This is a genomic window from Capnocytophaga sp. CM59 (assembly GCF_000293175.1).
GTDB lineage: Bacteria > Bacteroidota > Bacteroidia > Flavobacteriales > Flavobacteriaceae > Capnocytophaga > Capnocytophaga granulosa.
Window position 1 is genome coordinate 1 of sequence record NZ_ALNN01000024.1, and the last position, 45,412, is coordinate 45,412.

At 39.8% G+C, this 45,412-nt stretch carries 34 protein-coding genes, 1 tRNA gene and 3 pseudogenes; 22 read left to right on the top strand and 16 right to left on the bottom strand.

Annotation, left to right across the window (positions count from 1 at the left end):
• Positions 1-316 precede the first annotated feature (316 nt).
• Positions 317-389, bottom strand: a tRNA-Gly gene (locus HMPREF1154_RS06810).
• Between the two features lie 221 nt (positions 390-610).
• Between HMPREF1154_RS06810 and metK the strand changes: the two genes are divergently transcribed.
• Both metK and HMPREF1154_RS06820 read left to right on the top strand, forming a co-directional pair.
• Complete coding sequence (gene metK / locus HMPREF1154_RS06815; RefSeq protein WP_009641878.1) at positions 611-1,861, top strand: methionine adenosyltransferase; 1,251 nt, start codon at positions 611-613, stop codon at positions 1,859-1,861.
• Between the two features lie 352 nt (positions 1,862-2,213).
• Positions 2,214-2,537, top strand: a pseudogene (locus tag HMPREF1154_RS06820) (Na+/H+ antiporter NhaA); the annotation flags it as partial.
• 3 nt (positions 2,538-2,540) lie between these two features.
• Here HMPREF1154_RS06820 and HMPREF1154_RS06825 read toward each other — a convergent pair.
• A complete protein-coding gene (locus tag HMPREF1154_RS06825; protein WP_034567069.1) occupies positions 2,541-3,065 on the bottom strand; it encodes a TetR/AcrR family transcriptional regulator in 525 nt (174 codons plus the stop codon).
• Positions 3,066-3,724: 659 nt separating this feature from the next.
• Complete coding sequence (locus HMPREF1154_RS06835) at positions 3,725-4,894, bottom strand: hypothetical protein (RefSeq protein ID WP_009641854.1); 1,170 nt, start codon at positions 4,892-4,894, stop codon at positions 3,725-3,727.
• Positions 4,895-5,002: 108 nt separating this feature from the next.
• Between HMPREF1154_RS06835 and HMPREF1154_RS06840 the strand changes: the two genes are divergently transcribed.
• Genes HMPREF1154_RS06840 through HMPREF1154_RS06855 form a run of 4 tightly spaced genes read left to right on the top strand, consistent with a single transcriptional unit; the run spans position 5,003 to position 10,090 of the window.
• Entirely contained in the window at positions 5,003-5,647 is a 645-nt protein-coding gene (locus HMPREF1154_RS06840) for a transposase (RefSeq protein ID WP_009641862.1), read from the top strand.
• Between the two features lie 20 nt (positions 5,648-5,667).
• The gene (locus HMPREF1154_RS06845; protein WP_034567059.1) at positions 5,668-8,979 is read left to right on the top strand and encodes a phage baseplate assembly protein V; all 3,312 of its coding nucleotides are present in this window, start codon (positions 5,668-5,670) and stop codon (positions 8,977-8,979) included.
• Positions 8,980-8,990: 11 nt separating this feature from the next.
• Positions 8,991-9,719 carry a hypothetical protein gene (locus HMPREF1154_RS06850; RefSeq protein ID WP_232211981.1) on the top strand — a complete coding sequence of 243 codons (729 nt, stop codon included), beginning with the start codon at positions 8,991-8,993 and terminating at the stop codon, positions 9,717-9,719.
• 17 nt (positions 9,720-9,736) lie between these two features.
• Complete coding sequence (locus tag HMPREF1154_RS06855; RefSeq protein WP_009641848.1) at positions 9,737-10,090, top strand: DUF4280 domain-containing protein; 354 nt, start codon at positions 9,737-9,739, stop codon at positions 10,088-10,090.
• Between the two features lie 849 nt (positions 10,091-10,939).
• On the opposite strand, the gene HMPREF1154_RS06860 is transcribed toward HMPREF1154_RS06855, so the two are convergent.
• From HMPREF1154_RS06860 to nhaA, 7 genes and pseudogenes are all read right to left on the bottom strand, one after another.
• Positions 10,940-12,175 carry a site-specific integrase gene (locus HMPREF1154_RS06860; protein WP_009641860.1) on the bottom strand — a complete coding sequence of 412 codons (1,236 nt, stop codon included), beginning with the start codon at positions 12,173-12,175 and terminating at the stop codon, positions 10,940-10,942.
• Between the two features lie 439 nt (positions 12,176-12,614).
• Entirely contained in the window at positions 12,615-13,019 is a 405-nt protein-coding gene (locus HMPREF1154_RS06865; RefSeq protein ID WP_034567060.1) for a hypothetical protein, read from the bottom strand.
• 2 nt (positions 13,020-13,021) lie between these two features.
• Positions 13,022-13,267: a hypothetical protein gene (locus tag HMPREF1154_RS06870; RefSeq protein ID WP_009641877.1), complete on the bottom strand. Its 246-nt coding sequence runs from the start codon at positions 13,265-13,267 to the stop codon at positions 13,022-13,024.
• A gap of 255 nt (positions 13,268-13,522) precedes the next feature.
• A complete protein-coding gene (locus tag HMPREF1154_RS06875) occupies positions 13,523-13,939 on the bottom strand; it encodes a hypothetical protein (RefSeq protein WP_009641847.1) in 417 nt (138 codons plus the stop codon).
• Positions 13,936-14,223 carry a hypothetical protein gene (locus HMPREF1154_RS06880; RefSeq protein WP_009641849.1) on the bottom strand — a complete coding sequence of 96 codons (288 nt, stop codon included), beginning with the start codon at positions 14,221-14,223 and terminating at the stop codon, positions 13,936-13,938. The genes HMPREF1154_RS06875 and HMPREF1154_RS06880 overlap by 4 nt, the downstream gene beginning before the upstream one ends.
• 140 nt (positions 14,224-14,363) lie before the next feature.
• The gene (locus tag HMPREF1154_RS06885) at positions 14,364-15,077 is read right to left on the bottom strand and encodes a YARHG domain-containing protein (protein ID WP_009641858.1); all 714 of its coding nucleotides are present in this window, start codon (positions 15,075-15,077) and stop codon (positions 14,364-14,366) included.
• Between the two features lie 7 nt (positions 15,078-15,084).
• Positions 15,085-15,915 (bottom strand): annotated as a pseudogene (gene nhaA, locus HMPREF1154_RS06890) (Na+/H+ antiporter NhaA); the annotation flags it as partial.
• A gap of 6 nt (positions 15,916-15,921) precedes the next feature.
• On the opposite strand from nhaA, the gene HMPREF1154_RS06895 reads away from it, so the two are divergent.
• The 12 genes and pseudogenes from HMPREF1154_RS06895 (at position 15,922) to HMPREF1154_RS06945 (ending at position 24,925) form a co-directional block, all read left to right on the top strand.
• Complete coding sequence (locus HMPREF1154_RS06895) at positions 15,922-16,761, top strand: CPBP family glutamic-type intramembrane protease (RefSeq protein ID WP_009641868.1); 840 nt, start codon at positions 15,922-15,924, stop codon at positions 16,759-16,761.
• Positions 16,762-16,795: 34 nt separating this feature from the next.
• Positions 16,796-17,779, top strand: a complete 984-nt coding sequence (locus HMPREF1154_RS06900) for an alpha/beta hydrolase (protein ID WP_034567062.1) — start codon at positions 16,796-16,798, stop codon at positions 17,777-17,779.
• 306 nt (positions 17,780-18,085) lie between these two features.
• Entirely contained in the window at positions 18,086-18,784 is a 699-nt protein-coding gene (locus HMPREF1154_RS06905) for a hypothetical protein (protein WP_009641863.1), read from the top strand.
• Between the two features lie 117 nt (positions 18,785-18,901).
• A complete protein-coding gene (locus tag HMPREF1154_RS06910) occupies positions 18,902-19,927 on the top strand; it encodes a PDDEXK nuclease domain-containing protein (protein WP_009641845.1) in 1,026 nt (341 codons plus the stop codon).
• A gap of 32 nt (positions 19,928-19,959) precedes the next feature.
• Positions 19,960-20,643, top strand: coding sequence for an SH3 domain-containing protein (locus HMPREF1154_RS06915; RefSeq protein ID WP_009641874.1), 684 nt, complete (start codon positions 19,960-19,962; stop codon positions 20,641-20,643).
• A gap of 333 nt (positions 20,644-20,976) precedes the next feature.
• On the top strand, positions 20,977-21,684 hold the full coding sequence (locus HMPREF1154_RS06920) for a hypothetical protein (protein ID WP_009641856.1): 708 nt from the start codon (positions 20,977-20,979) through the stop codon (positions 21,682-21,684).
• 50 nt (positions 21,685-21,734) lie between these two features.
• A pseudogene (locus HMPREF1154_RS13110) lies at positions 21,735-21,956 on the top strand (ABC transporter permease); the annotation flags it as partial.
• Positions 21,957-22,179: 223 nt separating this feature from the next.
• The gene (locus tag HMPREF1154_RS13330) at positions 22,180-22,332 is read left to right on the top strand and encodes a hypothetical protein (RefSeq protein ID WP_009641846.1); all 153 of its coding nucleotides are present in this window, start codon (positions 22,180-22,182) and stop codon (positions 22,330-22,332) included.
• A gap of 1 nt (position 22,333) precedes the next feature.
• A complete protein-coding gene (locus tag HMPREF1154_RS06930) occupies positions 22,334-23,086 on the top strand; it encodes a hypothetical protein (protein WP_009641851.1) in 753 nt (250 codons plus the stop codon).
• 23 nt (positions 23,087-23,109) lie between these two features.
• Positions 23,110-23,445 carry a hypothetical protein gene (locus tag HMPREF1154_RS06935; protein ID WP_034567067.1) on the top strand — a complete coding sequence of 112 codons (336 nt, stop codon included), beginning with the start codon at positions 23,110-23,112 and terminating at the stop codon, positions 23,443-23,445.
• Positions 23,446-23,636: 191 nt separating this feature from the next.
• On the top strand, positions 23,637-23,858 hold the full coding sequence (locus HMPREF1154_RS13870) for a hypothetical protein (protein ID WP_009641871.1): 222 nt from the start codon (positions 23,637-23,639) through the stop codon (positions 23,856-23,858).
• Positions 23,855-24,925 (top strand): DUF3810 domain-containing protein, encoded by a 1,071-nt coding sequence (locus HMPREF1154_RS06945; RefSeq protein WP_009641859.1) that lies wholly within the window; start codon positions 23,855-23,857, stop codon positions 24,923-24,925. The genes HMPREF1154_RS13870 and HMPREF1154_RS06945 overlap by 4 nt, the downstream gene beginning before the upstream one ends.
• A gap of 9 nt (positions 24,926-24,934) precedes the next feature.
• Here HMPREF1154_RS06945 and HMPREF1154_RS06950 read toward each other — a convergent pair whose 3' ends face one another.
• The 4 genes from HMPREF1154_RS06950 to secA form a co-directional block, all read right to left on the bottom strand.
• The gene (locus tag HMPREF1154_RS06950) at positions 24,935-25,549 is read right to left on the bottom strand and encodes a deoxynucleoside kinase (protein ID WP_009641861.1); all 615 of its coding nucleotides are present in this window, start codon (positions 25,547-25,549) and stop codon (positions 24,935-24,937) included.
• A gap of 1 nt (position 25,550) precedes the next feature.
• Positions 25,551-26,036: an Lrp/AsnC family transcriptional regulator gene (locus HMPREF1154_RS06955; RefSeq protein WP_009641853.1), complete on the bottom strand. Its 486-nt coding sequence runs from the start codon at positions 26,034-26,036 to the stop codon at positions 25,551-25,553.
• Between the two features lie 40 nt (positions 26,037-26,076).
• On the bottom strand, positions 26,077-31,521 hold the full coding sequence (locus tag HMPREF1154_RS06960) for an alpha-2-macroglobulin family protein (RefSeq protein ID WP_009641855.1): 5,445 nt from the start codon (positions 31,519-31,521) through the stop codon (positions 26,077-26,079).
• Positions 31,522-31,704: 183 nt separating this feature from the next.
• Positions 31,705-35,067, bottom strand: coding sequence for a preprotein translocase subunit SecA (secA, locus tag HMPREF1154_RS06965; RefSeq protein ID WP_009641852.1), 3,363 nt, complete (start codon positions 35,065-35,067; stop codon positions 31,705-31,707).
• Between the two features lie 520 nt (positions 35,068-35,587).
• Here secA and HMPREF1154_RS06970 point away from each other — a divergent pair.
• Entirely contained in the window at positions 35,588-35,971 is a 384-nt protein-coding gene (locus HMPREF1154_RS06970) for a hypothetical protein (RefSeq protein ID WP_009641876.1), read from the top strand.
• On the opposite strand, the gene HMPREF1154_RS06975 is transcribed toward HMPREF1154_RS06970, so the two are convergent.
• Positions 35,968-37,872, bottom strand: a complete 1,905-nt coding sequence (locus tag HMPREF1154_RS06975; RefSeq protein ID WP_009641870.1) for a RecQ family ATP-dependent DNA helicase — start codon at positions 37,870-37,872, stop codon at positions 35,968-35,970. The genes HMPREF1154_RS06970 and HMPREF1154_RS06975 overlap by 4 nt on opposite strands.
• A 126-nt stretch (positions 37,873-37,998) precedes the next feature.
• On the opposite strand from HMPREF1154_RS06975, the gene hemC reads away from it, so the two are divergent.
• Both hemC and HMPREF1154_RS06985 read left to right on the top strand, forming a co-directional pair.
• Positions 37,999-38,925 carry a hydroxymethylbilane synthase gene (gene hemC, locus HMPREF1154_RS06980; RefSeq protein ID WP_009641866.1) on the top strand — a complete coding sequence of 309 codons (927 nt, stop codon included), beginning with the start codon at positions 37,999-38,001 and terminating at the stop codon, positions 38,923-38,925.
• On the top strand, positions 38,925-42,476 hold the full coding sequence (locus HMPREF1154_RS06985) for an MMPL family transporter (protein ID WP_009641857.1): 3,552 nt from the start codon (positions 38,925-38,927) through the stop codon (positions 42,474-42,476). The genes hemC and HMPREF1154_RS06985 overlap by 1 nt, the downstream gene beginning before the upstream one ends.
• A gap of 111 nt (positions 42,477-42,587) precedes the next feature.
• Here the strand turns inward: HMPREF1154_RS06985 and HMPREF1154_RS06990 are convergent, their stop codons facing one another.
• Positions 42,588-43,907 (bottom strand): hypothetical protein, encoded by a 1,320-nt coding sequence (locus HMPREF1154_RS06990; RefSeq protein ID WP_009641865.1) that lies wholly within the window; start codon positions 43,905-43,907, stop codon positions 42,588-42,590.
• A gap of 163 nt (positions 43,908-44,070) precedes the next feature.
• Here HMPREF1154_RS06990 and pgk point away from each other — a divergent pair, with 163 nt between their 5' ends.
• Positions 44,071-45,258 carry a phosphoglycerate kinase gene (gene pgk, locus HMPREF1154_RS06995; RefSeq protein WP_009641867.1) on the top strand — a complete coding sequence of 396 codons (1,188 nt, stop codon included), beginning with the start codon at positions 44,071-44,073 and terminating at the stop codon, positions 45,256-45,258.
• Positions 45,259-45,412: the final 154 nt, after the last annotated feature.

Sequence of the window (45,412 nt, forward strand, 5' to 3'; positions counted from 1 at the left end):
GGTGTAGGGGCTAATGGCAATTAGCCCTTGAAAGAGAACTCCGCTGGTGTGAGCTTTTAGCTCGTGCCCACAATAAAAGAGAACTTTTAATGCGAATCAATAGTTAAAAATATCTGTATAATCTTATTCGTTAAGACGCAATAAATTGCGTCTCTACGGATGACTACGCTCATCAGGAGTTGTCTTAGCCAGCGTTAGGGTAGAGACGCAATTTATTGCGTCTTAGAAAGTTAGCAAATAATATTTTAACTATTGATTCGAATTTTCAGCATTGTAAAACAAAAAAATCCTTGATGTTATCAAGGATTTTTTCTTGAGCGGGAGACGAGGTTCGAACTCGCGACATTCAGCTTGGAAGGCTGACGCTCTACCAACTGAGCTACTCCCGCTTGTTTTTGACGGTGCAAAGTTAAAACATTTTTTTTATCCCACAAAATAAAATCTCATTTTTTTCTCTGCCAAGAAAAATAATGGACTTATTTGTTTTATTTCCAAAAATAAAACCGTAACTTTGCCCCACTATTAACCGAGGACAGATTTGACTGATTGCTACCTCATCGCATAGGCGATAAAAGATGCTAAACCAGTAATCTCCTCATAAGCTTTATTTATGGGATATTTATTTACTTCCGAATCCGTGTCTGAAGGACACCCCGACAAAATCGCTGACCAGATTAGCGACGCCCTCATTGACCATTTCCTTGCTTTTGACCCTTCGTCCAAGGTGGCTTGCGAAACCTTAGTAACCACTGGTCAGGTGATCCTTGCAGGAGAAGTGAAATCCAAAACTTACCTTGATGTACAGCAAATCGCTCGTGATGTTATAAGGCGTATAGGCTATACCAAGAGTGATTATATGTTTGAGGCCAACTCATGTGGGGTGCTTTCGGCCATTCATGAGCAATCCCCTGACATTAACCAAGGGGTAGTACGCCACTCTCCAGAGGAACAAGGTGCAGGCGACCAAGGAATGATGTTTGGCTATGCTACTCGTGAAACAGATACTTATATGCCACTCCCTTTGGCGCTTTCTCATGCCATTGTACGCGAATTGGCTACCTTGCGCCGTGAGAATAACCAAATCACTTACCTACGTCCCGATGCCAAGAGCCAAGTAACCCTTGAGTATAGCGATGATAATAAGCCTGTACGTATTGATAGTATTGTGATTTCCACTCAGCATGACCCCTTTGATACTGAAGCGAAGATGCTTGCCAAAATCAAAGAGGATATGATTCATATACTCATTCCTCGTATCAAAGAACAATACCCAAAATATGCGCATCTGTTTGATGAAAATATCAAATACCATATCAACCCAACAGGGGTTTTCGTCATAGGAGGGCCTCATGGAGATACAGGGCTTACAGGGCGCAAAATTATTGTAGATACCTATGGGGGCAAGGGTGCTCACGGAGGGGGCGCTTTCTCTGGGAAAGACCCCAGCAAGGTGGACAGAAGTGCTGCCTATGCCACCCGCCATATAGCAAAGAATATGGTAGCGGCAGGCGTAGCCGATGAGATGCTCGTACAGGTAAGCTATGCCATTGGGGTAGCCGAGCCTACAGGTGTCTATGTCAATACCTATGGCACCTCCAAGGTAGCCCTTACCGATGGACAAATTGCTCAGAAGGTCAGAGAAATTTTCTCTCTGCGCCCTTATGATATAGAACAGCGCCTGAAGCTGCGTTATCCTATTTATAGCGAAACCGCCGCTTACGGACATATGGGAAGAAACCCAGAAGTGGTAAAGAAAGTATTTGCTTCTCCTTATCATAACACCAAAACCATAGAGGTAGAACTCTTTACTTGGGAAAAATTAGACTATGTAGAGACAATCCGAAAGGCTTTCGGACTATAACGTCTTAAAGAACTCTAATATACCAAAGAGGCTACCCGATAAGGAGAGCCTCTTTTTGTTATTAAAGCGAACACTATTCGCACAATTCAGCATTGTAAAACTGGGATTTGTAAATCAGAGATTCCCTAATTATAAATGCGAATCAATAGTTAAAAATATCTGTATAATCCAATTCGTTAAGACGCAATAAATTGCGTCTCTACGGATGACTACGCTCATCAGGAGTTGTATTAGCCAGCGTTAGGGTAGAGACGCAATTTATTGCGTCTTAGAAAGTTAGCAAATAATATTTTAACTATTGATTCGAATTATAAATATTTAAATATCAAACTATAATAAAAGATTAACTATCATGAAACTAATTGCAATTTTAAAAGGATTCTTTTCTAAGAATCAGTCCTCAGGGGTGTTGTTGATCCTCTGTGTAGTACTTTCTTTGACAATCGCCAATTCCCCTATGGCGGAAAGTTTTCAGGCACTCTTAGACCAAGAGGTAGGGCCTTATTCGATCAGTATGTGGATTAATGATGCCCTGATGGCTATCTTCTTCCTATTGGTAGGATTGGAGATCAAGCGGGAGATCCTCAAGGGCGAACTCTCGGATATCAGGAGTGCTTCCCTCCCAATAGTAGCTGCTATAGGGGGTATGATCGTGCCTGCGGTTATCTTTTCCCTAGGTTTATTTCAATATTTCTAAAATTTTATCTTCGTCGTAAACAAAGATACCAACTGCTACCAACGAAGCGATACCATGTGCCAACATCCAACCTTTAGCAATGTTATTCTTCAGCTCTTTATCAGATAGGGTTCGGCATTCCTCGCTATTTTTCATTATTTTTACCACTCGCTCACTTTCGGGAAAAATGTCAGTAAGTTTTACATTGCTAACATTATCCATATAAAAAGCTTTGAATAGGGCGGGTTCGGCGTGTGCCATTCGCACATACCCCAATCCCAAATCCAAAAGAGTATTGCCTGTTTTTGAGTAACTAAGCATTACATTTTGGAGGAAAGCAAGTGCTTTTTTGCAGATTTCAGCTTTGAGGTCCTCCATATTTTTATAGCAACAATAGATCGGCTGAGTGGAGCAACCTATTTGCTTGGCAATATTTCGAGCAGAAAGCACTCCAAAGCCTTCCTTTCGTACCATTTCGAAGGCAGTTTCTATAATTACTTCTTGGGTTATTGTTGTTGGTTTCGGCATAAATTCCTTTATATAACAATTGTAATATAACACATGTTATTTCATAGGCAAAAGTAGTATATTTTTTTGAATAAACAATTTTTTTTTACTAAAAATCTATCATTTAGGTTCAAATGATTGGCTTTCAATAGCCTTATGAGTTATGAAATGCAGTAGGTAATGATTTGGCGACCTATCTTCCACGATGATATACAACGCTTTGCATAACTTGAATAACCTGTTGCAAAGTTAAGAGTATATCGTGAGAAAAAAGAATTTTCTCCAAGTTATTTTCGTAAAGTCGTCCTTGGGGCGGCTTTTTGTTTTCTATGTATTCCGTTCTTATGATAAAACGCAGTCCCCCTGAGACTGCGTTTTTTGTTTTCGCCCCGCTTCTCTGCCTGCACATCCTCCACTTATGCCCGTGTATCATGTCGGGGTCGGTTGTTCGTTGTCAGTGGCAAAGGTTGTTCCGAGCTTTTATGGGGGAAAAAGTCGGGGTGGAAATCCGTTTAGACGACAATCTCCACACGTCCATTTCATTGCAGGTAGTATTCTCGCCGTAAAACCTTATTTGTCCTAAGCCCTACCTTTTTACGCCACTGAAACGAAAACGACCGACCCGACGGAAAAACGCAAAAAATATCGGATATACAAGAAACAAGGAATTTGGGAATAAATTAGAGCCAGCTTCCATCTGATTTTTTTATCCTGAATTGTTTTGTAAAGTCAATAATAAATTCATTATTGGTAACTTTTAGCCACTTATTGATTGATTCTATTAATAAAAATAATATGTCGCAATATTTGTCGAGAGTTCCATGATTTAGTGTAAAATAATTAGTCAATACAGGTATATAGCCAATGGGGAAATCACCAAAATTTCGAACAATACCTTTTTCTTTGTCAAGTTTCTCCATCAACAAATATCTGTTAGGTAAATTATTTGATGCTATTTCTGAACCCTTAACGACAATAAATCTATCATCTTTCTCTTCTAATTTAATAAATAGTGTAGAAAAATAATTGGTCTTAAACTTGTCATATTCAGCAAACCATTCATAAATATCAATGAGTGAATTCAAAACTTCTCTATTATAATATGGAGAACTTAGAGCTTTATTAATATGGTTGTAAATCTTATTTTCATATTCATTAAATTGTTTCAAGACGTAAAATCCTAGTATTTTTTTATTTTGCAACTCCTTGAATAAATCATTTTGAGACATATTCAGGAAGTTTTGTGTAGCTGCAAATAAATTCTTTTTTGAAATATCATAATCAACTATTAATGATAAATGTGATAATACCCCCAATATTTCTCTATCTATGTCTTTTTTAAGAAAATCCAATATTTTGTTAGTCAAATTTCCTTTTTTATTCATTTCGTATATTGCGAATTCTATTTTACGTGATAACTCGTCTTTTCCATTACAACTTGTATAATCTAATATTCGTCTATTTCTTAAATCGAATGGCAAATCATTATAGCTTCCAAAATCTTTATTATATACACATATAATTTTTTCCCATCCTAATGATCTAGCTGCATAGCCTAATTCTACTAATACATTAGGATTTGGCGTTTTTCTTAATTCGTCATATTTGTTGTTTATGATTGAAATATCCGCAACAAAAATATTACAACTTCCTATTTTGGTAAAAATAGATTCTGTAATATCAGGAGAACCAGCTAAATTTCTTGTTGCTTTATCAAGCTTTATATCTAATGAAATTTTTTTTTGTTGGTGTAACTTTTTTAATGCATCTTCAATTGATGTTTCAATAAAGTTCAAATTTTGATCTTTAGGCAAATCAGATTGCCAAGAGTAGAATATTTTTAGTTCCATCTTTTATCTCCTAATTAATTCAACTTGCTAGTTGAAAAGTTAAAAAAATAAAAAAGCAAAGCAAAAGATTTGTATATTTGTAATTGCAAAAAAATAAAAACAACTCCAATGCTTTGCAAAGACAAAATTACATCAATTTTTTGTATTATCGATGATATTTTAAAAGAAATTAATCATTCTGAAGATATTCGCCGAAAAGTGTCTGATAGTGAGATTATTACAACGGTATTTATAGCTGCTACAAATTTCTACGGGAACTATCGTTCAGCTATCAAATTTGTTAAACAATATAACCTATTTCCCAATATGTTAGAAGAAAGTAGGTTTAATAGGCGCTTACATAGTTTGGGAAATGTACTTTATGAATTATTTCATTTGATAGCCTCTTTTTATAAAGAGATTACTTGTGAAATGAACTATATCATAGATTCATTTCCTATACCTATTTGTCAAAACATTCGTATTAATAGATGTAAAATTGCAAAAGGCAAACAATATAGAGGCTATACAGCAAGTATGCGGTCTTATTTTTATGGAATTAAAGTTCAGTTAGTTACAACAGGAGAAGGGATACCAATTGCGTTTCATTTTACCGTAGGAAAAACGGCAGATGTAAAAGCCTTAGATAAGATTACAGCCTTCTCAAATCTCCTATTCCTCCCAAACCTCCCAGCCTTCTCATTCCTCCTATCTTTTTTCTTCAAAATAATTTGGTTAGTTGCATTATTTTTCGTTTCTTTACCCTCAAATTAACAATAATACCCAAATTGCGTATGGAATTGAAAGATATGAAAATTAAAACTTTCAAGGAGTTTTTAGAAGATAAAACTAATCCTGTGGTTTATTGTCTGCTCAGTTCCAATGGTAAAGACTTCTTAGCCAAAGAAAGCTACAAGGTAGAACTGCATCAATACAACTGCCAGCACGACACTTTTACTATTGAAACCCCTGAAGACTCTTTTGATGCTTTTAATGAGTACATTATGGAGCATTCCCGCGACTTGCTCGGTGAGCCGCTTACCATTAAGTTCCACCAATACGGCAAAGTAGTACAGCACTTTTCAGGGATTATCACCAGAATTTATTGCAAACGACAAACAGGCGGTGGTTATGGCACACTCTATATCTCAGGCAATACACCAAGTATTTTGTTAGATCAAGGCAAAGCCTGTCGTTCTTATGAACACAAAACCCTCAAGGAAATTATAGCCTCAGTAGGTGAGGGTTATGATAATTCTGCTCAGGTTGATAGCTCAGCAGGGGTAAACACTACAAGAGCATTGCCTTATACGGTGCAATGCAACGAATCTGACTACAAATTTATCTGCCGTTTGGCTAATTTGTATGGAGAATACTTTTATTACGATGGCTCTAAACTCATCTTTGGCAATAAACTTCAAGAGACCATTGAATTAGGTGAGAACCTGAACCTCATTGATGAGGATTTTACCTTAGAGATGAAACCGCAGGATTTTGAGTACATAAACTATGCTATAGACAGGGCTGAAGTTTATAGAAAGGACGCCGAAAGTGCTTGTTGTGAGTACAAAAACAATCCTATACAGACGGATGCCAAAAATGCTTCTAAAAAGCTCTTCAAAAAGATACCTCAGAAATACCATTCAGCTACCTCGTTAGAGCAATCGGATATAGATTTAGAAGAAGTAGTGCGTCAGGAAAGAGATTTAAGGGAGCTATCGCTTAAAGTAACAGGGCGCAGTCGCGACCCACGTCTGAGGATGAACACCTTTGCGTGCCTTACCGACATCAATGCCCGTGCAATGGAGACCTATAGAGTGATAAAAATATCGCACTACCACAGCGGTATGAACTATGAAAATAGCTTTGAGGATATCCCTATGATGCGCACGCCTGCGGATTACAATGCAGAGGCTTTTCCCAAAGCAGAACAGCAACCTGCTATCGTTAAAGATAACAATGACCCTCAAGGAATGGGGCGCGTACGGGTACAGTTCTTTTGGCAAAAAGGTGATGAGCTAAGCTCGTGGATACGGATGATACAGCCTTATGCAGGCAATGGCAAAGGCTTTTATTTCATTCCCGAAGTAGGCGAAGAGGTAATGGTAGACTTTGAGAACGGCAATGCCGAACGACCATTTGTGCTGGGGGCGCACTACAACGGCGCGGCAAAGAGTGGTTATAAACCTACTACTAAAGCCATACACACCAAAAGTGGAACTAAGATTTTACTTAACGATGAAGATGGAAGTGTGAGGATTGAGGATGCGAGTCATAACATTTACGAGATGGACGGCAAGGGCAATATCAATCTTTATGCCCCCAATAACATCTGTATGAATGCAGGTAAAAACTTTGACCTGAGTGTGGGGAATAACCTCAACTTCACTGTAGGTGGACAAGCTACAATGCAAATATTACAGCAAATGATTATGGAGACTCCGCTACTCAGGCAAATCGTAGCTGAATATGAGGCACGTTTAGGCAACGCCTTGCTCAGTTCCGACAACCTGATGAAGATAGAGGCAAAGGAAACAAATGTGGCAGGAGTAGAAAAACTCTTTATCCACTCAGATGAGTTGGCAACGGTAAACTCTAAGGGCTTGCTTGAGGTGAAAGGACAGCAAGGCACAAAGCATAGTAATAAAGCAGAAGAGTATGAAATAATAGAGACTCTCCCTGATACTTATGTTTTAGTGCATTTTAGAACTAAAAAAGATTGGAAAGGAGAATTTGGGTTTGATTGTTATAAAGAAAACAGCAATGTGAAAGGAATTAATGATACTGAGAAATATATAGATCTTATCGGAAAGTATTATAGTAAAACAGATGCTGAAATGCAAATAGAAAAACAAAACAATCCTTCTAACACTTATAGTTCATTTTTTATATCCAATCCCAATAGTTGGTATGTAAACAGAGGTGGTAATATAATAGAAAATTTCAAACTTGATGGAACCCAATATGGACATAGTGATGAATCACAAAATAAACTGAAAAAAGATTTTTCCCTTTTTAACTTTAAAATCAAGAATAAGAATGGTATTGAGCAAAATTTTACTCATTACAAGTCTTTTATTGCCTTATTTCCTAAAACAGAGAATTATGGAGTGAGTGAAGCTGAAATTGAGTTACAGATTAAATTTTTAAGTAAAGAAAAACCTGATTATTTAGTGTTTAAACTCAATGATGAGACAAAAGAACTAACTGCCAATCACCATTTTATAGGAATTGATAGATTAAAAATAGAGCGGCCTAAATCGGGTAAAAGAGAAACTATAAAAATTACTTGTAAGGCATTTCAAGTCATAGATAAAAATGGACAGGGAATAAAGTTTGACAAGGATATAGATATTAAAATATATGCCATTAAAGTAGATGAAAAAGGGAACAAAACAGAAAATTTAGCAGGCTGCATTACAATGATTGCACCTATTGTAAAAACTATCAATATACTTCCTGTTTATATAAAAACTATAATGAGAGATTATATTATTAGTAAAGATAATAATTTTAATTTCTTAAAAAAAGCTTTAGGACAGGCGTTGATCAAAGTAAATTTACTTGAAAAAGACCCTAACAGTGCTCAAGGAGAGTCTTTCTGTTTAAATTTACCTGCGCCTTATCCTTTTACAATTGTCTCTAAAACAATAACAGATAATAATGGATTGGATAATTTTGTCAAAAATGAATTTGAACGTAAATATTCTACTGTTTATACAAATTATTTTAAATTGTATTTTCTTGATCTTGAATATAAGGAACCTAATACTGAAGGAGCAGGAGGTTATTTTGATTCAGTATCTAAATGTGTAATGTTATTTAATGGGCACCAAAAGGAAACCATTGCACACGAGTGTTTACACGCTTTAGGATTGCCACATTCATTCTACTACCCATCAGAAATATATAAATCAAGGATGGAAGAAAAAATAAGAGATAAGAACTTTTTTGTATTCAAAGCAATGGAAACAAACAACATAATGGACTATTCACATCTGGGAGTAAACCCTGTTACAAAAAATCGAATAGACTCGCCAAAAGAGCGTTATCTTACGTGGCATTGGCAATGGTTAATAGTACGAGAAAGTACATTATTGGAATAAAAAATGATATTATGAGAATATTTATAAGCTTAATAATCATCACTCTATTTTTACAATGTAAAAATGCGCAAAGATATAGCATTGAAGTTAAAAACTCTTTAAAAGATACAATTATGTTTAAACGATTTGATTTTGAATTATACAAAAGAAACTATGAAGGTTATAAAGAAGATCCAACACGTCCCCCATTTTATATATTAGCAGATGGGAGTGCTTTTGAATCATTTGTAGGGGGAGATGATATATATTATCTTGTGATACCTCCTAAGCCTTCCTACCATTATTATATGTATTTTTATTACCCCAACGGAAGACTAAAAGAATATGGAGCTTTTGCAGGACTTAGAAGTACTGTAAAAATAGGTGTTTGGAGACAATATGATGCTATAGGAGATGAAACACAGGTAGATGAAGAAGCAAAATTTGAGAAATGGTCTTTTAATAAGGTTTTAGAGGTATTAGAAAAAGATGGAGTTATCAATTTGCGAACGGGAAAACATAGAGAAGCAAATGAATTAGACTTTGATTTTGATGAAAAAGAAAAAAAATGGACAGTGGCAGTTGTTAAAGAAGTAATAGATGTTTTTATTGATGTTTATTATGAATATATCTTTGATTGTGTAGCAGGGACATATACTCGAGAAGAATATGAACGCTATAATAATAAAGCAATGGATCTTTCTGGGTTACCTCAATTAAAGAATAGTAAAGAGAATAAAGATAGAGCAATAAAAAAGTGAAATAATTTTTATTAGTTATGCCACAAATCATCACTGATACTGCAGAACTCAGTTGCAATCAAGGCACTGCAACAAGTTGCCTCAATGTTACAAGTCAAGATTTTGTAACTATTGAGGGTAAAGCTATGGCTACTGAGGAGGACAAGCAAGCGAATACTAATATACAGCCCTTTAAGCAATGTAAACTAAAACCTTCTTCAGGTGGTTATTTACCTTGTGTGCCTGCTCCTATTCAATGGGAAGATACCGCAGAGAAAGACTCTATCAACAGACAAAAAATACTTACAGAAAGCTCCTATTGTATGTGCTCAGTTGGTGGCAAAATCACCGTAAAAGATAAAGGACACAACGAAAATCACAATGTGGAATAAGTCTAATCGCCACGACTTCGGAGTGCGTTTTAAGCTCCCTGCAAGGGCAAGTTGTTTTGAGTGCCTAAACGCCTAATGCGTGCCTCAAAACATAACTTGCTCTGTTCCGGTGAACAGAAAATTCTCCCTAAAGATCAAATTTTAATTAACCATAAGAAAAGAAGATAAACACTACAAGCTCATAAAGTGATTTAGGGCATATTAGTAATATATTTAACCAATCACTTACTTACAAAGTTATTTACAATTCTATGTAAAGCTATATGTATATTTGTACATTACTTTGCTTTCACGTATCAGAGCAAGCAAGTATGTACGAAGGTAAAAACGTAATTAAGTAGCTACATAGTTTGAAATTTTTATTCGACAATGGGAGGAAAAGCGGTATTCGTTTCAAAAAACAATCTGTAAGAAGCGGCATTTTTCTCATATTTGACATTTTTTTATTCGCTTAAAGGTCGGAATGAGCTGGTTTCGTTTCGAGTGCCATAAAAGGTCTGTGTTTAGCTTCTGCAAGATTTTTCAAAAAAATACTACCCGCAGGACAACGGGCAAGGGCTGGAGATTTTTTTGAAAACCCATCGGGCTTGACCTTGCAAGAAGCGTTAAGAACACAGAAATACCTTTGCACTCGAACAACGAACCGCCATTACGTGCCTTAAGTGTTTAAAACAGGGAAAATAGGTAAGTCTTAATGACGTATTTCTATTTGTGACAAACGAATATCCTTATTTGTTGAAGTCTTTTTTTCTTCTAATAGCTTTCTGTAAGGCAACAAAAAAATCCATTGACACATCTCTTTTTGAAATGTTATCAATGGATTTCTAATTTTTAAAAGACACTGAGAAGCTATCCTATCTTTAAATTCTTTAATCGTTCGGCAGCAATTTCCATATCCTTGCTAATTTTCTCATTGGTGATTTTAGCATAAATCTGGGTGGTTTTGATATTCTTATGTCCCATCATCTTGCTAACACTTTCCAAGGGAACCCCTTCTGTTAAGAACAGAGTACCAAAGGTATGGCGTGCCCAGTGAAATGAAATGGGTTTTTCACGAATGATGTTACAATCTTTCATCATCTTTCTGATTAAGAGATTGCAATTAGTGTTGGAGGGCGTAGGAAACAATGCCTCAGTACGAGTCGTACCCTCATATTTTTCAATAATTTTCTCGGCTATATCCAACAAACGTACATTACAGGGCACATCGGATTTCTGACGGCGTTTGATAAGCCATTTGTTACCGTCAAAGAACGATTGTAAGTGACTTCTTTTAAGTTGTTTGATGTCAATATACGAAAAACCTGTAAAGCAACTAAAAACAAATAGGTCTCGTACTAATTCAACAGAAGCACTCTTAGGATGATATTGCAGAAGAGTTTCTACTTCCTCTCTAAGCAAATAGCCTCTGTCTTTCTCCTCCATAGAACTTATATAATTCTTAAAAGGATTGCGATAGATGATACCCTTGTCTATGGCTATTTCTACCATTTTACAAAGGGGCATCATATAAACCCATATTGTGTTGTGAGTAAGACTTTTATTAACTCTAAGATAGAAGTCAAAATCGTTGATAAAGTCTTCTGTAAGCTCTTTGAAAGAAATATCACTTCTGTGGTATTTGTACTGGATAAACTCGCTCAAATGAGTGTATACATTTTCGTATTTGTTAAGCGTACTGTAACTTCTAACACCTTTTTCTACCATCAGGGCAAAGTCTTCTTTGAACTTCTCATAGACTTTTAGCAAGGAATCTTCCATTACTCCTATACCTAGAAAAGTAGCTTTTAGCTTCTGAGCAGTAACCACTCCCTCGTACTTCATCAACTCCTCATAATGAGTAACCATACGTGAACGAATCTCTTCTAGCTTGCGATTGAGCTGGGTAGCTTCCTCTGTTTTACCTGTTACTCTGCCATATTTCAAATCCCATTTCTGTGGAAGAATTTCAAGTTTGGTACTAAACTGAGCTACCTGATTGTCAATGGTAATACGCCCCATAATAGCAACCTTACCGTTCTTCTTTGGGGCATTCTTTTTAAGGTAGAACAATACCTTAAAGGTTGAGCGTTTTACTTTTTTCATACTCTAATTTTTTAATTTGCGAAAGTACTTTTTATCAAGTTACTGTTCAATATGAAAAAAGGTGTAAAACACTGAAATATAACCTACTAATAAAAATTATTTTTCAAGGTATTAGGTAACGATTTAGAAACCTAATTTTGAAAAAGCCTGTCCAAATCATCTAAGACTCTGTCTTGTCTTATCTTCCTATCAAAAAAATAATCCTCTTTGTATGAGCTAATTACATTATTTTTTGTAGTTTTGCTTTTTATTCGTAATTTTCTAAGAAAAATAAAATGTAATTTTTAGATCAATTGATAATGAAATAGCTCAAGGTTTTCGTATGATAGGGGCTTTATACTCGCCTTTTACTATTTGCTTACATACTTTGTGAGCTAAATCGCCATTGAACGAATAAATATAAAGTGACTTTGATGCACATCCCCTCTTCTTAAGCTGCTCAAATTACTATTGACAAATTCCTACTTTTAATAAAGAATCCGTTGTTCTCTTCATATAAGCTATAATTAGGTATGGTGATGGGGCACAACATTTGTCTTATGGTAGTCTCTTCTTCAAGTCTCAACTTGCAATGAGTCCATTTATCCTCCCATCTTTGGTTATCCTTACAATCAAAGTAATTTCCTGTAGGAGTATAAAAATCTCTTACATAATTAAATATTAACCTTACTATGATTCCCTTTTCATTTTTAATTTCAGCACAAATTTCCCTTATATAAAACGTTTCAATACACAATTCTACTTCTAAGTACTCACTTTCTTGAAAGAGTGTGTTATACTTTGGCAAATTATTAGAGTCTTTTTCAAAATCAATAGTCTTTGTGTTTATATCATTTTGAAACATAATTATTTCTCTTTATTTTTCTCTACAATACAAAAATCTACTTCATTGCCTTCTATATAAAGGTTTACAATGCTGACGTTCTTATTTTGCAATTTGAGTTCGTAAGTCTTTATCTTATCCTCGATAATTTGATCAACTGAGAAAACACCTTCATTAACTAATTCACATTGTTTATCCAACAAAGAAATAAGCGCTTCGGGAATGTTATAAGTAGTGGTAATCTCCCCTACAAAATGTTGATATTGCATACCCTTAGCCTGATACGTTCTATGCCAATGATAGGAGATTTCCTAAAAAGGAGTATTGTGGTTGTCCGTAATAAGGTCTATTAAATTCATATCAATCATAAAAACCCCTTTCTCGCAGTTGGACTTCATACTGCTAATGATTTTTCAATATTTTGGAAATCTTTTCGATAATACTTTCTTCTTTAGGAAGATCCGCCTTCTTTTTCCTTTTTATTATAGCGTTATCAAGTATCCCACTTTCATAGTCGGCAGACTCTAAATCACCATATATATATATTCATCATTTAGCTGATATTGTTTTGCTATTTGTTCTTCCCAATCAATATATTCTTCTTTAAAATCAATAATACCAGAAGGATACCCTTTTAACCAATACATATTACCTTTTACAAGCAACATCGCCCAATGATATTGTTCTTCATGAGTGATAAATGCTACTTCATTAATAGATTCAGGCATACGCATCCAGTCTGAGTTTTCTACCAGTCGAGTAGCCTCTTCCATAGTCACCTCACCATAATGCACTGCCAAATGCTTAAGCCACTCACAAGCGGAATAGTGGTTATACACACAGAAATCACCCTCTTCATTATAGTAAATTATCCCATCTCTAAGTCCGTTAGGATGTGTGGTAGTATCAATATCTTTTAATGCTTTTTCAAGTTCGGTCATATTATTTGTACTGCTATAATTAGTTCTTTTATTTGAGTAGTAGGGCATTCTCCTTCTAAAAATAGCACTTCTGTACACCCTAAATCTATAAAATCAATAGAACGACCATACATTTCTATTTGTTTTAGGGTGAAATTTACCGCTACCAAAGTGTTATTGTCTATTTTTATAAGATTGAAAACCTCTCTTTTGTGAATAATATCCCCTGCAATCACTCTTCCTGCTACTGAAAATGTATTTTCAGTAATAACTAAGAGCTTTTCTACTTGAAATATTTTATTCATAGTCACGAAAGTAGTTTATTAGTATTGTCAAAAGAAAAAGAATATCCCTTTTTCTCTTTATCCTGCCATTACAGACTCTATAAATACCAATTTTTGATTTTTCCATCTGAATCTCCAATAAGTAGTACTTCCCAAAATTATCACCCAGTAGGAATATAACCTTTAAATATTAATTGTGAATTTTCCCAAGTAAACGACCAAATGTAAGCTCCTTGAAGAGGAGAAGCTGAATCTATTTCATTTTCATAAAATGTCTTAGGAAGTTTTTCTTCTTCTGCCTTTTTTGAGTATTCAAGAAAAATCCAATAAATCAGAATCTCATTATCTTCTATAGATATATAATATTGATGTGTTTTTTTGAAATTATCAACCTCTACGCTATAATACCCTTGATTTTTAATCCAATGAATATCATCTATATCTATTTTAGCAATGGTTTTACTAAAATGCTCATTATAGTTGCCTTGGGGAATAGGACTATTGCCTTTTAGGGTTTCTGCTTTTAAACTTCGCAATGCTTCTAATAGTCTTTCTCTATCAGCTTTTAGTATTGCCGTGCGTTCTTGAAATAGCTTTACATTTTGCTCTTCCACTGCGTTGAGTTTCACCTTACTATTGTCACTCACAGGCTTATACCACGGTTTTTCATTAAAGTAATTGCTTATTTCGTAGTCTTTAAACTTATAGCCTTTGCGAGCGTAGAGGTCGTTAGTGAGGAAACGCAATTCATCTATGCTCAATTTGCTGATCTGTTGTTCCTTAATCACTTGGGTAGCACAAGTGGCGCAATCTTTTAGCTGTGCCGTAGCGCTTAATGAGAATAACGCTATTGATAAAAAGTATAGGTGTTTCATATAGTCTCTAAACAGATTTGTTTTCTTTCTTGGTGACACTTCTTAGCAATATATATCCCAAAGCCCCTGCAAGTATAGAGGCCGTTAGAATAGCAAATTTGGCTGCATCTTGTAGTTCATGTTCCTTAAAGGAAAGCAAGGAGATAAAGATAGACATGGTAAAGCCTATCCCTCCCAATAGCCCTACGCCTATCATGTGTATCCAACGACTGGCATGGGGCAAAGTGCTTATCTTTAGCTTAACGGCTATAAAGGAGAAAAGATTGATCCCTATGAGTTTGCCCAAGATAAGCCCTAAAACAACTCCTACTCCCAAAGAAGAGGATAATCCCTCTATCATACCTGACTTATAGGTGATATTGGTATTGGCCAAGGCAAAAACAGGCATAATGATATAGCCTACAGGGATTTGTAGGGCATGTTCCAGCTTTTCTGAAGGAGATTTTTTACCTTTTTCCGCATTAGCAGGCATAGTAAAGGCCAAAATAACCCCTGCTATAGTAGCATGTATTCCTGAATGGTGCATACAATACCACAAGAGTACTCCTAAAAGCAAGTAAAATACGATTTTTCTCACCTTAAGATAGTTCAACAGGCATAATACAGCTATGATTCCCCCACTATAGAGCAGATAACTCCAATGAATCGCATTGGTATAGAAGAGGGCAATCACTACAATAGCCCCTAAGTCATCTACTATGGATAGGGCTGCTAAAAAGACCTTAATCGCTATAGGCACCCTTCTGCCCAACATAGAGATGACCGCCAAGGAAAAGGCAATATCTGTAGCCATAGGAATCGCCCAGCCCTTGCTATAAGGCGTCCCATAATTTAGTACCTTAATATGATAACCAATAAAAAAACACTTCGGAATGTAATCTTATTTAGCTTGGTAGCCATCTCTTGCGGATGGATAGGTGTTGGAGTAAACCAGTTATTAGGCGAACCCTCTAATTTAGAGTCTTTGGGATCAGGGATTTTTATTGCTACGCCTATTGTGTGTATGATTTTGCTACGCCTTTTGGGTGGCAATGGTTGGAAAGATTTCCCTTTAAAACCTCGTTTCAAGCAAAACACCCGCTGGTATATCTTTGCTATTGCAGTCTATCCCGTAGTTATTGGTATAACACTGTTTGTTGGCAGTCTATTAGGTTGGGTAGATGTGAGCAAGTTTAGCGTTGCTGCTTATTTCCCTGTTTTTGCTGCTGCTTTCTTACCCATTTTTATCAAAAATATCTTTGAAGAGACGGCTTTTCGAGGCTATCTCACTGTAAAAATGGAACAACTCACCAAAAACGAATGGGTGATTTATTTAGTGGTGGCATTCGTATGCCAAATATGGCACTTGCCATACAATCTTATATTCTTAGACGATGCTTATCAGGCAACCTTCTTCCCTTATAGCAAAGTGTTATTTGTTTTGGTGAGCTTTGTAGTCATTGCTGTTTGGACAATAATGTACACCGAAATTTTCTTTCTCTCGCGTTCACTCTTATTGGTAGTTTTGATGCACTCAATGAAAGACGTTCTTAACCCTCTCATTTCAGAAGGATTTACTGTTATTTCAACCGATAAAACACTTTTAGTATCTCCTCTTTTTGGTCTAATTCCAACATTGACATACTTGGCTATAAGCTTATATTTGAGAAAAATACGCAAAAGTAAAGGGTATCTTCATTCATAATGAATAAAATTGTATAAACCAAAATATTAGCAATATGAACAAAAATAATGAAATGCCAGTAAATGCTGGCTGCTGGGACAAGATCTTCCCCAAAAGCGATAAGGTTGAATATAAAAAGGTCTCGTTTAAAAACCGCTATGGGATTACCCTTATTGGCGATTTGTATTTCCCGAAAAATAGCGAAGATAAGAAGCTCGCCGCGCTTGCTGTTTGTGGAGGATTTGGAGCTGTAAAAGAACAAGCTTCAGGATTTTATGCACAAACAATGGCTGAGAGAGGTTTTGTAGCCTTAGCTTTTGACCCTTCCTATACAGGCGAAAGTGGTGGTGAACCTCGCAATGTAGCCTCTCCTGATATTAATACTGAAGACTTTTCGGCTGCGGTGGATTGTTTAGGCCTTCAACCCTTTGTCGATAGAGAAAGAATAGGAATTATTGGTATCTGTGGTTGGGGTGGCTTTGCGCTCAATGCTACGGCTATTGATACACGTATCAAGGCAGTAGCTACCATGGTAATGTACGACATGTCCCGTGTTTTCAGCAAAGGATATTTTGATGCCAATACGCCTGAAATGCGTCTGGAAATGAAGCGTTCGCTCAATGCTATTCGTTGGACGGATGCCGAGACAGGAACTCCTTCCCCTGGTTATCCTATGCCGGAGGCTCCTTCTGATAAAGTGCCTCAATTCTTGAATGATTATATTGAGTTTTACAAAACACCACGAGGCTTCCACGAGCGTTCCGTTTCCAATCATGTTTGGACAGCCACTACATTGCTTTCATTTATGAATTTTCCATTGTTAGCCTATGTGAACGAAATTGAGGTACCTACTCTTATGATTGCAGGAGAAAATGCTCATTCACGTTATATGAGTGAAGATGCTTACAAATTAATTGGTGCCGAGAAGAAAGAACTTTTTATTGTCCCCAATGCCCGTCATACTGATTTTTACGACAATCAAGCTGGTATAATTCCGTTTGATAAGCTGGAAACATTCTTTAGTGAAAATCTTCAATAAAATAAAGTCATAAAGAATAAGTTTTAAGCTAATATTTCTTGAAATAGGGAGACTGAAAGTAGTTATTTTTGTGTTTTGCATAAAACCAACTATTTTCAGTCCCCCTTTTGTTTTTGATTTGAGAATGTAGGCAAATAGTAAGAGCCAACTACAAACCCCAGTAAGCGTGTTTCTTATAGGTTGTGCTTGAGATTTGCTTTCAAACTTTAGCTAAATTAAAAAAGAATCACTATCTTTGCAGAAACTAAGTAACAAACAAGAACAATTCTTATTTTTTGTACAGAACACACATTATATAGAAACCTTATGAAACACTTACTTATTTTATTCTTTCTCCTTACGGCCAATACCTTTGCGCAAGGGCCTTTTGGAGATTATGCCGTGGTGAAGGACAAAGACGGCTATGTAAACATTCGTGCTAAAGAGAACGTAAAAAGCCAAATTGTAGGTACATTGCCGAACAATACACTTATATACACTTTCTTTGGTGATGATGAACCTAATCCTTCTAACTGGGTATATGAAAAGAATGGTTATATACACAAAAGCCGTCTAAAAAAGATAAATGAATTTCCTTCTATAGGTAAAGAGAAAGAAACAGAGAATAGTATTACTATTGCCGATAAAGGCATCAGCGTAACCCTTACCCAACAGAAATTTGACAAAACCAAACACAAGATTACCAAGAAAAAACATAAAGAGTATAGTGAGTATATTATTGATGGAAAGAGAGCTCAAGGGTTAGACGGTGATTTGTTTTTACCTGAGGATCATTACAAGAGTATTATTGTAACTATCAACGGCAAAAACGTACCTATCCCTAAAAGTGCTTATGATGATTTGTACGAAGTAGCTATGTATACTGATAATAATGCGGTATATTATGACAAAGAGGAAGATACAATTTACATTATTGCCCATAATGGTAGTGGCGCTTTTTCTTACGAAGTGTGCTGGCAAATAGTAAAAGGCGAGTACAAAACTCGCATTATAGGAGAACCATAGTTTAAGAGTTTGTAGTAATTTAAAAAAATGCGAACAGTGTTCGCACAATTCAGAATTGCAAAACTAAGATTTAGAAATCACTGATTTATAAATTATAAACATCTAAAAATCAATATAATGGGAGAAATTTCAGCTGATTATATAATAGAGATAAAAGCTATTTTGACAGAGGCACGCTCACAGGCTTATAAGGCTATTAATATGGCAATGGTGAATGCCTATTGGAAAATAGGGCGACGTATTGTGTTAGAAGAACAAAATGGAAAGGAGCGTGCCGAGTATGGCAAAGAAATCATAAAAAACTTATCTGGAGTCCTTACAGCTGAGTTTGGTAAAGGTTTTAGTAAACGATCTTTGTGGGAAATGAGGCAATTCTACATCCTTTTTTCAGATTATCAAAAAGTGCGAACACTGTTCGCACAATTGAGTTGGTCTCATTTTCAACGTGTTATAAAGGTTCAGGATGAAAAAGCTCGTACCTATTACCTCACCGAAGCAGCCCAAAACATGTGGTCAGTACGTACGCTTGATCGTAATATTTCTACCCTTTATTACAATAGACTTATTGCAAGCCAAGAGAAAGAATTGGTCATACAAGAGATGAAAGAAAAAACAGCTAACTTACAAGTTACTGAATTTATTAAGAATCCTACTGTATTAGAATTCTTAAATTTACCTACAAATCTTTCTTATACAGAAACAGAGTTAGAGAAAGCTCTTATTGATAATTTGCAAAAGTTCATAATGGAGTTGGGGAAAGGCTTTGCTTTTGTAGCTCGACAGGAACATATACGCACTGAACTGAGTGACTTTTACATTGATTTAGTTTTCTATAATTATATTCTAAAATGTTTTGTAATAATAGAATTAAAGACTGAAAAACTTACGCATCAGGATATAGGACAATTAGATATGTATGTGAGAATGTATGACGATTTGAAAAAACAAGAAGGAGATAATCCTACGATTGGCTTATTACTCTGTACAGAGACAGATAGTGTCGTGGCTAAGTATTCCGTATTGCATGAAAATCCTCAGTTATTTGCCAGTAAATATGTTGATTATTTGCCTACAGAGGAAGAGCTGGTCAGAGAAATAGAACAACAAAAGAGCTTCTTAGAGCAAACAAAGAATAATAATTGAGCCTTTAATTCCCTTAAAATTGCAAAACAGCTATGAAACACTTATTTATTTTATTCTTCCTCCTTACGACCAACGTCTTTGCACAAGGTCCTTTTGGAGATTATGCCGTAGTAAAAGACAAAGACGGCTATGTAAACATTCGCGCTAAAGAAAGCGTAAAAAGCAAAATTGTAGGTACTTTGCCTAACAATACACTTGTGTATGGTTTCTTTGATAAAGAATATAACCCTACTAACTGGATTGAAGTTGATAAAGGGTATGTGCATCAAAGTCGCTTGAAAAAAATATTTGACTTTCGTGCTATAGAAGGAAAAGTGCAAGGCAATAGTGTTATTTTTGATGATAAGGACGTAAAAGTGACCATTACCAAACAGAAGTTCGACAAAACCAAGCACAAGATTACTAAGAAAGGCCAGGGAAGTTATGAACAATTAATCATTGATGGTAAAGAAATAATATATGGATGGGACGGTTCACTAGCTCAAGACCATTACAAAAGTATTACTGTAACTATGAAAGGCAAAAATGTACCTATCCCTAAAAGTGCTTATGATGATTTGTATGAAATTTCCTATTTTAGCAGTTCCATATACTACGATGAGGAAGCGGAGGCACTTTATATTTATGCAGTTAATGGCGAAGCTGGTTTAGCTTACCAAGTGTGCTGGCAAATAGTAAAAGACAAGTACATAACCCGTATTATAGGACAACTTTAATGATGTAACTAAAATTACCAAATATATGACACCAACAAATAATAAACTTAAAGTACAAGATGTTGAAATAAATATCAGAGTGATTAATGAAGCTGATTATATAAGTTTAATTCCCCTGAATTCGGGGGAATTAAAAATGAAGCAGGGGTTAATCGCTTCTATAGTATTGAAGAACGTTTTAAAATTTTAGTAGAAACCATTAAAGAACAACGTGCTGTTTTAGACAAAGTAGATTACCTTAAATCTATTAAAAAACTTTCAAATGAAACTTATACAAGTATGGAAAGCAACAAACAGCTTGATAAATAGCTTGTTATCAATTATCTATTGGATATGAAACACTTACTTATTTTATTTTTTCTCCTTACGACCAATGCCTTTGCACAAGGTCCTTTTGGAGATTATGCCGTAGTAAAAGACAAAGACGGCTATGTGAACATTCGCGCTAAAGAAAGCGTAAAAAGCAAAATTGTAGGTACTTTGCCTAATAATACACTTGTATACGCTTTATTTGATACTACACAAGATGAAACTGGTGAAGAGATATTTTTTAATTGGATTGCTGTAGATAAAGGGTATGTACATAAAAGTCGCCTAAAGATGATAGGCGAATTTCCTTCTATTGGCAAAGGTAAAGAGCAAGGCAATAGTATCACCATTGCTGGTAAAGGCATTAGTGTAACTATTACTACCCAAAAGTTTGATAAAACCAAACATAAGATTACCGAGAAAAAACACAAATATTACGAGGAGTTAATCATTGATGGTAAGAGAGCTCAAGGTGCAGACTTTATTCCTGAAACCCACTACAAGAGTATTGTGGTTAATATTAATGGTAAAAATGTTTCTATTCCCAAAAGTGCCTATGATGATTTGTACCAAGTATGGGTACATCCGTATAATAATGAGGTATATTATGATAAAGAAGACGATGTACTCTATATCTTCGTTCGCTGTGGTGATGGTGCTTATGCTTACAAAGTGTGCTGGCAAATAGTAAAAGGTGAGTATAAAACCCGTATCATTGGAGAACCTTTCTAGTCTCACAGAATTTGCTAATCTGCTAATTTTCTAATTCACTAATTAACATTATGAACATACAAAATCTTTTTAAAATAGCGTGGCGCGCCTTTTGCTTAACAAAACAAGGGCTATGCTTACGATGCAGGGCATCATCATTGGGGTGGACTCAGTGATAACAATGCTTGCCATTGGCGAGGGCTCTGGTGTGAATACCGAATATTTGTCCATACTGCGAATGGAGTGTAGCTGAGGGGAGTATGTTTGGTGAAGATGAGATTACTAATTTTGCCAATAGGTAATTAGAAATAATAAGAACTGATGAAAATAAGTTTACAAAATAGACAATTTAGGATTTGGAAGTATTCCATTAGTCATTCTATGTTGTTAATAAGAAGCTGTAAGAACGCGTTTTTTTCTAACAACATACACTTTTATTTTGCTGATGTAAAACTCATAAAATTTCATCAGTTTTTTCGAGCAGAGGTACTTACTTCGTATATAGCTGATGAGGATATGGATATTTTAGAAGAGTGTAACAAAGCGAATATTCCTTTTAACGAAGAGCAAATCTTTGTTTTCAGAGGAGAACAGCAAAAATGTTATATTATTGCTTCTATTTTTCAAATGGAAGAAAACACAAATGAATTTATGGAAGTAGCGTTTTGATATGGAAAAACAAGTACATTTTATTCCTTTCAATATAGAAGATAAATTTCCTTTTCGGTTGGAGTTTATTGAAAAGACAGTTTTCAAAAACACCTATTTTCAGATAACTTACTTAAAGTTTAAGAGGCGTATAGATACCCCTGATGAGCAACAATTATTGAGCTACTTTATAGAAAAGAATTTAGATGAAAACACTAAAGCTGTATGTCGCATTTTAGATTTTACAGAATTGATTTTCAACACTGTTCCTAATATAAGAGAGGAAGTCATTATCTCACTTCAAAAAGTATTTTCCAATCCTTTTACAAGCAAACTGGATGCTATCAATTTTTTGATAGAAAAGAACATCAAAAAGTTTCCCAATGCCTCATATAAGCATTATGAGCAATTGCCTAAAATGGAAAAATTAGAACGAGATAGCCAGCTAAGCAAAGTAACAATAGAAACATTTCTATCTGAAAATGATACTATTGGAATGCTTAAGCTTGTAGGTATTTATCCTTATAAAGGAAGTTTAGAGGCTAATTATATTCAGAACAGCATAGATATATTTGTAGAACTGACTCCTATACAAGCACTTATAGTAGATATTACCGATTTCAGTTTAGAATGGGATAACGATTTGTGTGACCTAAAACCTACCAATCCTAAATATCATCATATACCCATCTATTATTTGGATAAAGAAAAACGTGATTTTATGTCAGAACACAATAATATGATCCTCAATCTAAATGAAATTAATGGATTATAAGAATTTTGAAAAGAATTACAGAAATGAATACTATAACAGACCTCACAACTATTTGTGCCATACTTAAAGAATTCAAAGCGGATAGTGTTCTTCTGACTCAGTATACTCCTACATTTAGGAGAGTAGTGCTATACCTTACAAAAAAGGACACAACAGCAACCTTATATCTTATAGTCATAGGGAGTAAATATATACAAGGAAATTTCAGTTGGCATAATCCTTCTTTTGAGATTACCTATAATGAAATAACCCAAGAAAGCCTTATTGAAGATAAGGCAAATGGGTTTTGTCTTACCTGTGATGGAGGGATTATACTTGTAGAGAGTACTAAAGGAAGTAATTTTGAAATTATACAATGAAACAATGTATTTGTAACCAGTTAGCTGATATTGTAGAGGGGGAATCAATTAAAAACTTTCAAGGTAAAATAGCTTATAAAGAGATAGCTTTTTATCCTACACAATGGGTTACCCTTTATAGATGTGAATGTTGCTATACATTTTGGAAAGAAGCCTATAGAGCAACAGGACACGGTGAAGTACCATTTCTGATGAAAATAACTTTACCTCCTTGTGCTACAACAGAAGACCTGCGAAAATGTATGGTTGTTGTTCGAGAAATATTAGATTGCAAAGCTATTACTGTTAGTGATGAGCAGTGCCAAGCCATAACTTTAGAAGTTATGGGGATTTCTTATGCCAAAGGAGGAGACTATTGCTCAGAAACTATTAAGAGTTTTGCTGAAGGTTATTTGAAAACAGTTGAAATATGAAAAAAATCCTCACAACTTATGGGAAACTCCTTTATATAGGGCTATTTGTAGCACTGTATGGGCTTTTCCGCTATAAGCCTGCACTTACTGAGCAGTGGTATAGCACAGGGCTTTATCCCTATATAGGCAGGACAGTACGTTTTTTGCTCGGTTGGATTCCTTTTTCTGTGGGGGATGTGCTCTATACAATACTTCCCTTGGGGGCACTGTACTATATCATTAGGTATTTTAGGCAGCTACGTAAGACTCCTCTTTGTTTCCTTAGGAAAGTAGGGGAGGGTCTCGTTCTAGTGGTGAGCTTGTTTTATTTTCTTTGGGGGTTCAACTATTATAGACAACCCTTATCAGTACAATTGGGTTGGGATTTTTCTTATACCGAGGCAGAACTAGAGCAGGCAACTCAAAGACTTATCAAGGAGGCCAATGCCTTACACGAACAATTAGAACCCTTAGCATCACAGGCGGCGAAGATGCCTTTTACTCCAACACAGGTATATGAGAGAATCCCTCAGGGATACAAGGTGCTTTCGTATAAGTTTCCCAGATTTATGCTCTATACGTCCAGTCTTAAATCGTCCTTATATAGCAAAGTGCTTACCTATATGGGCTATAGTGGCTATCTGAATCCTTTTACAGGAGAGGCACAGGTGAATGCCTTGGCTACTCATTATAGCTTTCCTGTAACAGCTGCCCATGAGGTGGCACACCAATTGGGCTATGCCTCGGAAAAGGAAGCCAATTTTATTGGTTTTTTGGCTACTTATCACCATAAGGAGCCCTATTTTAGGTATAGTGCCATTCTTTTTGCCTTACGCTATTGTATGAAAGAAGTAAGACAGCTATCACCAGAGCAGCATGACGCTTATAAAGCACAACTACGAGTAGGGATTCTAGAAAACTATACCGAGGCTTATCGCTTTTGGACACAGTATGAAAACCCTATGGAAGAGGTTTTCAAACAAAGTTATGATACTTTCCTTAAGGCCAATGCCCAAGAAGGAGGCATACAGAATTACGATTATGTAACAGGTATGCTTATCTACTACCTTACCCATATAGATAAGTGAGAGAGGACTTTAGAAAAGTCCGTGTATAGAGGTATCTATACGCTGGATAACTTCTCCTAAGTCCTCTTGGTTTTGTACAAAATCTACCCTATCTACATCTACAATGAGGAGTTTTCCTCTGTCATAGCTGCGAATCCAGTCTTCATAACGCTCATTGAGCTTGTTGAGGTAGTCTATAGAGATACTACTTTCGTATTCGCGACCTCTCTTTTGGATCTGATTGACCAGATTAGCAATAGAACTTCTTAGGTAAATCAGTAGGTCAGGAGGTTGTATAAAACGCTCCATTAGCTCAAAGAGAGATAGGTAATTGCGAAAATCTCGCTCGGCCATCAGTCCCATAGCATGCAAGTTGGGGGCAAAGATATAAGCGTCCTCGTAGATGGTTCTATCTTGGATAAAATCCTTCTTACTCTGGCGAATATCAATGATTTGGCGGAAGCGACTATTGAGGAAAAACACCTGTAGGTTAAAGCTCCATCGCTCCATATTGGCATAGAAATCGTCCAAGTAAGGATTGTCCGATACATCTTCGTAATGTGCCTCCCACTTATAATGCTTGGCAAGTAGGGCGGTCAAGGTAGTCTTGCCCGCCCCTATATTTCCAGCAATAGCAAAGTGCATGTTACTTCTTATTTTCTTCGTCCAACATACACTTAATCATAGACGTATTCTTGATACTCTGAATGGTGAAGGCACTCTGTATATTGGAGATGATATCCAATTTGGAGATTTTATGCACCACAAAGTTTTGGTAATCCTTCATGTCTCTGAGGATGAGCTTGAGTAAGAAGTCATAAGGGCCAGCCATGTAATAGGCCTCTTGTACTTCATCAAGGCTGCGGACATATTGTTCGAACTCCTCAAAGAGTGTCTCTTGGTGGCGGATGAGCTTCACTTGGCAATAAGCCACAAGGGTCTTGCCTAAGGCATCGGGATTGACTACGGCTACATAGTTCTGAATTACATTGAGGGCTTCGAGCTTCTTGATACGCTCATGTACAGGAGTGATAGAAAGATTTACTTTCTTGGCCAATTCCTTTACAGATTGTTTGCTATCTCTTTGTAATTCGTCTAATAGAATCAAATCAATTTGGTCAAATGTTATCATATTCGTGTATTTGTCGGCAAAGATACGATTTTATAGTTAATTATTCTACTTTTATCCATTCTCCAGCATTGCGGGTGTTGTACTTGATGTTGTACATAGCCTCGGCATGGGTACCAGGGAGGTAATATTGCCCTTTGTACGAAGCATTGAACTTGAGGGTAAATGTCTTGGTTTCCCCTGCGGATAATCCGAAATATATATTAGCTCTATCATCTCGGATATCGGCATAATCCCATCGGCTGCTATCGGTATCATAGTCGGTGTATCGTGTATTGATAATCTCCCAACCTGAGGGGACAAACTGGGTAAGAGCTACATTGGTTACTCTACTTTGTGTGGTATTGGTAACCGAGATAGTACAAGTAAAGTTGGTTCCTTGTGGCAGAGAAGCTACCGAGAGTTTTCCATTCTTGGAGGTATAAGAGGTGGAGATCTTAAGGCCATTCTCTTGTACCAATTCCTTACCTACAGGTGGAATACCACTGGTAACCACACGTGCATAGAGGGTTACCCCCGACTTGTTCTGTAGGGCAATCTTGTGGTTTCCAAGGGAAGCGGAGAGTACCTTGGAGGCATAGCCACTAGGGCTATTGGAGAGCGTAGCACTTTCCTTGCCGAGCTGATAGTTGAGTGTCCAGTTCTTACCTGTCTTGTTCTTAGCCACATAACGAGCCATAGCATAGAGGCTGTAGGCGGTTGTCTGGGTACTAAGCCATTCGGAAGAGGAGAGTCTATCGGAGATCTCCAAGGCCAGATCAGCAGCCAATTCCGCTTTTCCCAGTAGCAGGGCTGTTTCTAGCCCCATAGCCTGATTTCGTAGGGTAGAGCCATAGCTGAAATAGTCATCTTCCTCACTATCGAGCTTTACCTTGCTGAATAAGGATTCGGCAACTTTCTTCTGACCAGCTAGGGCATAGGCAGCCGCTAAGCGAGCACGAGCCGCATTGCTTACCATAGAGGTGGACATCTCCCTGAGCCTATTCATGGAGGCTATATCGGCACTATTGGCCAAGGCCAAAGTATAGAGGCGATAGGCCTGCTCAAAGGTAGAGGATTCTCCTTTGTATACCCAATTGCGTGCCATCATCTTCTGATAGCTCAGCCATTTGGCTTTGCTACCAGCAGGCAAGGAGAAACCTCGCTTCTCGGCTTCTATATAGAACTGACCTATGTAGGAGGTTGCCCAATCGTCGGGATAGTCAGCACCTTGCCAGTAGGAGAAACCTCCATTAGGCAGCTGATTTTCAGAGAGCTTGCGTATGGTGGCGCTTACATTCTGTTGTACTTCCTGTTGTTGCTTAGTGGTGAGTGTCTCAAAATCAGCCAAGTACAACTGAGGGAAGCCCTTTGAGGTCAGCTGTTCGGCACAACCATGAGGGTAGTCTATTAGGTATTTCAAGCGTTGGGAGAGGTTCACTCCAGGGAAAGAGGATACTTCCAAGACACTAGTATAGGTGCCTTTTTCTCCAAATACTTCAAAACCAATATTTTGAGAAGCGTTAGGTTGTAGTACTGCACTCTTTACCTGATATACTTTAGGATTAGGGTTATACACATCCATTTCTACCTCATAGGTAGATTTTTCAGCTCCTGCGGTGGCCTCTACTGTTACCTTACCGATACCCGTTTCATTGACCTTGAGGGAGAAATAAGCCATTTTCTCAGCGGGTTCTGTGAAGGACAATTGTTGTTGCCCTTGACTACTAAGAGAGAATTTCTCATTGGTCTTTACACGAACAGTCACGTTTTTCACCTGTTTTTCATTGGCAAAAACAGTGACAGGTAGGGTAATGGTTTCCCCTGGTACGGCTTTTCTTGGCAAGGAGGCCAATACCATCACAGGACTCTTAATCGTGGCGGTCTTTTCTGCACAACCAAAGGCGTTAGCGTTAACATCGGAGGCCACTACCATCACACGAGCCGAACCTATGTAGTTAGGAATATCTATTTGATGAGTTTGACTTCCGCCCTTGAGGGTGAAAGGCCCTTGTACAATGGTGAGTGGCTTGAATCGGTTGGCCTTTTTAGCCTTGCCTACCCCTAAGTCTTCGTCACCTCCTATACTGAATATCTGGTTAATAGTACCTCCAAAGGCACCGATGACATCGTTATAGATATCCCATGTTTTCACTCCTAAGGCTGTTTTGGCAAAGAAGGTATTCCAAGGGTTAGGTGTTTTGAATCGGGTAAGATCAAGCAGTCCATCCTCCACGATCGCCAAGGAGTAGGTCATAGGTTTGCCTGATTTTTCTCTGACCTTGATAGTTACTTGTTTTTCAGGGCGTAATACCTCAGGCATCTCTATAACAGGTTCTAGCTTGGTTTTAGGATTATATACCGAGATGGGAGCGATACCATAGAGGCGGATTGGCGCATCGTTTTGGGTCTGTGCATGCGGTTGCAAGAGTGTTACATACAGATAAGCATTAGGTGCCATCTCTTCAGTAACAGGTACTTGATAGGTAGTTTTACCCTTTTGGGTATTGACCCAATAGGTGTTGAGTACCTTGCTGCCATTCTCTACCGAGATGAGTGCACGCCCATCGGTATCGGAAGGGAAGGAGATCACCACTTTCTCTCCTACCTTATAGTCTTTCTTATCGGTGGAGAGCATGAGCATGGTGGCTTCTACCCCTGCATCTTCGTCATTGTCTCCCCATGAGTAAAAGCGAGCATCAATACCAGCCTCGTGGTTGCTCTGGCTGTCTTCGGCTAAGAAGAAATAGCGACCAGAGGCACCTCTTTCAATATTGACATTGAAAATAGCCTTTCCATCCCCACCTGTGGTTGCTTCTAAGGTAAAGGCAGGGGTTTTGGAATCGGAGGCATTGTAGGTGGAGATGTTGTAATCGGAAACGTCCCACCACCAGTTTTTATCCAATTTGTAGGCGTAGAGCTTCACCCTGTGGCCACTGATAGGTTTTCCTCTCTCGGAAAGTACCACAGTTTGGAACTTAGCAGGCTTGCCTGTCTCATAGTAATAGCTATCGTTAGGCGCCTTGATTCCCACATAAGATGAGAAAGGAGAATAAGTAGCCGAAGTAACATCGGTACTAAAGTCACCACCTTGCTCATTGGCTTGGGTCAAGAGGTTGATTTTCAGCATTTGAGAAGCGTCCTTCAATTCCTTGGGCAAGAAGAAGAACGAAGCCTTTCCTTGTTCGTCGGTGTTTCCGCTGAATACAGCAATTTCCTCAGAGGAAAACTCAAAAGATGTATTGTGGAAGGTATAGCTTTCGTAGCCCTTGAAAGGCTTGGACTTAGGATAGATTTTTCCTGTAATATCCACTTTTATATTACCAGCAGGTACCCCTTGTAGCCAATCCACTTGTAAGGAAGCGTTTTCCCCTTCGCTGGAGATAAATTTCTCAGATAGACTGTTGTTGATTTTCAGTCTATTAGGCTTTATGGTCTCTACTTTAATGGTCTTGGAGTAGGAGGCGCTACCCACAGTGATTTGGCAAGTCCAGTTGCCTGTAGGGGCATCGGGGCTTGTCTTGAGGTTGAATAGATAATGGTTCTCAGGGGTGGTGGTCTTGACCAATTGCTGTACTACCTTTCCGTTGGGATCGGAGAAAGTGAGCTTGATAGGCAGGCTTTCGGGTAGCTTATTGGCAAAATCATTGAAAATGAAGCCCACTGAGATATTATCCCCAGGGCGCCATACTCCGCGTTCGGTATAGATAAAGGCATTGCGTCCTTTTTCAAGTTCCAAGCCATCTACTTCGTACTTGCTCACCGATTGGGAGGAGCCATCGTCTACCTTGGCATAGGTGGTATTCTTGTCCTTTTGAGCGATGACAAAGTACGCACGCTTGGCGGTGGTAACTACCGCTTTTCCATCGGAGTTGGTGGAGGCTTCTGCAATTTTTTGTTGTTGGTAATCAAAGAGTTCTACCTTAGCACCGCTTACAGGAGCAGTGGTGAGCAGATTATTGACTACCACCATATAGTCGTTGTTCTGACCACGCTTAACCAGTACCCCTAAGTCAGTGGCCAAGATATTGGTTTCTACATATTTTTCATAATAGTAGCTACTCTTACAAGGGTCATCTCTTTCGTCCCAGTTATAGTCGTCATAGTAGTCGTCATCATAATCACTGATGCTTTCTTCGCCTATAGGTAAGTTTTCTTCCTTGATAGGTTTTTTATCATCATTACAATTGAGGGCATATTCCTTCTTGAAATCTATTTTGACACGATAGATAGCGCCGGGTTCAGGGGAGATGAGCTTAGAGAGGTCTATGGCATGAGTACTCCACTTGGAGAGTGAGCCATTGCCAAGCCCATGGATAGGTACCACCTTACGGGCGATAGTAGCTCCTACACGGCGTAAGTTATAAGAACCACCTAGGTTGTTATCCTGTAAGAATTGCAAGATGTTGTTCTGATAGATTTTCATCACGCTCACCTCTACCGCTTTGAGGTTGATAGTCTGGAAATTCACCTTTAGGTTCTGGGAGCTGGGCAGTATGGTACCATTGCGAACAAAGCGTACTTCAGGTTTGATAGGGTCAAACTCTATTTTGCCTGTATAATCATAGGTCATACGCTCACCATATTGGCTTCTGATACCTTGGAAAGCCTTGATGGTGATTTCTTTTTCAAAATTTTCATCGGCATAGAGCTTGAGGGTGTTACCAGAGATGGAGTATCTGAGATCTCCTTTGTATTCAGGTACAGTGACCAGTCCCCTAAGGTCTTGTTTCTTATCCAAGGGGGCAGAGAAAGTCATGCTGAAAGAATTGTGTTCACCTTCATTTTGAAGGAGTTGCACCACACCGAACTGGTTATTGGTAGGAATGGTCAGGGAGTTTTCCCCTTCACTTTCTATATTATGACTACTACCATCCCAAGTGATGCGCAGGGTCTGTTGCTCGTCCTTGGGAGCGGGGATACTATCCACAATAAAAGCAATGCGAGTAGCACTCTCGGTTGCCTGTGGTTTTATACGAAGGTTTTGTCCGTCAATAGTAGCGGAAACCAACTCAGGGAGCATCTCAGGGGAGATGTTGTCGCTGGCTTCCAGATAAGCATTGAGGAAATAATAGTCTCGGCTATAGGACTGTAAATCACGTATATTGACCTCAAAGAGGAGACTTTGGGTACGTACATGGAAGTAGAAACTTTTTAAGTCCTTCTTCACATCAAAGAGCTTATCCAAGTGTAGTGTAACGCCATATTCCTTGTTGTGCTCCAAGGATTCGTTAGGGACAAACTTGAGCAAGCTACCCTCAAAAATCACCTTACCCTCCACTGCGGGAGAGAATTCGAAGAGCTTGGAGGTATCCAAATCCTTCAAGCGCTCTTCGCTTAGGGCTTCAGTGAGGATTACTTCAATAGGGCCATTGGCGGGAATAGTTCCAGCACTAAAGCCTGTGATATACTCTCTAAAGAGCGCAGGGTCACTGTCCTTATGGCCATTGTTTTTGGAGCAAGCCACCAATAGGAGGCAAGCCATGAGGTAGGAAAGAAAGTTCTTCATAATGCTATATTTAATAATGTGGCCAGAGACACACTTATTCATTCCGCAAATTTAAATATAAATTTGTAATTATACAAGTGTTATCGTGGAAAATTATAGAAAAAAATTCTTAGCCCTTAAAAATAGGAAAGAAGCACTCCCTTTAGGAAGCGCTTCTTTCTGATTATGGATATATAGTAAGGCCTAACGCTTGATCACCCAATCGCCTCTTTCTAAGAGAGGGAGGGCTTGCTTGTATTTCATTTCTTTGGTCTCTCCATTGAGGATATTCTGAATGGTAACCTTGTCATTACGGCCTATTTTGGGTTGGTCACGTACGATAGGTTCGGTTACTTGTGGGGCAGGGGAGGCCTGCTGACCTGCTTCACGGTTTCTCTGAGCTAGTTCGTCGGAATTGAGTACTTCCTCCTTGCTTGTCTGCAATTGCTCAGGAGTGCGTCTTACCTCATGAGCTTCCTGTACAGGGGGCGCCGCCTGTGGCAGATGTGCGTGGAATAGGAAGGCAACAATTTCTTTATTGACCCTATCGACCATATCCTTGAAGAGGTTGTAAGCCTCAAACTTATAGATAAGTAAGGGGTCTTTCTGCTCGTGAGTGGCTAGCTGCACGGATTGTTTGAGTTCGTCCATCTGGCGTAGGTGTGTTTTCCACGCATCGTCTATGATAGCCAAGGAGATATTTTTCTCAAAATCCACAATAATTTGCTTTCCTTGACTTTCGTAGGCTTCCTTAAGGTCAGTGGTGATGTTTAGTCCCTTTTGTCCGTCGGTGAAAGGCACTACAATACGCTCAAACTGGTTGCTCTGATCCTCATACACACTCTTGATGACAGGGTAAGCAATAGCTGCATTGGCCTCGCTGTGTGCCTTGTAGAGGGCAAGCAGATCTGGATAAATGCTCTTGAGTAGCTCCTTGGTAGGCTTTCTATGGAAGTCCTCTTGGGAGACTTTAGGTTCTACACCAAAGTATTTAAAGTGTTCGTATTCGAAGTTTTTGTAATCATTGCCAGGCTTGTTGCTCTCTAGGATAGTCTCAAGGGTATCATAGATAATATTGGCAATATCCACCTGAAGGCGTTCTCCGTAGAGGGCGTGGCGGCGGCGCTTGTAGATTACCTCGCGCTGAGCGTTCATCACGTCATCATATTCGAGCAAGCGTTTACGAATACCAAAGTTGTTTTCCTCAACCTTCTTTTGAGCTTTCTCTACGTTTTTGGTAATGATTGGGTGCTCTAATACTTCCCCTTCCTTGAGACCTTGTCCTAAGCGGTCGAGGAACTTGATGGCACGCTCCATACCATAGAGGCGCATAAGGTTGTCCTCAAAGGAGACGAAGAACTTGGAGCTACCTGGGTCTCCCTGACGACCAGAACGACCACGTAGCTGCCTATCCACACGGCGGGAATCATGTCTTTCTGTACCGATAATAGCCAGACCACCGGCCTCTTTCACCTCATCGGTGAGCTTGATATCCGTACCACGACCAGCCATGTTGGTAGCTATGGTAACAACCCCTTTCTTACCAGCTTCGGCAACGATTTCCGCTTCCTTCTTGTGGAGCTTGGCATTCAATACATTGTGAGGAATATTGCGGAGCTTAAGCATACGGCTTAGCAGTTCAGACACCTCTACTGAAGTGGTACCAATGAGTACAGGTCGGCCAGCTTGGGAGAGGCTTACTACCTCCTCAATCACCGCATTGTACTTCTCACGTTTGGTTCTATAGATCTGGTCATTTTGGTCTTTGCGGGCAATAGGACGGTTGGTTGGGATTTCCATAACGTCCAGCTTGTAGATTTCCCAGAACTCACCAGCCTCGGTAGTGGCTGTACCTGTCATACCTGCGAGCTTGCGGTACATACGGAAGTAGTTCTGTAGCGTAATGGTTGCATAGGTCTGAGTGGCGGCTTCCACTTGTACATTCTCTTTAGCTTCAATGGCCTGATGAAGTCCGTCAGAATAACGACGTCCGTCCATGATACGTCCTGTTTGCTCATCTACGATAAGCACTTTGTTGTCAATTACCACATATTCTATATCCTTTTCAAAAAGGGTATAGGCCTTGAGCAATTGGTTGACGGTATGGATACGTTCGCTTTTTTCGCCAAACTCTTGGTAGAGCTTGTCCTTAAGGGCATTTTCTTCCTCTTTGGGAAGGTGTTGTTTTTCAATATTGGCAATTTCAGCCCCTATGTCAGGCATTACGAAGAAGTTTTTATCTTCTCCTTGCGACATTTCATTGATACCCTTATCGGTAAGTTCTATTTGGTTATTTTTTTCATTGATAACAAAAAGGAGATCCTCATCTATCTTGTGCATCTCGCGGTTGTTATCCTGCATATAGTAGTTTTCAGTCTTTTGAAGGAGTTGCTTCATACCCTCTTCGCTGAGGAACTTAATCAGCGCTTTGTTCTTAGGAAGTCCGCGATGTACACGCAGAAGGAGTACGCCTCCCTCTTTGGTATTGCCTTCAGAGATGAGTTTTTTGGCCTCAGCCAAGACATTGGTCAAGTGCTTGCGTTGTTTCTCCACGAGGGCTTCTACCGCAGGCTTGAACACATCGAACTCGTGGAACTCCCCGCGAGGCATAGGGCCGGAGATAATGAGCGGTGTACGTGCATCGTCAATGAGTACCGAGTCGACCTCATCCACAATCGCATAATTATGAGGACGTTGTACAAGTTCGTCAGGGGTATGTGCCATATTGTCACGAAGATAGTCGAAACCAAATTCGTTGTTGGTACCATAGGTAATATCGGCAGCATAGGCCATACGGCGACCAGGAGAGTTAGGCTGGTAGTTATCAATACATTCTACCTTAAGTCCATGGAACTGAAAAAGAGGCGCCATCCAAGCACTGTCTCGGCGTGCCAAGTAGTCATTGACAGTAACCAAATGTACCCCGTTGCCAGTGAGGGCGTTGAGGTAAAGCGGCAAGGTAGCCACTAGGGTTTTACCTTCCCCTGTCTGCATCTCAGCGATTTTTCCTTGGTGCAAGGCAATCCCCCCGATGAGCTGTACATCGTAATGTACCATATCCCAGGTGATAGCCTTTCCTGCAGCATCCCAAGAGTTTTTCCAAAGGGCTTTGTCTCCCTCTATGCTTACATAATCCTTCATGGAGGCTAGCTCCCTATCATAAGGAGAAGCGGTAACCTCAATGGTCGGATTATCCACAAAGCGTTGAGCAGTTTCCTTCACTACAGCGAAGGCTTCAGGGAGAATCTCATTAAGCACCTTTTCACCAGCCTTGTAAGCCTCATCGGTCAGCTTGTCTATTTCAGTATAAAAATCTTCTTTTTGGTCAATATCATCGGTAGCATCGGCTTGGGTTTTGAGGGATTGTATTTTCTGCTCACACTCCGAGCGAGCGGCGGCGATACGCTCCTTAAAGGCGGCGGTTTTGGCACGTAACTCATCGTTGCTCAGCGACTTATATTGCTTTTGGTGTGCGTTGATCTGCTCTACCAGCGGCGCAATTTCCTTCATATCTTTCTTGGCCTTATCACCGACAAAGATTTTTATTAATGAACTTATCAGACTCATAAAAGTATTTTATTATATAATTAAATTAGAAAAAACAAGTAACACACTCAAAAAATATACCATACTTATTTTGGCTGACAAAAGTACAAAAAAATTCTGTTACCAACCTAAAAAAACTGACATTTTTTCAGTTTTTTTGATTTATAGATAATTTAGAGGGCTACGTGATAAAGAGGAATATATGTAAATGATTGATATTCAGAATCTAATAGATCTCTCATGTATGCTGGTGTGAGTTAGCAGCTTGTGCCTACAAAGGAGAGATTATATTTTAGGTAAGACGCAATAAATTGCGTCTCTACACAAGCGCAGGCTAAGACAATTCCCGATGGGCATAGTTTTTCGTAGAGACGCAATTTATTGCGTCTTAGATAGTTGAGAATAACATTTTAACGATTGATTGGTGTTATTAACCATTAATCATTAACCATTAATCATTAATTTAACTTCTTTTTATTATTGCTACTTATTGATTTTACGATTTAAATGTTGTAATTTTGCAACCTGTTTATATTGAAAAATGAAAAAGCAAATCATTCAAGTGCTTTGGGGCATTGCTCAAGGACAGCCTCAAGTGCAAGGAGAGACGGTTGTTTATCCTAACATACGCGAACAGCTCAATGCCATTAAAGCCCTAATGAGTATTGAAGGCTGGGAAGAAGAGCAGGTACCCACACAACAATCCTCTCCAGCTGAGCGTCCTGAAAGACCTATTGAGCAACCTACAGTGCCTATTGAACATTCTACAACACCAGCTGAGCGTCCTACAACACCAGCTGAACGTCCAACAACACCAGCTGAGCACCCTATCGTCTCTACACAGTCTCGTCCTATGCAACCAAGACAAAGACCTGCACGAAAAAAACAACTCTTTATCCGAGGTACAAGTATCCCAATTGGTTAATTAGCAGAAAACTGATTATTGGGTAATAGCCTTATTTTTTCCTCGTCTAAGAGTAGGGTGAGCACTTGTAGCACCTCCCATTCGTGGTAGGAAGAGGCGGAACATATCTCTTGGGAGGTCATGGGGTTGTAAGCAATGAGGGTTAGTAGTTCTTGAGAGATGATCGCTATTTGCTCTTTTGAAAGGGTTTTTTGCTTGCGCGCTATACAGTGCGAGCAGATGCCACAATCTTGCGCAAGTGTTTCCCCAAAGTAGGCCAGCAGAAAGCGCTGGTTACAACTATCTGTTTGTTCTATATAGGCAAGTACGTCTTTGCATTGTGCTTCTTTATGTTGGTTGAACCACTTGACCTGAGGGGCAATATAGTTGATGGTTCTATTGTCATCACGAGGCATGAGGAAGGTAATTTCGGCATCGGTATGCTCGTTTTTGTAGGCGATAAGTCCGTCTTGTTGTAGTTTTTCCAATTGTTGTTGTATTAGGGAGCTGCTTATATGCAGGTTGGCTGCAATAGTTTCCACTCTGAAGGAGATATTTTGCTCATGAATCCCTGCGTACTTACGCATAAGGAAAAAGAGGAGCTCTTTGGCTTGTGGATTTTGGTCAAGATAGCCGATAACCTCTTGGCTGGAGTGGAGGATTTGTACGCTGGCTTTTCTAAAAAAGGCTTGGCTGAGGGCGAGCACCCCATTGCGATCGAGAATCTCCAAGGCCTGATACACCTTGAGGGCATCCATTTGGGTACGTGTGGCGAAGTTGGCCAGATTAAAAAAATGGGTAGTACCTTCGCCTTCGCCTATAGCTACCTGAAAGTAGTTACAGAGCTTGGGGAATAGCTCCTTTAGGAAAGGGACGGAGACTTGGCTCCGCTGGGTGTCTATAAGTAGTTTTTTGACATCGTTATCGTTGTATAGGATAATGGCAAAAGCCTTGTGGTTATCGCGTCCTGCGCGTCCTGCTTCTTGAAAATAATCTTCTAAGGAGCTAGGTAAGTCCCAATGGATTACAGTACGCACATCGGCCTTGTCTATCCCCATACCAAAGGCATTGGTAGCTACCACTACCTGTACACTGCCTGTTTTCCACATACCCAAGCGCTGGCTTTTCTCTTCGATGGAGAGGCCTCCGTGGAAGCTGGTAGCCGTAAAGCCCTCATCACATAGGTGTTGTGCTAGCTCCTCGGTCAGTCGTCGGTTGCGAACATAGACGATGCTACTTTCCTTGTTTTTGGTAAGAATACGCCCTAGCCGCTCCCATTTGTCCTCTATATAATAGGTCATATATGCCAAAGTGGGGCGCGCAAGACTGCCCTTGATCACTGTGGCCTTAGGAATCTGCAATAGCTGCAATATATCTTCTTGTACCCGATCGGTAGCGGTAGCCGTAAGGGCGACAATAGGCAGGGCGGGGAACCACTGTTTGAGTCTTTGGCACTCAAGGTAAGCGGGGCGAAAGTCCTTTCCCCAATGGGAGATACAGTGGGCTTCGTCTATGACTATGTAGCTTAAGAGGGTATGCTGCAAGCGGTAAAGCACCTGCTCATTACTTAGGCGTTCGGGGGCCATATAGACAAATTTGTAAGCCTCACTCTGCACATTGCCTAGCAGTCGTTCCAGTTCGTAGTGGGGAATGCTCCCTGTAAGGGCTAAGGCGGGAATCCCCTTGTCGGAGAGGTTACGGACTTGGTCTTCCATAAGGGAAATCAGGGGCGAGATAACCAAACACACCCCCTCTTTGGCCATAGCAGGCACTTGGAAACAGAGTGACTTGCCCCCACCAGTGGGTAGCATGGCGAGGGTGTCTTTTCCTTGAAGAATAGCATCAACAATAGGCTCTTGGGCGGGACGGAATTGGTCGTACCCCCAGTATTTCTTGAGTATTTTTAAGGCATGTGGCTGCATATAGGTATCGTTAGAGCCGACAAAAATACGAAAATAATGACTAATGGTCAATGATTAATGATTAATTGTTAATTCTATTTGCGTAGGTGCGCAAAAAGTGCTACCTTTGGCCGTTATTACAAATCAATGGAAAAAGTACTACGAATAGGTACCCGTGATAGTGAGCTTGCTATGTGGCAAGCCAAGAAGGTACAATCTCTCTTAGAAAATTTGGGTTATACCACCACCTTAGTTCCCGTGAAATCACAGGGTGATCTGACCCTAGATGTGCCCCTATACGAGATGGGTATTACTGGGGTTTTTACCAAAGTGCTCGATGTGGCTATGCTTCAAGGGCATATAGATATAGCGGTACATAGTATGAAGGATGTGCCCACTATGCTTCCTAAAGGAATTGTAAAGGGGGGCGTACTGGAGCGTGCCAATGTACAGGATGTACTAGTATATAAGGGGAATTTGGACTTTCTCTCCATGGCAGAGGCGACCATAGCCACCGGTAGCCTTAGGCGTAAAGCCCAATGGCTTAGGCGCTATCCTACCCATAGCGTAGAGAATCTCAGGGGCAATATTGCCACCCGCCTGCGCAAATTACAAGAGCAGCCTTGGCAAGGGGCGATTTTTGCTGCTGCTGCCTTGGAGCGCTTACAGCACGATAACCTACAAACCCTCACGCTGGACTGGATGACCCCTGCCCCTGCCCAAGGGGCGATTATGACGGTAGCACTAGCTAATGACACTTATGCCCTTGAGGCGCTTGCCCAGATAAATAGCCCCAAGGCAGATGCTGAAACCGATATAGAACGCCGTTTCCTCAAGCGCTTAGAAGGAGGCTGTACCGCCCCTATTGGGGCAAGAGCGACTCTTGAAGGCGAGCAGATTTCCTTTGTCGGTAACCTTTTCTCCTTGGACGGACAAAGGGCAGAGGAGGTAAGAAAAACAATTTCTGCTCACCAAATAGGGAATTTCCCTGAGGAGGCCGCCGATGCACTTCTTTCCCAAGGAGGGGATGCTCTTATGAAAGAGATACGAAAAGCAATGAATATACAGAAATAATGCTCGTAAGAATTTTTGATTTTGTCAACAAGTACAAATTTTTCTCCCTCCTATGTCTGCTCCTTTGGGCAGGGGTTGCCCTGTGGGGGGTGTGGCAGTTGCGCTTTGAAGAAGATATTACCAAGGTGCTCCCACAGAACGAGAAAACGTCCTTAACGGCCAAGGTGCTCAAACAACTGAACTTTGCCGATAAGATTTCAGTTATTGTAAGCAGGGAGAATACAGGTGATTTTGCTGATATGCAAGCCCTTACCGATGCACTCTGCGATACACTCCGCCAAAGACTTCCTCAGTACTTTACCGATATTCAAGGAATCATTCCAGAAGAGGAGCTTGACAAAGCGTGGGGCTTTGTCTATGAGCATCTACCACTGTTTTTGGAAGACAAAGATTATGACTACTTAGCCCAAAGACTACAAACCGATAGCCTGCGTGCTTTGGTACAAGGGCACTACCGTATGATGCTCTCCCCTGCGGGTATGGTAGCCCAACAGTTTGTTCGCAAAGATCCATTTTCGCTGACCTTTAGAGGATTACAGAAATTGCAAGCCCTCAATATAGGCACAGATCTAACCCTCTCAGAGGGCTATCTTACTACCCAAGACCAGCGGCATATACTCTTTTTTCTCAACCCTGTATTTCAGGGGAGCGATACGGAGCATAACACCGCTTTTGTAGACGCTTTGGAGCAGCTACAGGAACAATTCAATGCCCAATATGCAGGCAAGGCCTCTTGTGAGTTCTTCGGAGCGCCCTTTATTTCGGTGAGCAATGCCTCTCAAATCAAGGCCGATATACTCACTACCGTCCTTATCTCCCTTTCTGCCCTCTGTCTGCTACTTATCTTCTTTTACCGAAGTATAACAGTACCTTTCATAGCCTTTATACCCTCTCTCTTTGGCGTACTTACTGCTTTAGCCTTGCTCTACTGGCTCAAGGGAAGTATCTCGGCCATCTCTATCAGCTTGGGAGCGGTGCTACTGGGAGTTACTATAGACTATTCTTTGCATATCCTCACCCACTACAAGGCTACTCAAGACACACGGGAGCTATACCGTTCGGTTACTACGCCTTTGCTGCTCAGTAGCCTCACCACTGCGTTGTCCTTCTTCTGTCTGCTTTTTGTGCATTCGGAGGTGATGCGCGACTTGGGGATTTTCGCCTCTGTGGGGATCATGGTCTCGGCCTTGCTTTCCTTGCTGCTGATTCCTCATTTCTATAGGAAAAATAAAAACATAGAAGCCCGCAAAACTTTTCTCGATAGGGTAGGGGCTTACCCTTTTCACCAGAACAAATGGGTAGTAGGGGCAGCCTTGCTGCTTATCTTGGCTAGCTTTGTAGCGTTTCACGAGGTGCGCTTCAATGGCGATATAGCCTCGGTCAATTACCTAAGCGACCGCTATGAGAAAGCACAACAACGACTCGAAACCCTTACCGATAGCAAGTATAAGTCCCTTTATACTACCGCTTATGGCCACTCTTTGGACGAGGCGCTCAGTCAAAACACTCAGCTCTATCATACCCTTACTCAGCTCAAATCCCAAGGCAAACTCCAACAATTCTCCTCCCTGGGAGCCGTAGTACTCCCTTTGGCGGAGCAACAAAAACGCCTAAAACGCTGGAGTGACTTCTGGAGTGAGGAGCGTGTCAAGGCGCTTGCCCACTCGCTCAGTACTCTTGCTCAAGAGACGGGGTTCAAGTTAGGTATGTATACACCTTTCTTTGCCTACCTTGAGCAGCGCAAAGCACCCATAACCAACCTCTCTGATTACGAGGCACTTTCTGCCCTGCCGATCAAGGATTTTATCACTGAAAAAGACGGCTTCTATACCATAGCCAATTTGGTCAAGCTCAACACAGACCAGCGTGATGCTTTTATACAGCAAATAGAACAACAGACGCCGGCAATAGTCATAGACCGTAAGCAGATAAGCGAAACATTCTTGGGCAAGCTCAAGGATGATGTACTCGCTTTGGCCTCCTATGCCTCCTTGGCGATTTTCTTTATCCTCTTAGTGTTCTTCCGCCGTATAGAATTAGTCCTGCTAACCCTTATCCCCATTGCCCTTACGGGAGTGGTAACCACGGCCCTGATGAACCTCTTCGGTTTGGAGTTCAATGTCTTTAGCATAATCGTCTGCACCCTAGTCTTGGGGCACTCAGTGGATTTTAGTATCTTTATGACCTGCGCCCTCCAGAAAGATTATTCCACAGGTAAGGACGAATTGCCTGTATATAAGGTATCGGTACTGCTGGCCTCTATCACTACCTTTTTAGCCATAGGGACTTTGATTTTTGCCAAGCATCCCGCCCTGCGTTCTATTGCCTCAGTCTCCCTCATAGGGATATTCTCGGCCTTATTGCTAACCTTCGTATTTTATCCGTCGCTCTTTAGGTTCTTTATCTTCAATCGCCCCAAGAAAGGTTTGTCGCCTATCTCGCTGCGTATATTACTAAATACGATTCTATCCATAACCTACTATGTGGTGTTCTCTATCATACTCTCCAATTCGGGTTGGTTGCTCCTAAAGCTCTTACCCAAGGGGAAAACGCTTTGGCTGCGCACCTTGGCTGCCAAGCTCACCACTTCGGTACTCTATTCCAATCCCTTTGTACGCAAGCGAGTAGAGAACCCCTCTGCGATAGATTTTACTAAGCCTTCGGTGATGATAGCCAACCACAACTCATGGCTCGATACACTTGCTATAGGCATGCTCACCCCACGAGTAAGCTATATGGTCAATGATTGGGTGTATCATTCCGTGGTGTTTGGTCGTTATGTACAGGCGATGGATTTTTACCCTGCCTCCGAGGGAATAGAAAAAGGAATGGATATATTTGCTAAAAACTTTGCCAATGGTTATTCGGCTATGATCTTCCCAGAGGGCAAGCGCTCGGAGAGCAATGTCATTCACCGCTTTCATAAGGGAGCTTTCCTTGTAGCAGAGCACTTCCATAAGCCGCTGACCCTTGTGTATATACACGGTAATTCCGAGGTACAACCCAAGGGGGATTTCGCCATTTATGACGGTAGTATCACCGTAGTAGCCGCCGAACAGATAGCGCTTGATGATCCTCGTTTTGGTTCGTCCCCGAAAGAACGTGCCAAGCTAATAGGCAGGTACTTCCGAGAGCAGTTTGCCCTACTGCGTCAGCGTATAGAAGGGGAGGACTACCTCAAGAAAAAACTCTTTCTATGCTACCTATACAAGGAGCCTTATATAGTGCATGCCATCCGAGCTGATTTCCAAAAGCGTAAAAAGCAGTATCATGAGCTTTCTCTTGCCTTACCAGAAAAGGCCACCATCCTCCATTGGGCAGACGACTATGGGCAGGCCGATTTCTTATGGCTGCTTACCCACCCTCAGCGTACCTTTATCACCATAATTGCCAATGACCACAAGCGCGCCATCGCCCAGCAGTCCTATATCACTCACATTCGCAAAATACAATACTATAAAACCCTTCCCGAAGTAGTAAGCTACGACTGGGTAGTGGATACAAGGGGAGATAATTGGACAGTGAGGCAATGTGATAATGAGAGTAATTAGTTAGTTGAAAGTGGGTTATGTAATTCATTAAGACACAATTATTGCATCTCTATAGGAGGACTATGCTTATTAGAAATAGTCTTAGAATGTTAGGGCAGAGATGTAAATTTCCTATTTCCCTTCTATTAATTCCGCTAGAGGAATACTCTTTTGGGATTTGTCGGGGAAAGTAAAGATAATGTTGGTTTCTTCTATATAAATTTTTAGTTTTTTAACGGATTTGTTTTTAGTGAGTAGCAGTGATTTGAGTCGTTTTTTCTCAAGAGAGCTAGGTTTCTCTATGTTTTTTACTTTTAGAGTAGGAAGCGATAGATCGGTAGTATCTGCTTGGGTGATCCCTACAAGGTGTATCGTCCCTATAAGGGAATCCTGCCGTGAGATATGTAGGTCAAGGCTGGCTTCGGGGCGTAGCATGGCGGTCTTAAGCTCCCAAGGAAGCTCGGCTAAGTTGCCCTGCTGAAGTAGGCTGTCTTGCTTGTAGAGAGCGAGCTTGTAGCTTTCCAGACTATCCCTTTTAGCCGCTACAATAGGTGAGAGAGTAGGCGCTGGAACCACTGCTTCTGTAGGAGAAGGGCTAAAAAGCAGATAACCAACAGCAGCGGTTAAAAGAGCAAATAGGCAAATAGCAGCATAGCGTATTCGTTTCTTTTGCTTCTTTAGTTGTGCGATAGTGCTTTGTTGTCTAGCCAATTCCTCTTGGAGGTTTCTCCGTTGCTCCTTAGGGGTGTCTTTGGGAAAAGAAAAACCCTCAGGAGGCAGGTAGAGATGGGAAGCAGATATGGCAAGAGGCTCTATAATACAGAATGTTATATCATCTTCTGCTAGCTTCTCATCTCTCCACAGTTCCATAATGTAATCAAAGAACTCTTCAAAAGAATTAAGAGAGAGTAACTTGGTCATTACATTCTTATCCTCCATCAACAGCTTAGCTAGTGCATGGGTACTAAGTACAATCTTGTCTTCCCACTTGAGATTGATCTCCCCTTTTCTGAACTGTTGTGCAGCTATGGAGACATCAGGGAGTAGATGCCTACCTAAGACAACATGGTCTTCCTCTAATTCTGTTATATCCTTGTGAGGGAAGGGGGTAATTGTCTGATCTTTATGTATATGGAATCCGGCAATTGCTCCTGAGGTGATATAAGATAATAAGGCGCCATGAATCTGTATTCCCATAAAGGTAGCCAAGCCATCCGCTTGCTTCTCTACTCCTACACTTGTAAAAAGGGCAGATAATGCAATAGGGTCTAGCTCTGGATTTGCTACAAAGCTATCCACTAGAGACCTTGCCCATTCCTTTGATTGATAGCTATAAGGAAATCCTGTGGCTAAGGCAAGGGCATTCTTGGAGAGATTGATGTTATATTGATCTTGAATTTTATCAAAAACATAAACAGAACGCTTATGTAGTTGGAATATTTTTACATCCATTTAAGGTAAATTGTTGATATTCCGCAAATGTACAAAAAAGATTTTAATAAATCAAGCTAAAGAGTCGATTGACAAATTACCTCATTAAATTCTTGTTTGTTTAAAGAAAAAAACCTATATTTGCACGGCTTAAAAAAACTGAACAAGATTAAATTTACCATATATGAAGACCATTAATGATATTTCTTGCAAAGGCAAGAAAGTATTGGTGCGTGTGGATTTCAACGTACCTGTCAATGACCAATTTGAGATTACTGATACCACTCGTATTGAGGCGGCGAAACCTACTATCTTGAAAATCGTTAAGGATGGCGGTAGTGCGATCCTTCTCTCTCACTTCGGGCGCCCTAAAGGAAAGGACGATAAGTATTCTTTCTCTCACTTGGTAAAGCAAATAGGAGAGGTACTAGGCGTACCTACTCATTTTGCTCCTGATTGTATAGGGGAAGTGGCTGAAAATACCGCTAAGAACCTACCAGCGGGAGAGGTACTCCTTTTGGAAAACGTACGTTTCTACCCCGAAGAAGAAAAAGGCGATGAGGCTTTCGCTGCTAAGCTCGCTAAGCTAGGCGACATCTATGTCAATGATGCTTTCGGTACCGCTCACCGCGCCCATGCTTCTACTACCATTTTGGCTAAGTTCTTCCCTAAGGATAAGTATTTCGGTTACCTCCTTGCCAAGGAAATTGAAAGTATTGACAAGGTAATGAAATCAGGAGAAAAACCTGTAACCGCTATCTTGGGCGGTTCTAAAGTATCGTCTAAGATTACTATCATAGAAAATATTTTGGATAAGATAGATCACTTAATTATCGGAGGCGGTATGGCCTTTACCTTTATCAAGGCGCAAGGCGGACAGATAGGTAACTCTATTTGCGAAGATGACAAACTGGATTTGGCTTTGGATATTCTTAAGAAGGCCAAAGAAAAAGGCGTACAAGTACACCTACCTGTGGATGTAGTAGCTGCTAATGACTTCAATAACAATGCTTCTACTCAGGTGGTGCCTATAGACAAGATTCCTAATGGCTGGCAAGGCTTGGATGCTGGGGAAAAATCCTTAGAAATCTTCAAGAAGGTAATCCTCGCTTCCAAAACTATTCTTTGGAATGGCCCTGTAGGGGTGTTTGAAATGCCTAATTTCGCCAAGGGAACCATAGCTGTAGGCGAATACGTAGCTGAAGCTACTGCTAAGGGAGCTTTCTCCTTGGTAGGAGGTGGTGACTCTGTAGCCGCAGTAAAACAATTTGGTTTTGAAGACAAGGTAAGCTATGTATCCACTGGAGGTGGTGCTATGCTCGAAAGCCTAGAAGGTAAGATTCTCCCTGGTATCAAGGCTATCAATGATTAAGTATAAAGCATACAAGAGTAAGGGCGAATCTTGATTCGCCCTTATTTTATATAAAAAACTCGTAAAAACAAAACGTTTTTCTGGTGGTGCTTCAAAAAGTATGATACAACTTTAGATATACCCATAATTGATATAAAAGAAAGCTAAAGCAAAG

What these genes read in the sequence shown, in the direction of transcription:
- HMPREF1154_RS06990 (WP_009641865.1), bottom strand. Translation starts at nt 43,907, where the DNA reads ATGGATGTAAAAATATTCCAACTACATAAGCGTTCTGTTTATGTTTTT.
- metK (WP_009641878.1), top strand. Translation starts at nt 611, where the DNA reads ATGGGATATTTATTTACTTCCGAATCCGTGTCTGAAGGACACCCCGAC.
- HMPREF1154_RS06865 (WP_034567060.1), bottom strand. Translation starts at nt 13,019, where the DNA reads ATGTTTCAAAATGATATAAACACAAAGACTATTGATTTTGAAAAAGAC.
- HMPREF1154_RS06845 (WP_034567059.1), top strand. Translation starts at nt 5,668, where the DNA reads ATGGAATTGAAAGATATGAAAATTAAAACTTTCAAGGAGTTTTTAGAA.
- HMPREF1154_RS06835 (WP_009641854.1), bottom strand. Translation starts at nt 4,894, where the DNA reads ATGGAACTAAAAATATTCTACTCTTGGCAATCTGATTTGCCTAAAGAT.
- pgk (WP_009641867.1), top strand. Translation starts at nt 44,071, where the DNA reads ATGAAGACCATTAATGATATTTCTTGCAAAGGCAAGAAAGTATTGGTG.
- HMPREF1154_RS06950 (WP_009641861.1), bottom strand. Translation starts at nt 25,549, where the DNA reads ATGCACTTTGCTATTGCTGGAAATATAGGGGCGGGCAAGACTACCTTG.
- HMPREF1154_RS06975 (WP_009641870.1), bottom strand. Translation starts at nt 37,872, where the DNA reads ATGCAGCCACATGCCTTAAAAATACTCAAGAAATACTGGGGGTACGAC.
- HMPREF1154_RS06960 (WP_009641855.1), bottom strand. Translation starts at nt 31,521, where the DNA reads ATGAAGAACTTTCTTTCCTACCTCATGGCTTGCCTCCTATTGGTGGCT.
- HMPREF1154_RS06915 (WP_009641874.1), top strand. Translation starts at nt 19,960, where the DNA reads ATGAAACACTTATTTATTTTATTCTTCCTCCTTACGACCAACGTCTTT.
- HMPREF1154_RS06945 (WP_009641859.1), top strand. Translation starts at nt 23,855, where the DNA reads ATGAAAAAAATCCTCACAACTTATGGGAAACTCCTTTATATAGGGCTA.
- HMPREF1154_RS06920 (WP_009641856.1), top strand. Translation starts at nt 20,977, where the DNA reads ATGAAACACTTACTTATTTTATTTTTTCTCCTTACGACCAATGCCTTT.
- HMPREF1154_RS13870 (WP_009641871.1), top strand. Translation starts at nt 23,637, where the DNA reads ATGAAAATAACTTTACCTCCTTGTGCTACAACAGAAGACCTGCGAAAA.
- HMPREF1154_RS06905 (WP_009641863.1), top strand. Translation starts at nt 18,086, where the DNA reads ATGAAACACTTACTTATTTTATTCTTTCTCCTTACGGCCAATACCTTT.
- HMPREF1154_RS06900 (WP_034567062.1), top strand. Translation starts at nt 16,796, where the DNA reads ATGAACAAAAATAATGAAATGCCAGTAAATGCTGGCTGCTGGGACAAG.
- HMPREF1154_RS06870 (WP_009641877.1), bottom strand. Translation starts at nt 13,267, where the DNA reads ATGCAATATCAACATTTTGTAGGGGAGATTACCACTACTTATAACATT.
- HMPREF1154_RS06955 (WP_009641853.1), bottom strand. Translation starts at nt 26,036, where the DNA reads ATGATAACATTTGACCAAATTGATTTGATTCTATTAGACGAATTACAA.
- HMPREF1154_RS06875 (WP_009641847.1), bottom strand. Translation starts at nt 13,939, where the DNA reads ATGACCGAACTTGAAAAAGCATTAAAAGATATTGATACTACCACACAT.
- HMPREF1154_RS06880 (WP_009641849.1), bottom strand. Translation starts at nt 14,223, where the DNA reads ATGAATAAAATATTTCAAGTAGAAAAGCTCTTAGTTATTACTGAAAAT.
- HMPREF1154_RS06985 (WP_009641857.1), top strand. Translation starts at nt 38,925, where the DNA reads ATGCTCGTAAGAATTTTTGATTTTGTCAACAAGTACAAATTTTTCTCC.
- secA (WP_009641852.1), bottom strand. Translation starts at nt 35,067, where the DNA reads ATGAGTCTGATAAGTTCATTAATAAAAATCTTTGTCGGTGATAAGGCC.
- hemC (WP_009641866.1), top strand. Translation starts at nt 37,999, where the DNA reads ATGGAAAAAGTACTACGAATAGGTACCCGTGATAGTGAGCTTGCTATG.
- HMPREF1154_RS06895 (WP_009641868.1), top strand. Translation starts at nt 15,922, where the DNA reads ATGATAACCAATAAAAAAACACTTCGGAATGTAATCTTATTTAGCTTG.
- HMPREF1154_RS06855 (WP_009641848.1), top strand. Translation starts at nt 9,737, where the DNA reads ATGCCACAAATCATCACTGATACTGCAGAACTCAGTTGCAATCAAGGC.
- HMPREF1154_RS06825 (WP_034567069.1), bottom strand. Translation starts at nt 3,065, where the DNA reads ATGCCGAAACCAACAACAATAACCCAAGAAGTAATTATAGAAACTGCC.
- HMPREF1154_RS06840 (WP_009641862.1), top strand. Translation starts at nt 5,003, where the DNA reads ATGCTTTGCAAAGACAAAATTACATCAATTTTTTGTATTATCGATGAT.
- HMPREF1154_RS06910 (WP_009641845.1), top strand. Translation starts at nt 18,902, where the DNA reads ATGGGAGAAATTTCAGCTGATTATATAATAGAGATAAAAGCTATTTTG.
- HMPREF1154_RS06850 (WP_232211981.1), top strand. Translation starts at nt 8,991, where the DNA reads ATGAGAATATTTATAAGCTTAATAATCATCACTCTATTTTTACAATGT.
- HMPREF1154_RS06935 (WP_034567067.1), top strand. Translation starts at nt 23,110, where the DNA reads ATGAATACTATAACAGACCTCACAACTATTTGTGCCATACTTAAAGAA.
- HMPREF1154_RS13330 (WP_009641846.1), top strand. Translation starts at nt 22,180, where the DNA reads ATGGATATTTTAGAAGAGTGTAACAAAGCGAATATTCCTTTTAACGAA.
- HMPREF1154_RS06970 (WP_009641876.1), top strand. Translation starts at nt 35,588, where the DNA reads ATGAAAAAGCAAATCATTCAAGTGCTTTGGGGCATTGCTCAAGGACAG.
- HMPREF1154_RS06860 (WP_009641860.1), bottom strand. Translation starts at nt 12,175, where the DNA reads ATGAAAAAAGTAAAACGCTCAACCTTTAAGGTATTGTTCTACCTTAAA.
- HMPREF1154_RS06885 (WP_009641858.1), bottom strand. Translation starts at nt 15,077, where the DNA reads ATGAAACACCTATACTTTTTATCAATAGCGTTATTCTCATTAAGCGCT.
- HMPREF1154_RS06930 (WP_009641851.1), top strand. Translation starts at nt 22,334, where the DNA reads ATGGAAAAACAAGTACATTTTATTCCTTTCAATATAGAAGATAAATTT.